This window comes from Tateyamaria pelophila, assembly GCF_019966495.1.
Taxonomy (GTDB): domain Bacteria; phylum Pseudomonadota; class Alphaproteobacteria; order Rhodobacterales; family Rhodobacteraceae; genus Tateyamaria; species Tateyamaria pelophila.
Genome location: NZ_JAIMIA010000012.1, coordinates 1 through 57,671 on the forward strand (window position 1 = coordinate 1; position 57,671 = coordinate 57,671).

The 57,671-nt window shown below is 58.0% G+C and carries 56 protein-coding genes, 1 tRNA gene and 1 other RNA gene (1 of these 58 running past the window's edge); 25 read left to right on the forward strand and 33 right to left on the reverse strand.

Annotated elements, in window-relative coordinates:
* The first annotated feature begins 658 nt into the window (after positions 1–658).
* The 3 genes from LC354_RS06025 (at position 659) to LC354_RS06035 (ending at position 2,864) form a co-directional block, all read left to right on the forward strand.
* The gene (locus LC354_RS06025) at positions 659–1,267 is read left to right on the forward strand and encodes an exopolysaccharide biosynthesis protein (RefSeq protein WP_223422024.1); all 609 of its coding nucleotides are present in this window, start codon (positions 659–661) and stop codon (positions 1,265–1,267) included.
* A gap of 285 nt (positions 1,268–1,552) precedes the next feature.
* Positions 1,553–2,044 carry a GFA family protein gene (locus tag LC354_RS06030; protein ID WP_223422152.1) on the forward strand — a complete coding sequence of 164 codons (492 nt, stop codon included), beginning with the start codon at positions 1,553–1,555 and terminating at the stop codon, positions 2,042–2,044.
* Positions 2,045–2,234: 190 nt separating this feature from the next.
* On the forward strand, positions 2,235–2,864 hold the full coding sequence (locus LC354_RS06035; RefSeq protein ID WP_223422026.1) for an MSMEG_1061 family FMN-dependent PPOX-type flavoprotein: 630 nt from the start codon (positions 2,235–2,237) through the stop codon (positions 2,862–2,864).
* A gap of 72 nt (positions 2,865–2,936) precedes the next feature.
* On the opposite strand, the gene LC354_RS06040 is transcribed toward LC354_RS06035, so the two are convergent.
* Complete coding sequence (locus tag LC354_RS06040) at positions 2,937–3,320, reverse strand: RidA family protein (RefSeq protein ID WP_223422028.1); 384 nt, start codon at positions 3,318–3,320, stop codon at positions 2,937–2,939.
* Between the two features lie 168 nt (positions 3,321–3,488).
* Here LC354_RS06040 and LC354_RS06045 point away from each other — a divergent pair, with 168 nt between their 5' ends.
* The gene (locus LC354_RS06045) at positions 3,489–3,938 is read left to right on the forward strand and encodes a MaoC family dehydratase (protein ID WP_223422029.1); all 450 of its coding nucleotides are present in this window, start codon (positions 3,489–3,491) and stop codon (positions 3,936–3,938) included.
* 263 nt (positions 3,939–4,201) lie between these two features.
* Here the strand turns inward: LC354_RS06045 and LC354_RS06050 are convergent, their stop codons facing one another.
* Complete coding sequence (locus LC354_RS06050; protein WP_223422031.1) at positions 4,202–5,794, reverse strand: GMC family oxidoreductase; 1,593 nt, start codon at positions 5,792–5,794, stop codon at positions 4,202–4,204.
* A gap of 248 nt (positions 5,795–6,042) precedes the next feature.
* Here LC354_RS06050 and LC354_RS06055 point away from each other — a divergent pair, with 248 nt between their 5' ends.
* On the forward strand, positions 6,043–6,912 hold the full coding sequence (locus tag LC354_RS06055) for an NAD(P)-dependent oxidoreductase (RefSeq protein WP_223422033.1): 870 nt from the start codon (positions 6,043–6,045) through the stop codon (positions 6,910–6,912).
* Between the two features lie 945 nt (positions 6,913–7,857).
* Here the strand turns inward: LC354_RS06055 and LC354_RS06060 are convergent.
* From LC354_RS06060 to LC354_RS06135, 16 genes are all read right to left on the reverse strand, one after another.
* Positions 7,858–7,947, reverse strand: a tRNA-Ser gene (locus tag LC354_RS06060).
* A 91-nt stretch (positions 7,948–8,038) separates the two neighbouring features.
* Positions 8,039–8,758, reverse strand: coding sequence for an alanyl-tRNA editing protein (locus LC354_RS06065; protein WP_223422034.1), 720 nt, complete (start codon positions 8,756–8,758; stop codon positions 8,039–8,041).
* The gene (locus tag LC354_RS06070; RefSeq protein ID WP_223422036.1) at positions 8,755–11,067 is read right to left on the reverse strand and encodes a DUF3772 domain-containing protein; all 2,313 of its coding nucleotides are present in this window, start codon (positions 11,065–11,067) and stop codon (positions 8,755–8,757) included. The genes LC354_RS06065 and LC354_RS06070 overlap by 4 nt, the downstream gene beginning before the upstream one ends.
* Positions 11,067–12,101, reverse strand: coding sequence for a cysteine synthase A (locus LC354_RS06075; RefSeq protein WP_223422038.1), 1,035 nt, complete (start codon positions 12,099–12,101; stop codon positions 11,067–11,069). The genes LC354_RS06070 and LC354_RS06075 overlap by 1 nt, the downstream gene beginning before the upstream one ends.
* A 69-nt stretch (positions 12,102–12,170) precedes the next feature.
* Positions 12,171–13,280 (reverse strand): NUDIX domain-containing protein, encoded by a 1,110-nt coding sequence (locus LC354_RS06080; protein WP_223422040.1) that lies wholly within the window; start codon positions 13,278–13,280, stop codon positions 12,171–12,173.
* A 4-nt stretch (positions 13,281–13,284) separates the two neighbouring features.
* Positions 13,285–13,725, reverse strand: a complete 441-nt coding sequence (locus tag LC354_RS06085; RefSeq protein ID WP_223422041.1) for a TrgA family protein — start codon at positions 13,723–13,725, stop codon at positions 13,285–13,287.
* 28 nt (positions 13,726–13,753) lie between these two features.
* A complete protein-coding gene (locus LC354_RS06090; RefSeq protein WP_223422043.1) occupies positions 13,754–14,962 on the reverse strand; it encodes an SAM-dependent methyltransferase in 1,209 nt (402 codons plus the stop codon).
* A 74-nt stretch (positions 14,963–15,036) separates the two neighbouring features.
* Positions 15,037–16,455, reverse strand: coding sequence for a cryptochrome/photolyase family protein (locus LC354_RS06095; protein WP_223422045.1), 1,419 nt, complete (start codon positions 16,453–16,455; stop codon positions 15,037–15,039).
* Between the two features lie 77 nt (positions 16,456–16,532).
* Entirely contained in the window at positions 16,533–17,756 is a 1,224-nt protein-coding gene (locus LC354_RS06100; RefSeq protein WP_223422047.1) for an aminotransferase class V-fold PLP-dependent enzyme, read from the reverse strand.
* Between the two features lie 90 nt (positions 17,757–17,846).
* A complete protein-coding gene (locus LC354_RS06105; protein WP_223422048.1) occupies positions 17,847–19,697 on the reverse strand; it encodes a BCCT family transporter in 1,851 nt (616 codons plus the stop codon).
* Between the two features lie 263 nt (positions 19,698–19,960).
* A complete protein-coding gene (locus LC354_RS06110) occupies positions 19,961–20,377 on the reverse strand; it encodes an HIT domain-containing protein (RefSeq protein WP_223422050.1) in 417 nt (138 codons plus the stop codon).
* Between the two features lie 39 nt (positions 20,378–20,416).
* A complete protein-coding gene (gene acuI / locus LC354_RS06115) occupies positions 20,417–21,403 on the reverse strand; it encodes an acryloyl-CoA reductase (RefSeq protein ID WP_223422051.1) in 987 nt (328 codons plus the stop codon).
* An 85-nt stretch (positions 21,404–21,488) separates the two neighbouring features.
* Positions 21,489–22,592, reverse strand: a complete 1,104-nt coding sequence (locus LC354_RS06120) for a dimethylsulfoniopropionate demethylase (RefSeq protein ID WP_223422053.1) — start codon at positions 22,590–22,592, stop codon at positions 21,489–21,491.
* Positions 22,592–23,098, reverse strand: coding sequence for a DinB family protein (locus tag LC354_RS06125; protein ID WP_223422054.1), 507 nt, complete (start codon positions 23,096–23,098; stop codon positions 22,592–22,594). The genes LC354_RS06120 and LC354_RS06125 overlap by 1 nt, the downstream gene beginning before the upstream one ends.
* Positions 23,099–23,126: 28 nt before the next feature.
* Positions 23,127–23,837, reverse strand: coding sequence for a DUF1326 domain-containing protein (locus tag LC354_RS06130; protein WP_223422056.1), 711 nt, complete (start codon positions 23,835–23,837; stop codon positions 23,127–23,129).
* Positions 23,838–23,839: 2 nt separating this feature from the next.
* On the reverse strand, positions 23,840–24,628 hold the full coding sequence (locus tag LC354_RS06135) for a DUF2182 domain-containing protein (RefSeq protein WP_223422058.1): 789 nt from the start codon (positions 24,626–24,628) through the stop codon (positions 23,840–23,842).
* Positions 24,629–24,698: 70 nt separating this feature from the next.
* Here LC354_RS06135 and LC354_RS06140 point away from each other — a divergent pair, with 70 nt between their 5' ends.
* The 4 genes from LC354_RS06140 to LC354_RS06155 all read left to right on the forward strand — a co-directional run bounded on the left by LC354_RS06140 (position 24,699) and on the right by LC354_RS06155 (position 28,499).
* Entirely contained in the window at positions 24,699–25,487 is a 789-nt protein-coding gene (locus LC354_RS06140) for a FadR/GntR family transcriptional regulator (RefSeq protein WP_223422060.1), read from the forward strand.
* A gap of 69 nt (positions 25,488–25,556) precedes the next feature.
* Positions 25,557–26,957 (forward strand): selenium-binding family protein, encoded by a 1,401-nt coding sequence (locus tag LC354_RS06145; protein ID WP_223422062.1) that lies wholly within the window; start codon positions 25,557–25,559, stop codon positions 26,955–26,957.
* Positions 26,958–26,960: 3 nt separating this feature from the next.
* Entirely contained in the window at positions 26,961–27,614 is a 654-nt protein-coding gene (locus LC354_RS06150; protein ID WP_223422064.1) for a hypothetical protein, read from the forward strand.
* A gap of 204 nt (positions 27,615–27,818) precedes the next feature.
* Positions 27,819–28,499 (forward strand): lipid-binding SYLF domain-containing protein, encoded by a 681-nt coding sequence (locus LC354_RS06155; RefSeq protein WP_223422066.1) that lies wholly within the window; start codon positions 27,819–27,821, stop codon positions 28,497–28,499.
* A gap of 118 nt (positions 28,500–28,617) precedes the next feature.
* Here the strand turns inward: LC354_RS06155 and yghX are convergent, their stop codons facing one another.
* The gene (gene yghX / locus LC354_RS06160) at positions 28,618–29,505 is read right to left on the reverse strand and encodes a YghX family hydrolase (RefSeq protein WP_223422068.1); all 888 of its coding nucleotides are present in this window, start codon (positions 29,503–29,505) and stop codon (positions 28,618–28,620) included.
* Between the two features lie 98 nt (positions 29,506–29,603).
* Between yghX and LC354_RS06165 the strand changes: the two genes are divergently transcribed.
* From LC354_RS06165 to LC354_RS06185, 5 genes are all read left to right on the forward strand, one after another.
* Positions 29,604–29,954: a DUF4345 family protein gene (locus LC354_RS06165; protein ID WP_223422070.1), complete on the forward strand. Its 351-nt coding sequence runs from the start codon at positions 29,604–29,606 to the stop codon at positions 29,952–29,954.
* A 129-nt stretch (positions 29,955–30,083) separates the two neighbouring features.
* Positions 30,084–30,435, forward strand: a transfer-messenger RNA (tmRNA) gene (gene ssrA / locus LC354_RS06170).
* Between the two features lie 267 nt (positions 30,436–30,702).
* Positions 30,703–30,900, forward strand: coding sequence for a hypothetical protein (locus LC354_RS06175; RefSeq protein ID WP_223422071.1), 198 nt, complete (start codon positions 30,703–30,705; stop codon positions 30,898–30,900).
* 271 nt (positions 30,901–31,171) lie between these two features.
* The gene (chrA, locus tag LC354_RS06180) at positions 31,172–32,419 is read left to right on the forward strand and encodes a chromate efflux transporter (protein ID WP_223422073.1); all 1,248 of its coding nucleotides are present in this window, start codon (positions 31,172–31,174) and stop codon (positions 32,417–32,419) included.
* Between the two features lie 76 nt (positions 32,420–32,495).
* Positions 32,496–33,005 (forward strand): SspB family protein, encoded by a 510-nt coding sequence (locus LC354_RS06185; protein ID WP_223422075.1) that lies wholly within the window; start codon positions 32,496–32,498, stop codon positions 33,003–33,005.
* A gap of 48 nt (positions 33,006–33,053) precedes the next feature.
* On the opposite strand, the gene LC354_RS06190 is transcribed toward LC354_RS06185, so the two are convergent.
* Positions 33,054–33,617 carry a hypothetical protein gene (locus LC354_RS06190; RefSeq protein ID WP_223422077.1) on the reverse strand — a complete coding sequence of 188 codons (564 nt, stop codon included), beginning with the start codon at positions 33,615–33,617 and terminating at the stop codon, positions 33,054–33,056.
* Positions 33,618–33,801: 184 nt separating this feature from the next.
* Between LC354_RS06190 and fumC the strand changes: the two genes are divergently transcribed.
* From fumC to LC354_RS06210, 4 genes are all read left to right on the forward strand, one after another.
* Positions 33,802–35,193 (forward strand): class II fumarate hydratase, encoded by a 1,392-nt coding sequence (fumC, locus tag LC354_RS06195; protein ID WP_223422078.1) that lies wholly within the window; start codon positions 33,802–33,804, stop codon positions 35,191–35,193.
* Positions 35,190–35,387, forward strand: coding sequence for a DUF4169 family protein (locus tag LC354_RS06200; protein ID WP_223422080.1), 198 nt, complete (start codon positions 35,190–35,192; stop codon positions 35,385–35,387). The genes fumC and LC354_RS06200 overlap by 4 nt, the downstream gene beginning before the upstream one ends.
* 199 nt (positions 35,388–35,586) lie before the next feature.
* Positions 35,587–35,817: a ribbon-helix-helix domain-containing protein gene (locus tag LC354_RS06205; protein WP_223422082.1), complete on the forward strand. Its 231-nt coding sequence runs from the start codon at positions 35,587–35,589 to the stop codon at positions 35,815–35,817.
* Between the two features lie 15 nt (positions 35,818–35,832).
* Complete coding sequence (locus tag LC354_RS06210; RefSeq protein WP_317849273.1) at positions 35,833–36,078, forward strand: N-(5'-phosphoribosyl)anthranilate isomerase; 246 nt, start codon at positions 35,833–35,835, stop codon at positions 36,076–36,078.
* 116 nt (positions 36,079–36,194) lie between these two features.
* Here LC354_RS06210 and LC354_RS06215 read toward each other — a convergent pair whose 3' ends face one another.
* From LC354_RS06215 to LC354_RS06230, 4 genes are all read right to left on the reverse strand, one after another.
* Positions 36,195–37,088, reverse strand: coding sequence for a fructose bisphosphate aldolase (locus tag LC354_RS06215; RefSeq protein WP_223422083.1), 894 nt, complete (start codon positions 37,086–37,088; stop codon positions 36,195–36,197).
* A gap of 88 nt (positions 37,089–37,176) precedes the next feature.
* Entirely contained in the window at positions 37,177–38,520 is a 1,344-nt protein-coding gene (locus LC354_RS06220) for a cytochrome P450 (protein ID WP_223422085.1), read from the reverse strand.
* Entirely contained in the window at positions 38,517–39,740 is a 1,224-nt protein-coding gene (locus LC354_RS06225; protein ID WP_223422087.1) for a hypothetical protein, read from the reverse strand. The genes LC354_RS06220 and LC354_RS06225 overlap by 4 nt, the downstream gene beginning before the upstream one ends.
* Before the next feature lie 175 nt (positions 39,741–39,915).
* Positions 39,916–40,668, reverse strand: coding sequence for a cytochrome c biogenesis CcdA family protein (locus LC354_RS06230; protein ID WP_223422089.1), 753 nt, complete (start codon positions 40,666–40,668; stop codon positions 39,916–39,918).
* 93 nt (positions 40,669–40,761) lie between these two features.
* Between LC354_RS06230 and LC354_RS06235 the strand changes: the two genes are divergently transcribed.
* On the forward strand, positions 40,762–40,989 hold the full coding sequence (locus tag LC354_RS06235; protein WP_223422091.1) for a sulfurtransferase TusA family protein: 228 nt from the start codon (positions 40,762–40,764) through the stop codon (positions 40,987–40,989).
* A gap of 30 nt (positions 40,990–41,019) precedes the next feature.
* Here LC354_RS06235 and LC354_RS06240 read toward each other — a convergent pair whose 3' ends face one another.
* The 7 genes from LC354_RS06240 to purC form a co-directional block, all read right to left on the reverse strand.
* Positions 41,020–43,875: a ribonuclease E/G gene (locus LC354_RS06240; RefSeq protein WP_223422093.1), complete on the reverse strand. Its 2,856-nt coding sequence runs from the start codon at positions 43,873–43,875 to the stop codon at positions 41,020–41,022.
* A 410-nt stretch (positions 43,876–44,285) separates the two neighbouring features.
* Positions 44,286–44,960, reverse strand: coding sequence for an HAD family hydrolase (locus LC354_RS06245; protein ID WP_223422095.1), 675 nt, complete (start codon positions 44,958–44,960; stop codon positions 44,286–44,288).
* A gap of 406 nt (positions 44,961–45,366) precedes the next feature.
* A complete protein-coding gene (locus LC354_RS06250; RefSeq protein ID WP_223422096.1) occupies positions 45,367–46,701 on the reverse strand; it encodes a sigma-54-dependent transcriptional regulator in 1,335 nt (444 codons plus the stop codon).
* A gap of 15 nt (positions 46,702–46,716) precedes the next feature.
* A complete protein-coding gene (locus LC354_RS06255; RefSeq protein WP_223422098.1) occupies positions 46,717–48,498 on the reverse strand; it encodes a sensor histidine kinase in 1,782 nt (593 codons plus the stop codon).
* A 37-nt stretch (positions 48,499–48,535) separates the two neighbouring features.
* Positions 48,536–49,204, reverse strand: a complete 669-nt coding sequence (purQ, locus tag LC354_RS06260; RefSeq protein ID WP_223422100.1) for a phosphoribosylformylglycinamidine synthase subunit PurQ — start codon at positions 49,202–49,204, stop codon at positions 48,536–48,538.
* Positions 49,204–49,434, reverse strand: a complete 231-nt coding sequence (gene purS, locus LC354_RS06265; RefSeq protein ID WP_223422101.1) for a phosphoribosylformylglycinamidine synthase subunit PurS — start codon at positions 49,432–49,434, stop codon at positions 49,204–49,206. Before purS ends, purQ begins: the two co-directional genes overlap by 1 nt.
* Positions 49,435–49,491: 57 nt before the next feature.
* Positions 49,492–50,253, reverse strand: coding sequence for a phosphoribosylaminoimidazolesuccinocarboxamide synthase (gene purC / locus LC354_RS06270; RefSeq protein WP_223422103.1), 762 nt, complete (start codon positions 50,251–50,253; stop codon positions 49,492–49,494).
* 149 nt (positions 50,254–50,402) lie between these two features.
* On the opposite strand from purC, the gene LC354_RS06275 reads away from it, so the two are divergent.
* The 3 genes from LC354_RS06275 to bmt all read left to right on the forward strand — a co-directional run bounded on the left by LC354_RS06275 (position 50,403) and on the right by bmt (position 53,829).
* A complete protein-coding gene (locus LC354_RS06275) occupies positions 50,403–50,720 on the forward strand; it encodes a DUF1476 domain-containing protein (RefSeq protein ID WP_223422105.1) in 318 nt (105 codons plus the stop codon).
* Positions 50,721–50,888: 168 nt separating this feature from the next.
* Positions 50,889–52,769, forward strand: coding sequence for a phosphatidylglycerol lysyltransferase domain-containing protein (locus LC354_RS06280; RefSeq protein WP_223422107.1), 1,881 nt, complete (start codon positions 50,889–50,891; stop codon positions 52,767–52,769).
* Between the two features lie 40 nt (positions 52,770–52,809).
* Positions 52,810–53,829, forward strand: coding sequence for a betaine--homocysteine S-methyltransferase (bmt, locus tag LC354_RS06285; protein WP_223422109.1), 1,020 nt, complete (start codon positions 52,810–52,812; stop codon positions 53,827–53,829).
* Here the strand turns inward: bmt and LC354_RS06290 are convergent.
* The gene (locus LC354_RS06290; protein WP_223422111.1) at positions 53,826–54,920 is read right to left on the reverse strand and encodes a PA0069 family radical SAM protein; all 1,095 of its coding nucleotides are present in this window, start codon (positions 54,918–54,920) and stop codon (positions 53,826–53,828) included. The genes bmt and LC354_RS06290 overlap by 4 nt on opposite strands.
* A gap of 185 nt (positions 54,921–55,105) precedes the next feature.
* On the opposite strand from LC354_RS06290, the gene LC354_RS06295 reads away from it, so the two are divergent.
* Both LC354_RS06295 and LC354_RS06300 read left to right on the forward strand, forming a co-directional pair.
* The gene (locus LC354_RS06295; RefSeq protein WP_223422113.1) at positions 55,106–55,804 is read left to right on the forward strand and encodes a corrinoid protein; all 699 of its coding nucleotides are present in this window, start codon (positions 55,106–55,108) and stop codon (positions 55,802–55,804) included.
* Between the two features lie 297 nt (positions 55,805–56,101).
* A complete protein-coding gene (locus LC354_RS06300; protein ID WP_223422115.1) occupies positions 56,102–56,737 on the forward strand; it encodes a DUF1638 domain-containing protein in 636 nt (211 codons plus the stop codon).
* Between the two features lie 95 nt (positions 56,738–56,832).
* Here the strand turns inward: LC354_RS06300 and LC354_RS06305 are convergent, their stop codons facing one another.
* Entirely contained in the window at positions 56,833–57,237 is a 405-nt protein-coding gene (locus LC354_RS06305; RefSeq protein WP_223422117.1) for a SufE family protein, read from the reverse strand.
* Positions 57,238–57,370: 133 nt separating this feature from the next.
* On the opposite strand from LC354_RS06305, the gene LC354_RS06310 reads away from it, so the two are divergent.
* Positions 57,371–57,671, forward strand: partial view of a hypothetical protein gene (locus LC354_RS06310; RefSeq protein WP_223422119.1) — the 5' portion only. The gene runs 221 nt beyond the window's last position; only the first 301 of its 522 coding nucleotides appear in the window; the start codon lies at positions 57,371–57,373; its stop codon lies beyond the right edge, outside the window.

Here is a 57,671-nt window from a genome sequence, read left to right on the forward strand (position 1 = left end):
GAGGCGGCTGGTCTATAAGCGGGAAGTCGCGGCCGTGACGGTCATGCAGCTTACCGAAAGTGCCGCATTGCCGTGGGTGGATCAGGCGGCGGTGGTCTTTGATGAGGCCGAACAAGGTGGTGTCTGAAGAACATTATCGGCCCATTGCCGACGTCCAACAGTGATCTTGAATGCTGCGGTGCGGCCCGTCATTCCTGCCGTTCGTGCACAGCGCAGCATTTCTTCGGCTGAAACGTCGGTCTGCAGACTTTTCCGCCATTTGCTGCACATGCATCATCTCAAGTTTATAGGTGTGGCATCGAGTGATGAAGGGCAGATTGCGGACTTTAGGCCAAGCCTAACCTGTTGGCTGAAGCAGCCGGTACATCCCATTACTAACTGGTACTTTACCTCCGAAGACGCCAGAATAAAGCTTGCTCAGCTTTGCCCGCAAATTGCCTGAATCAAGGGACTAGTGTCGCGCTTCGAGCTCCATGATTTTTCAGTCCAAAAATCCCGAAAAAACTGCCGCCGAGACCAAAAAACCGATCAGTTCACCGACAGACAATACAACAACCGCACGACCTGCACAGATGGCTTGATCGGAGCGCAATACAGCCGCAATATCCGGGAGAACGCATTCTACTTGGGGAATGTCGGGTAGAATGAGATCGCAGAATTGGAAACTGAACCGCCATTCGAGGTATGCAAAACGGGCTTCGTTGCGCTAATCCACCAGTTGGACAGGCAAAGCCGCTCGGGCGAGAATGTGACGCTGGGTGACGCAATCGAACAGGCGGGCGTGCGGGTGCACGGGGCAGCGATCTTGTTGATGGCGCTGCCTGAATCCCTCCCCCTGCCGATTCCCAGCATGGGGGCAATATTGGGCGTGCCTCTGATTGCTGTTTCAGCGCATTTAGCGCTATTCGGCGAACGAGGCAATCTGCCGACCAATGCTCGCGCTCTCGTACTACCGGAGCGGATGATCGAGATGATGTCCCGCTATATGGTCAAGCCGCTTCGCTATGCCGAACGTATTAGCCGACCCAGACTACCGAGACTGGCAAGTCATGAAAGGCTCATCGGTATCGTGTGCGTGCTGATGTCGTTGTTTCTGCTACTGCCCATCCCACTGATGAACGCTTTTCCCGCCATCGCGCTTGTGTGCCTGTCATGGGGGCTTGTGCAGGGCGACGGGCTACTAGTGGGTGTTGGGATCGTCATTTCAACAGCCGTCGTACTGAGTTTCTTGGCTATTGGTGACCGACTGGTATCGCTTGTAGGCTAGCTGAGAGGATGCGGGTGATGCTGCATTCGTAACCTACGACTGCTACGGGCTCGCAGCCGCCGACCAACGCACCAGCCAGCTGACAACTTATGCGTGTGCGCTTCTGCAACCTAAGTGTCAAAAACGGTCGTTTTCGCCGGTGTCACAAACATATGAGTTTTGTCATTGTATTCCGATTTCTCTCGCAAACCTTTCCGAAAGACCGTCTTTCAAGGGAGCCAAGATTTGGCCGAGTGCGGGAAACCTGCTATCTTCTTGCGAAATGCTTCAGAAAGGGATACGGATTTGTCATCTGGGCACACAGGCCGCTGTCTTTGCGGAAATGTTAGCTACGATACGGGCAAAGATCCCCTTTGGGTAACGGTCTGCTACTGCCGGTTTTGCCAGCGCGCCACGGGATCGGATCGAATGATCGAGCCGATTTTCGAACGGGACTCCTTTGCCTTCAAAGGCGGCTCTCCCACGGTTTACACCTTACCATCAGACGGGAGCGGCAAAGACATCAATGTCCATTTCTGCGAAAAATGCGGCACTAAGCTTGCATTGACCTTCGAGCGTTGGCCGAACCGAATTGGAATCTACGTGGGCACCCTGAACGATCCGGTGTCGATTGAACCAACCAAAGAAAACAGCAAACATATCTTCGCGTCAGAAGCGCGTCCCGGGACGATTTTGCCGCCGGGTTTCAAAATCTTTGACCGTCATGCCACCGAGAATGACGGTACGCCAATTGAGCCGACAGTCCACTCAACGCCTTACGTCGTTGAGAATTGGTGACATGCGTCATGTCGGATCGTATAGCGGCGTTGCGGCACATGGATGCCAATAAACCCAGAACAAACCTTCCCGGTCAAAAACTGTTGTTATGGCCGATGGCAGAAACGTATAAGTTTTGTCCAAATCAGCGCGCCGCGTGACAATTGCGCGGTAATTCAGCAAACTCGTCTTAAGATCGTAGGAGAGCTAGATGCCGCTTGAACTGTCCGATCCCGTAACGAGCCAGAAAAAGCTCCGAGAGATCGTCCCGGAGTGGAAGGGCAATGCAAGCAAGAAAGACCTCGACCGCGTCAACTACGTGGCGCGGGAGTTCATTGCTCGGTCGCCTTACGTGATCATTTCCTCTGCTGGTGTTGAAGACCGTCACGACGTCTCCCCGAAAGGTGACGCGCCAGGTTTTGTGCATGTGTACGATGACAAGACTCTCCTCGTGCCTGACCGGCTGGGAAATCATCGCGTCGATACCTTTGAAAACCTCTTGATTGATGACCGGGTTGGGGTGTTGTTCCTCGTTCCCGGCCACAAGGAAACGCTACGGATCGCCGGGCGCGGACGCATTGCCGCTGACGAAACACTGCGCGAACGCTTCGAAATCAACGGGCGGCTGCCTGACCTCGTTCTGGTGGTCGATGTGGAACAGGTCTTCATGCACTGCTCGAAGTCGTTGGTTCGCTCGAAGCTCTGGTCACCTGACACATGGGAACATGCACAGGACGCACCCAGCTTGGCTCAGTGGGTCAAATCAACCGTCGATACTGAAGAATCTCTCGAACAAGTGCAGGGCAACCATGATCGAGATCGGGAAACACGACTGTACTGATCTTGGTATCAAAGGTTTGCCAAAACCTGCGTGTCAAAAACAGTGAGTTTCGATCGCTAACAGTCTTTCAATCTAAGGGCGAGCGATTGCCGTTGCTTCGATGGAAAGAAGAAGCCCCATTGGCAAGTCGACGATTGGGGTCGACCGTGCGGGGGCATCTTTTGGGAAATACTCGGCGAACATGTCGTTTAGCGCTGCGCGCTCATTGGCATCGCCGAGCCAAGTGATCACTTTCACAACGTCGCCCATCGAAGTACCCGAGCATGCCAGACAGGTCTTGAGGTTCTCGAAAGCTTGCTTGGCCTGGCTTTCAAAATCTTCGCCAGCCTTTTGCCCCGTTTGAGGAACGATGCCCGCTTGACCGGAAACGAACAAAAAGTCGCCTGCCCTGACCACTGTTGAATAGGCACCGTAGGGTGCTGGCATATCTGGATGTTCAACGATGCTTTTTTCCAATGCAGGTTCCTCCACAAGGTAGATATACGATCAGCCTAGTGCCTGCACCTGTGACCGATCAACAAGAGGGTTCTTCCAAGGATGGCCCGAATGAGGGAATGTTGTAGGCAGACCTCTGCAAGGAGGCTTACTGACGAATAATCCACCGAATCCCAAAGGTCTTGGAATATGTACGGCAAATACTTCGACGACATGTCGGTCGGCGACACTTTCGAAACAGGCGGTATCACCCTTACCGAAAGCGCCATTGTAGACTTCGCGCTGACATACGACCCGCAGCCCTTCCATATTGACAAGATGGCCGCCACAGAGTCGATCTTTGGCGATCTCATCGCGAGCGGGTTCCAAACTCTGGCTTTCACCTTCCGTCTGTTTCGGGATACTGGCGTGCTCACCGGCACGAACCTGGGTGGACATGGCATGGACGAGTTGCGTTGGCTTGCGCCGGTCTACCCTGGCGACACGCTCCATGCACGGGTCACGGTCGAAAAGATGACCCCGTCACGATCGAAGCCCGATCGTGGAGTGATCCGGTTCCGCTACCTAACCTACAACCAGGACGATGTCGAAGTGCTCAGTGTAATCATGGACCATGTGGTGGCACGCAGGGCAGGCTAGCAGCGGGCGCCTTACAGAGCCACCATACGGCTTCTGCTTCGGGCTTGCTGCCGCCATACGGCACATCTGACGACAACCCGCTTTGGTTGCGTCAGTGCAAAACTCGTGTGTCACAAACGGTCGTATTTGGCCGAAATTCTGTTCACAACTAAGAGGCGAGCGACGGCCATGCACCTTGCTTGACGCTACCGACAGCGGACGAAACCGCCATTTGAACTCACATCAGAGACGACTGTTTCGGGAGTAAAACCAAATTCCGCGCCTCAGGCCCGCCGAGCAATCAAATCTGCAGCTTTCTCCGCAATCATGATGACAGGTGCGTTAGGGTGGCCCGTGTTCATTTGCGGCATCACAGATGCATCAGCAATGGACAGACCTTGAAGTCCGTGCACGCGCAGATCGGGTGCAACCACACAATCATCACCCTGACCCATCCTGCAAGTGCCAACCGGATGAAATGACGTAGACGAGATTTCGCGAATAGCATCTAAAATTTCAGCATCGCTTTGACAGTCGGGGCCAGGAGATATCTCCACCGGATTCAGTTTTGCGAAGGCGTCCTGCGACACGATCTTGCGCGCTTCGCGAATAATCGCACGCATCAGGTCAATATCTGCCGGATCGCTGAGATAGCCGGGATCAATGACAGGTCTATCCAGAGGGTCAGCTGAAGTAATTGTCACCCGCCCACGGCTCCATGGGCGGGTGGGAAAGCCTGATATCGTAAATCCGTGCCGGTCCGGTGGGCGATACTCTGGCGCACCCATGCTGATGAAGAATGGGATCATTAGCAATTCAATGTCGGGCACTTCGACATGAGGTCCTGATCTAAGAAAAGCACCGGATTCAAAGTGGTTAGTGGTCAAAGGTCCGCGGCGTTCTTCTATGTATTGGCGTTCAACTTCTGCTGTTTGCTCCGCAGTTCGGCCGTAGAAAGTTAGGGGTTGGTCGATCTCCCAGCGAGCTCGATAGTGAAAGTGGTCCTGCAAATTCTCACCCACGCCAGGCATGTCGTGTTTCACTAAAACGCCCACCTCATTTAACAGATTTGCCGGTCCAATTCCGGAAAGTTGCAGAATCTGCGGTGAGCCGATGGCTCCCGCACACAATACAGTTTCTTGCGCTGTGGCATGTTGCGTTTGCCCGCCAGCAAGATAGTTCACACCTTCCACTCGGGTGCCCTGCAATTGCAGCGACAAAACCGTTGCACCGGTCACGACAGTTAGGTTGGATCGCTCCATCGCCGCAGCAAGATATGTTTGGGCAGTGCTACCTCTTCGGCTGTCCTGCAACGTCGCGGGAAAGTAACCGCAGCCGTCTATGTCTGTGCCATTTAAATCAGGATTGAACGGCACCTCCGCCTGCTGGCAGGCTTCGATGAATACTTCTGTCAGGGGCGACCGCTCGCCGGGCTTAGTTACTGTCAGCGGTCCGCTATATCCGTGGATCGAAGACTCTCCTTCGACCTGCCAATTCTCCGCTTTTTTGAAGTAAGGCAAGACTTCTTCCCAACCCCAACCGCTCGCGCCCATTTGTTGCCACATGTTGTAATCTGTTGGGTGCCCTCGCAAGTAGATCATGTAATTGATCGAGCCTGTGCCACCAATGCAACGTCCGCGCGGGTAAGCCATCTGTCGCCCCGAGAGCGCACCTTGAGGGGCCGTGCGAAAAGCCCAGTCAAATCGTGTGTTGGTTAGTGCGCCAAATTTGGCCGGAGTGTTGATGCGCGGGTCTTCACTGGGGCCTCCTGCTTCTAGAAGTAAAACACGGCGGTTCTTGTCCTCAGTCAGACGCGAAGCGAGCACGCAGCCAGCACTTCCTGCGCCGACCACGATCACATCAAATATGTTGGACATGCCAAACCTCCTGAAGGTTTACAACTGGAGGGTAGCTGAAAGTCACTTTTCATTCAATCGACGAGCCTCTGGTTCTGGACGCAATGTCTGTTCTAAGCTCACTGCCGACCTTCGCTGCGGTTGCACACGAAATCAACGCCGAGCCGGAAGACGAACGGTCGTAGTGCGGACACAGCCGACCTTGGTCATCTTGCTGTTTGCGCATAGTGTCAGTGTATTCGTCTTGCATTTGCTATGGAGACTACGAAATGAGCGAAGTTACAATCTTTGGGCTTGGGTTGATGGGATTGGCGATTGCCAAAGCCTACCAAAAAGAAGGCATTCCTCTAACCGTTTGGAACCGCACAATCAAAAAAGCAGAGGCGTTGGCGGCCGAGAATGTCGCCGTCGCTCAATCGATTTCAGACGCGATCGTTGCAAGCCCGGTTTCAATCATCTGTGTAGACGACCCCAATTCGGTTCTTACCCTTTTTGGACAAAGTCAGGTTGAGCCGCTGCTCGATGGTCGGACAATTATTCAACTCAGCACATGCCTGCCAAAACAGGTAAGAGAAGACCTAAGCTGGCTGGTTGGAAGACACGCTGACTTTCTGTACGGAGCTATTCACTGTGGCCCTCAAGATTTGGGAACGAAAGACGGTAATATACTGATTTCCGGGCCTCCTTCTACCTACAAGCCGGTTGAAGGCCTCATTGGTCATCTGGGCGGGCAGATCAACTATCTCGGAGACGACATCGCCGCCGCGTCCACACTTGACCTGGCATGGTTGTCGACCCGTTTCGGTGAGTTCATGGGAATGCTGCACGCTTCAAACGTTTGCCGATCGGAGGGGATTGAGCTTCAAAAATTCATTGCGATGTTTCCTGATGATGCACGCATTCAGCATCATGTCGGAACGATACGAGATGGCACTTACGATCAAAGAACGGCCACGTTATCCGTTTGGCAGGCATCGCTCGAACTGTTGAAGCAGCAAGCTATTGACGCTGGCATAGATGCCGAGTTTCCAAACCACGTTGGAGGCCTTTTCGAGAAGGCAATCAAAGCAGGCTACGGCGAAGAACATGTTATGGCTTTGTTCAAAGTTCTGAAAGGCGATGAAGGAACTGTCGCTTGACAGTTTGGGCTCACTGCCGACCTTCGCTGCGCTTGCACACAAAATCAACGCCGAGTCAGGATACGAGCGGCAGCAGTGCGGACCGAGCTGCCGTTAGGAGCGACAAGGTGAATGGCAGCTATGTGAGTCCTACGCTATAGTTGGCCGACAAAGGATAGACGGTTGCTTCGATTTCTCCGAGGTCGTAAAGCGCAACATCAGCCGGACATCTGAAATAGAAAATGACAGGCACAAACATGAAAATGAAGCGGATCAAGATGTCCATCCTTTGGTACGTCCTTGCAGAGCTTTTTTTGGTGATGGCCTACACGTCAGACATTGTTGATCTTACGACGTTGATCATTCTTGCTTTGGTTTGCACGTTTAGTTGGCTTGCTCGGATCTTGAGTATCGTGTTCGGCGGTAACGTTAGCGGCGATAGTTGAACCCAAACAGTGCATGTGACGCGACCCGGTTGGCCCCGCGCTATCTTCAAAAGACCACAGCGATATTTTAAAGCCGCCTTTCGCTGCAAGTTATCAAACGGGTCACATTGGGCTCACTGCCGACCTTCGCTGCGTTTGCACGACAGAAAAAACTGGTCGATGCCCTGAGCGTCCGCTTTCTTCGAGCCGCCCTTTCGATTTCGCACTTGCAGCGAAAGTCCGCAATCCGCCCAAACCGACCGACGTAAGACCCGTCCCTTATATTCGCATCGGATTGTGCTGTCGGTTGCACTTTCGAAAAGGGCGCTCGACCGAGAACACCAACACACTGAAAATTCAATACTTTTTGAAAGCGCCCTTCTGAAGCACTAGGGCGCTCGGTTAGAGACAAATGGCGTTCAGAGACTGATTTTGGGCATTTCACCAGTCTCCGAAGGGCGGTCGCCGCCGCTAAACCCCTTTGAAACCAAAAGAAAAAAGGCCCCGTTGGGGGCCTCGTATTGGGTTCGCGAATGGTTTCTGGCGGAGCGGAAGGGATTCGAACCCTCGAGACGGTTCCCCGCCTACACACTTTCCAGGCGTGCGCCTTCGACCACTCGGCCACCGCTCCGCTGACGTCTCTATGAATCTCGCGAGCAAAAGGCAAGCAGGTAGATCAGAAACATTTGCTCAAAGCGGAAAACAATTCGTGGCGTAAGGGTTCAGATGTCGAAATGAAGGTATACGCGCCGGTTCTTCCGGCCTTTCTTTTCAATCTTTCCGAGTTTCAACGCGCCTATTTCACCGGTGCGCGCCACATGCGTGCCGCCGCAAGGTTGCAGGTCGATCGTTGCGTCTCCTTCACCGATGCGCACCAGGCGAATGCGGTCTTGTCCACGCGGTGGTTGAACGGACAGCGTCTTGACCAAGCTCGGTGTCGCGGCGAGTTCGGCGTCCGTAATCCAGCTCTCGCTGATGCGCATGTCGGCGGAAACGAGCGCATTCAAGGCTTCCTCGATCATGTCTCCCTCGGTCGGGGCGTCTTCCATGTCGAAATCAAGCCGTCCCCGCCCTGCCCCGATGGAGCCTCCCGTGACCCCATATGGCATCACCACCGACAAAAGGTGCAGCGCACTGTGCATCCGCATGTGGCCGAAGCGCCGATCCCAATCCAGCGACGTATCCACCGTCGTTCCGACAGGCGGCAGGTTGCTTGGTTCCGCGGGCACGAGAACGATCTGATCACCCTCGCCTTTCAACGTCGTGGCGATGGTCATTTCGCTGCCCGCCCAGGCAATCACGCCGCTGTCGCCGGGCTGGCCTCCGCCCGTTGGGTAAAAGATCGAACTGTCGAGAACGATGCCCCCCTCGGCGGTGTGTTCCACGACGTCCGCAATCGCGTCCCGCATATAGGCGTCTTCGCGAAACAGCATGTTGGTCATGCAGGATCTTCCCCCCGTAACGCTTCGGGATTACGGATCCAGAGATCCCGCTGGGCGAAGGGTATCTCGATGCCTTCTTCCAGAAATCGCGCGGCAATCTGGTGGTTCATATCATTCTTGACTCGCAGCATCCAATTGACGTCCCGCAAGATCACCCGGATCTCGAAATCGAGTGAATCCGCGCCAAATCCGGCAAAGTTGATAAACGGGGGGGGATTGGCCAGCGCCATGGGATGGGCGTCAGCGATCTCTTGCAGAATTTTTTCGACGCGGTGCGTATCGGTTCCGTAGGCGACGCCCACAGGCACAATCACGCGCCCAATCGTGTTGCCGCGCGTGTAGTTGGTGACCGTGCCGCTGATCAGGTCTGCGTTTGGAACGATGACATCGGTCCGGTCAAAGGTTTCGATCCGGGTGGACCGTACCGAGATGGATTTGACATAGCCCTGTTGACCGCCGACCTCGATCCAGTCGCCTTCGGCAATGGGGCGTTCAATCAACAGAATGATGCCGGACACGAAGTTCGACACGATGGTTTGCAGACCGAAACCGATCCCGACCGACAAGGCCCCCGCCACGATGGCAAGGTTGGATAGATCAATACCCGCTGCGGTGATGGATACGATCGCAGCCAAGAATATCCCGACATAGCCGAGCCCTGATACGATCGCGACCTGACCGCCCGGATCTATGCCGGTCTTGGGCAAAAGGCCGGTTTTCAGGGCGGCCTGAACAGCGCGTGTCAGCATATATCCGAAGACGAAAACGGCAATCAGGATCAGAAAACTGCTTAACGAGATGGTGACGCCACCGATGCTCAATCCCGTTCGCAGTTGCTCCCACGTTTCGGTCAGATCCGTCACGCGGGCACCCCAGACCAACGCCAGGATCGGCAAGGCGGTGAACGCCAGCGTAAATTTCAGCAATGTCGGGATCAGACTTTCAGAGGCCCCGTCCCCGGGCCTTATGATCGCATAGATTTCACCGATCAGATGTTGCAACAAGGTCAGCGTTCCGATCACACCCAAAGACAGGATTGTCGGATAGATCAGCCACCTGGACGCAGTGCCGTAGCCCAAGGCCGCCAAAAGAGGCCCCAGAAAGCCTACAACCATGACCAATCCGCTCAATACCTTGATCGCCCGATCGGCAAAGGCACCGTCGGTGGCATCATTGTCATCAGCTTTGTTTCTGCCACTCAGCAACCAGCCCAAAGACAATAGCAGACCACCCGCAATAACAACGAGCGGGAAATTAAGAACGGCATTTGTTTCCGGACCATAGCGCTCCGCGTCTGACAGGTTATTCAAGAGCACATGCAGAGCAAACACCAAACCGAGCGCAAGGCAGTAAATCCGGCCTTGCGCATGTCGTTCCGGGCCGATTTGAAGCGGCGTAAAGATGTTGCTGGATTTCGGGAAAATGCGACTTGCCAACCAGAGGGCGAAAAACATCACCAGACCCATGATTTCCAGGGTCTCGATGAGAACGGCCCCCCGTTCACCAAACAATCCGGTCGCTCCGATGGCGCGTAGCAAGGCAAGCAATCCAAGCATGGGCAAGATGATCTGGCCCAGTGACACGATGAACCCTGTCACGGATGTCCTTGCCAGTGACGTGCCGCTCTGAATGCGGACCACCAGTTTCTCGGACCATTTGCGCGAGCGTGTCAGCAAGGTCAGGCCAACCAGCAAAAGGACAAAGATCAAGGGTAGTTTGTCTTGGAGGGCCTCACGTGAGATTGGACTTTTGGCAGCCAGTACGGTTTCAGACCCTACAGTCAAAAGCGTGACTTGCAGCGCGCCAAGGGCGGGAAGCCAATAGGTCGGATTGACCGGCCATGGACCCATGTTAAGGAGTTGTTCAGCCTGTCTGAGACGCAGAATATCATCGATCTCGGAGATGATTCCGTTGGCTCTGCTGAACGCTTCTTCGGCGGTCCGACGCGGTGTTGTGAGCCGCTCCATCTGCGCATTCAGCTCGGCCCGCCTATCGGCAATCTCATCGGGCTCCACTTCCCCGTCTGCCGGCGGGTCGCCGAGAGCCTGGATTTGATCGCGCAACGTGTCCAGGCGACTGTCATTGCTGCTTTGTTGCTTTTGAAATTCCAAGCGCCACTCAGCGATATCCGCCCGCAGTGCCAACAGCGCCTGATCATCGGCCTCGCCGGCCTCGACAGCGCCTTCCGACAGCGTGGCGATGTTTTCCCATGCGGTGTAATCAGGAGTGTCAGATTGCGCAGACGCGCCTCCTCCCAAGGCGATGAGAGCAAGGATGACAAACGCGCGTTGGACCCAAACCTTCAGCATTACACGTCCTCAAAAACGCCAGGAATGCTGGACGGCCCCTTGGTCAACCAGGCAGGAACGGGCAATCCCTTTTCTTTCAGGAAATCTGGGTTGAACAGTTTTGACTGATAGCGCGTGCCGAAATCGCACAGGATTGTCACGATTGTATGGCCCGGCCCAAGCTCCTTTGCGAGACGGATGGCCCCGGCCACATTGACGCCGGAGGACGCGCCAAGACACAGTCCTTCGTGTTGCAGCAAGTCAAAGACAATCGGAAGCGCTTCGCTGTCGTGGATGTTGTAGCAAAAGTCCGGCTTGAACCCCTCAAGATTTGCAGTGATGCGCACCTGACCGATACCTTCCGCGATCGACCCGCCCTCCATCGCGATCTCACCTGTGGTGTAATAGCTGTAGAGACCCGCGCCATCGGGATCGGCCAGACCGATCTTGACCCCCTTGGGTTGCAGCACTTCGGCCACGCCTGCCAGTGTCCCGCCAGAGCCCACGGCACAGATAAAGCCATCGACCCTGCCATCGGTCTGGTCCCAGATCTCCGGACCGGTGGTTTCCACATGGGCCCGCCGGTTGGCGACATTGTCGAACTGGTTGGCCCAGATGGCCCCGTTTGCTTCCGTTTTATCAAGTTCAGCGGCCAAACGTCCGGAATACCGCACAAAATTATTTGGGTTGCGATAGGGTGCCGCCGGGACCTGGATCAGTTCCGCACCTGCAAGCCGCAACATGTCCTTCTTTTCCTGGGACTGGGTCTCGGGGATCACGATCACCGTTTTGAACCCCATGGAGGCGCCGACCAAGGCCAGACCAATGCCGGTATTGCCCGCCGTGCCCTCAACGATCGTCCCACCGGGCCGCAACGCGCCCGATGCCACCGCATCCTGAATGATCGAGAGCGCCGCACGGTCCTTGACCGACTGGCCCGGGTTCATGAATTCGGCCTTGCCCAGAATGGTGCATCCCGTCTCTTCGCTGGCCTGACGCAGCTTGATCAGGGGCGTGTTTCCAACGGCAGACGACAGGTCGGATGCGTAACGCATGAGGGCACTCCTTTTGCAAACGTACAGCCGATGTATCCGCCTGTCGCGCCGACCTCAAGCGAATGCTGCCTAGGTTGCAGAGCGCAAACGGGCTCGGTGATGTGCCAACCAATAGGTCAGCAAGGTCAAGGGCGCATTCCCGGTTTTTCGCGCTTCGGCCAGCGCCAGAAGGTCGGCGAAGGGCAGGATGTGCGACCGAATATTCTCTCCCTCGTCAGGGGCACCGCCGACGCCTGTGACGTCATCGGGCAAGTCGCAAAGACCCACGAAAAGATAGAAAAAGTCGGTGGATGCCCCGGGCGAGGCATAGCATTCGCCCGCCGCCTCCAATCGGTCGAAACGCAAACTTGCTTCTTCGTGCGCTTCGCGGTGCGCGGCTTCGGCCGGTGTCTCGCCGGGGTCGATCAGGCCCGCGACGGGCTCCATGTGCCACAAGGTGCGATCGTTGCGGGCGAGCGGACCCATCCTAATCTGTTCGACCAGCAGCACGCGGTCCCGCACGGGATCGTAAGGCAGCACAATCGCCGCGTCCGACGACACGAAGACCGCTCTTTGCAGGGGTTCCGTCATACCACCCGCAAAGGTTTCATGGCGGAGCAGAATGTCGTCGATTGCGAAAAACTTCGAATAGGGCCGTGCGCGTTCCAATATCTCGACCCGGCCATTGAGTGTACCCACCCCGTGCCTGCTGGATTGCGCGTTGATCGCCGAAAGCGCGCGGGCCCGGATCCGCTCAAACCACTGTGCCACCTGCGCGGGCGCAATCGTTCCAAAACCGTTCATGACCTCGGTCGCGGCCAGACAGGACATTTCCCCCCATTTCGCCACCCATGCCCGCAAATCCCATGGGCCATCAGGCGTCCAAGCGTCCGCGGAGGGAAAATATACCTCGGCGGTTTGACCATCTGCCAGCGTGACCGGCAATAGATCATAGTCAAACCCTGCCTCATAATAGGTCAATCGCGCTGTTTCGTCTTCTGACAGCCCGCGCACAATTATCCCATCCGCCTGTTGATCCTGCGCCGTCACGATCATTGGAAACGGCCCCTGAGCCACAGCCATCACGGCGTGACCGGGCAGCGAAACATCCGCGATATCCAGCGAGGAAGCCGGGCGCCCGAGAACGATCTCAAGCAAAGGCAGATGCCGCAGCGTGCCATAAAAGAACATATTTATCATAAGTTTACCGCCAAGTACGTGATGCGAATTCAGCGGCCATACCAGCCACGACTCCGCCCAAAAGCAGCGTCGCCCAGAGCGGAACATTCACCAGCATCAGAGCCCATTCCGAGCCAATTTCAAATATTGCAATCAAGGCCTCAAACGGACCGTCATATCGGTTCTTCATGGCCAACCGCACCATCTCGTTGCAGGACTGGACAAACAGACCCCAAAACACCAGAACGATGGGCGCCGTCAGACCGACATTGATCGCCGACACCATACCGCGCCCGGCGCGCGACCCAATCACCATCCAGCCCACCAAGACCCCAAGACCCACGTTCACCTGAGTGAACCAGCCAAAGTTCTTTTCTTCCTCGAAAAGGCCCATGACCATTTCGGACACGATGAATGCCAACACGGCCATCGCCACTGCCCCGACAAGTTTGGCGGCGTTGGGCATCGTCGTGGTCCTTTTGGTCAGTCCGGCGCTACCCGGGGCGTTTGATCGTGATCTGCGTTACGTCGCAGTTGGCACTTTCGAAGGTTGCCGCGCAAGAGGTCAGGTAAAAATTCCACATGCGTCGAAACCGGTCGTCAAAGCCCAACTCGGCGATCTGATCCCATTTTTCATTGAACGTTTCATGCCAGCGGCGCAGCGAAATATTATAACTTTGACCAAATTCGATGGATTTTTCCACGGCCAGACCGGCCTTGACAACTTGTGCACGCAAAACGGATGGGCACGGCAACATGCCACCGGGAAAGATGTATTTCTGAATAAAATCGACGCCGCGTTCATAAACCGACCAACGTCGGTCCGCGACCGTGATGATCTGGAGCGTCGCCGATTTGCCCGGCTTCAACCGTTCACGCACGGTTTCGAAGTAGACGGGCCAATATTTTTGGCCGACCGCCTCGAACATCTCGATGCTGGCGATGCCATCGTAAACGCCGCGCTCATCTCGGTAGTCTTGAAGCTTGAAGTCCACCATGTCGGAAAGTCCCGCATTTTCAATGCGGTCCCGGGCGTATTTAAACTGTTCTTCGCTGATGGTCAGCCCCGTCACTTTCAGCCCGCGTTCCTTGGCGGCATATTCGGCAAAGCCACCCCAGCCACAGCCGATCTCAAGGATATGATCGCCCGGCTGCGCGCCCATCTGGTCCACCATGCTGGCATATTTCGCAATCTGGGCCGCCTCGTGGCTTTCCTGCCCTGTTTCGAACAGGGCGCTGGAATAGGTCATCGTATCGTCCAGCCACAGGCCATAGAATTCGTTGCCCAGATCGTAATGGTAGCTGATGTTCTTGCGCGCCTGACCGCGGTGATTGCGCTGCAGCCAGAACCGGAATTTCTCGAACTCGCGCAGCAGGCCCATGCCCGGAAACCCGTCATAGAGGCTGTCATTGTCGGCGTGGGCCCAATCCATGAACGCTTGCAGATCGGGCGTGGTCCACCATTCATCAAGATAGGCGTCGCAGAAACCCAGATCGCCTTCGCGGATCAGACGGGCAAACAGATCGTCGTTGTGAATATGAACCTCGGCGACGACGCCTGGCTTCGGCCCTTCGGCGCGAAAATGGCGCCCATCCGGCAGGACAAAGTCCAACCGGCCGGTGTTCATGCGTTGCGCCATTTGAAAGACGCGCGCCATGTAGCGCGGCAGGTTTTTCTGGCCGTCAGTTGTCGTCAGGATCATATGTGTTCCCCGTTTCACACTTTATTACGCTAGCCTGACACATGCACGGGTGCAACGGGGCCAGCGTGTTGAATTCAAAACTCTCGGTTTTCATAGGCACTTAGCGCCCGTTTGCGACCTATGTCAGCGGCCACGACAGGGTCCGGGTACGGATCATCGGGCGACAGGGCCAAATGCCGGGGGATCGCGTCAAAGAACTTGAGCGCGTCTTGATGCTTGTTGCGTCGCCCTTCGGCGATCCAACGGCTGGCATAGTCGCGATTTTTATCGAATTTGTCCAGTTGGGTCACCGGGTTGAAGACCCGGAAATAGGGCGTCGCGTCCGGACCGGAACCCGCCGACCACTGCCAGCCCATGGCGTTGCTGGCCGGGTCCCAGTCGATCAGACACTCCTCGAACCATGCCTGCCCGATCTTCCAATGGCTCAGCAGATGTTTGGTCAGGTAACTGGCGACGATCATGCGCCCGCGGTTGTGCATGCGGCCAGTCACATACAACTCGCGCATGGCGGCATCGACAAACTGGATGCCGGTGCGCCCCATCTTCCACGCCCTCACTTCGGGCGTGGTGTCGTCCGTGTTCCAGGGAAACGCGTCCCAGTCCTCTTTCCAGTTCTGATCCAGAATGCGCGGCGTGTGGTGCATCAGGTGATAGGCAAATTCGCGCCAGACGAGCTCCTTGAGGAATGTTTCGGCCCCCGGTTTGCCTTCGGCGCGCGCGCGCATCCCCGCGTGCCAGCATTGATGCGGGCTGATTTCGCCCAAGGCGAGATTTTCTGACAAGTTCGACGTGCGATCCTGTGCAGGAATATCGCGCCCCTCGACATAAGATGCTACCTTGGTGTCGATGAAATCTGCCAGTCGTGACTGTGCCGCATCCTCGCCCAGCCGGACAAAGGGGCGCACGATCGCGGCACCCCGGTTCATCGCCGCGCCCAGACGCCAATCGGCAATATCCTCACTGTGCGGCCATGTCTCCGGCGCAGGCAAGGCTGCGGGTACGGGCAAGGGCGCGTCGACCTCCCTGCCCTTCACCATGTTCCAGAACGGGGTGTAAACTTTGTAATATCCGCCGGTCTTTGTTTCGACCGTCCAGGGCTCGAACATCAAGTGGCCGCCAAAGCTGCGCGCCTCGATGCCCGCAGCCTTGAGGGTGGCCTTCACATCCGTATCGCGTGACACGGCTTGCGGGTCATAGGCCCTTGACCAATAAACGGCACCTGCGCCAGTTTCGCTGATCAGGGCCTCAAGGACCTTCAGTGCGTCACCGGACCGAAACGTGAGGCGGCTGTCATGGCGTTCCAGGGTTTGCGCAAGATGTTCCGCCCCCAGTCCCCAGCGCCATTTCGGCGCTGCCCCGAGCGTCTCGACGCTGTCGTCGCGGATGACGACAGGAACAACGGGACGACCCGTCGCACAGGCCACGGTCAGAGCCGCATGGTCGCTCAGCCGGAAATCTCGGCGATACCATAGAATGATTGGAGTGCTGCTCACGTCCGGCCTTTTTATGTTTTGATAAGGTATACGGAAAACGGACCCATGCGGATCAAAGCAAACTGCCTGACCTTAGGTCACAGCACCGCATCGAGCGCATCGAGCAGCTGTGTGACATCGTCATCGCTGGTGTAATGGGTGAAACTAAGGCGCAAAACGCCGCGTTCCGGGTTAACGCCCATGCCCTGCAAGGCGCGCTGCGCATAGAAGTCCCCGCCCCCTGTCATGATCCCATGATCGGCCAGCGCCGCAGCCACCGGTAAAGGATCACGGCCCAGATCCAGAGCGAGTGTGGGCGCGCGCAAGGCCGCTTCCGTCGGGCCAAGAACACGCAGATCGTTGCGGTCTTTGACGGCTTCCAGCACACGGGTCAAGGCGACGGTCTCGCGGTTGCGCATCAGATCATGCACGGCCACACCGCGATTGATCGGGTCCGCGTCTCCTCCGATGTGATAGTCATAAAGCGCATCGACATAATCCGCCATTCCGGCACAAGCGGCGACTTGTGCGTGATCCGGCCCGGCCGGGGTAAAACGTTTATACAGGCTCTCGGCATTGAAAAAGTGCCCTTGATTGGGAAGCAATTCGGCCAGGGCACGCCGGACAATCATCAGCCCCTGATGCGGACCATAGGTCTTGTAGGCCGAGAACAGGTAGATGTCTGGGCCCAGCGTGCCCACATCCGGAAAGCCGTGCGGCGCATAGCTGACACCATCGACACACACAAATGCGCCCGCCGTATGGGCCAGCGCCGTGATCTCGGTCACCGGATTGATTTCGCCCACCACGTTCGAGCAGTGTGGAAAACAGACCAGACGTACGTTTTCGTCCAGCAGGTCTTCGAGTGCGGTGGGGTCCAGATGGCCTGTGCCCGGATCAACCATCCATTCGCGCACTTCGATGCCCCTGTCCGCCAACCGCCGCCAAGGGCCAGAATTTGCCTCGTGGTCCTGATTGGTGACGATGATGGCCTCGCCGGGCTGCATCATCTGCCCAAAGGCTTGCGCCAGAACGTAGGTGTTTTGCGTGGTCGACGGGCCAAAGCTGAGCTCGTCATTTTGCACACCCAGAATGGCGGCCATTCGGGTCCGCGCCTCGTCCATTTCCGCGCCGCCCAGACGACTGGCGGGGTAATCCGAATAAGGCTGTACCTTGCGTTGCGTATAAAACCGCATCAGCCTGTCGATGACGTGTTGGCAGGCATAGCTGCCACCGGCGTTCTCAAAGAACGCCTGGCCTTTCAGGGACGGCTCGGCAAAGGCGGGAAACTGTGCGCGCACGAATTCAAGGTCGAGTTTCATGGGGACGGGCCTTTCATCTTTGCGCTTAGGATACGAAAAAGGCCCCGGTGCACAAGCACCGGGGCCCGGAAGCCATTCAGATTGGCCTGCTTATTCGGCAGGTGCCTCCGCCATCTCGGCAGATGTTGCAGGCACGCCTTCCTTCTCACGCTTGCCGTCGCGCCAGATCGCCTTGAGCACCGAGACGCCCATCAGGGCCATCACAACACTGAACGGCAGCGCGCCGATCACCATGGCCGTCTGGATTGCGCCCAGACCGCCCGCGATGATCAAACCACCGACAACCAGCGCCAATGCCGCACCCCAGAACAGGATGTGGGGCCGCGCCTTTGGTCCTTCGTCGCCCGCCGCGTTGATCGTGTTGATGATCAATACCGCCGAATCCGCCGAAGTGACCAGGTAGGTCAGCAGCAGGATCACAACAATGATCGACATCAGCCACGCCAGCGTTGGTTGCAGGATCACTGCCAGCATTGCAAAGAGCTGGTCCGCCTGACCGGCACCGGTAATGGCGCCATCCGCGACCCCGTTCAGTTCCAGATCAATGGCGGTCCCGCCCACGATCGCAAACCAGACAAAGCACATGAACGCCGGGATCACGATCGCACCCAATACATACTCACGCACTGTGCGGCCCTTGGAAATCCGCGCCAGGAAAACGCCCACGAACGGCGCAAAAGCAATCCACCAGGCCCAGTAGAAGATCGTCCAGGCCCCCTGCCAACCCGACAGACGGCTGTCCATTGCGGCGGCATAGGTTGCAGCGATATCCTCTTGCGACAGCGCGGCTGCCGAAGCGGGCAGTCCTTCAGCAAAGGATTGCAGCGACCCCCAGGGGCTCGTGGCCGAACCGTAGATGCTCGACAGGTCCTCGGTGGGCAGCGCCTGCACGGCGGCTGGCACAGCGGCGTTGAACGTGTCCATCGGAGTTGACGTCCAGACCGTCAGGATGTTGCCGGGGATGGAGATCAGGTAGTCCCATATCCCCAGAAACAGCGCCTGCATCCCGAAGAAGGTGGAACCAAAGATCAGGAAGAACGCGAGGATGAAAAAGCTCAGCCCCATGTTGATGTTCGAGAGCCACTTGATGCCCTTGCCCACGCCTGACAAGGCCGAAAGCGTCGAGGCACCCATGATCACAACCAGCGCCACAACGATGGCGGCGACAGAAACCTTGCTGCCGCCGTCGGCAGTGGCAGTATAAAGCCAGTCACCGAAGCCGATCCGGCTGAGACCCGCGACGAATTGCTCAACGCCGAAACCCAGTGTCTGGCTAACACCCAGAACAGTGGCGACAACGGCCACCACGTCGACGGTATGCCCCAACGGCCCCGACAGTTTCGACCCGAAGATCGGCACCAGCGCCGACCGGATGGTCAATGGCAAGTCACGACGGTACGAGAAATAAGCAAGACTGAGCCCAACGATGGCATAGGCCGCCCATGCCGCAAGCCCCCAATGGGTAAAGGACCAGACATAGGCCTCGCGCACGTTGCCCGCAGAACTGCCCTCGGTCAGCCCCATGATGGTCGATGGGTTGGAACCGAAGTGATACATCGGCTCGGCGGTGGCGAAGGTCAGCATCCCGATGCCGATCCCGGCCCCGAACATCATCGAAAACCATGAGAAATTCGAAAATTCCGGTCGATCTTCGGGATGGCCGAGTCGCAAGCGGCCCGAAGCGGGCAGCACAGCAAGCAAGAGGCAAACGGCCACGAAAAAGGCCATCACATAGACATACCAGTAATTGAATGTGGCAAGGATAAAGGTGTTGATCCCACCAAGAATAGAAGCTGCGGACTCCGGAAAGGCGACAGCCCAGATAATCAACGCGCCTACCAGCAATTTGGCGGTCACGGTCACGTCTTTGGTGAAACCTTTGTAAAAACCACTCTTGGAGGTCTTGATGGGTAAATCCATCAATGGAGGTTCTATTGCCATGTTCTATTTGTCCCCTGTTTGCGCGGACTTCTAATTGGACCGCAAACGGAGCCTAACACGATTTTCGGCTTGGGGTGAACACTCGTTGCCAAACTGTCCAATTTTTATGCAAATGGAACGTGTCGCGCGGAGCCATGTGCACCCGACAATACGCGCCTCAAAACGGTCACGGGCCTGCGGCGCGCTTTAGACTCCACTTGCCGAAATTACCCAGCTGCGCATCAGATCAGACCGGATGCCGCATGACTTGCGCCATGCGGCATCTAGAGCGCTGCCGCGATGGCCGCCGCATGGCCCTTGATCGCATCCATATCCCCCATCTGACCGGCAGGCCGCATCGGCAGGCCCGCGTGGCGCGGATGAATATGGAAATGCAAGTGAAACACCTCTTGGCCCCCGGCCGTCTCGTTGAACTGCTGCAACGTGATACCGTCCGCCGCAAAGGCGACCTTCGCCGCATTCGCCACTTTCTTCACGGTCGCCATGACGGCCGCCAACTGCGCATCCGACGCATCCAGAACGTTCCGGCAGGGCATTTTGGGGATCACGAGGCAATGACCGTCCGTGCGCGGCATGATGTCCATGAAACACAAGGTCTCATCGTCCTCATAGACCTTGAAGGACGGAATTTCGTCCCGCAGGATCTTGGCAAAGATGTTCTGGTCGTCATAGGCAGTCATGGCAGTCTCCGAACCGGTTCGCGGTTTTGCATAGGCGGATCAGGCGTTCACGTCCACGACAACACGGCCCTTGACCTGACCTTTCAGGATATCCGCCCCCAATTGCGGCAGGTCCGAAAGGGTCGCGGGCTGTACCATCGCTTCCAGCTTGTCCATCGGCAGGTCCTTGGCGATCCGGTTCCAGGCACGGACACGGTTGTCATAGGGCTGCATCACACTGTCGATGCCCAAAAGGTTCACACCGCGCAGCAAAAAGGGAATGACCGTGGCAGACAGGCCCGCGCCCCCTGCAAGACCAACGGCGGCAATACTTGCGCCATATTCCATCTGGCCCAACACACGGGCCAGCATCGCACCGCCCACGGCGTCCACGCACCCCCCCCAGGTCTCGCCTTCCAGCGGGCGTTTGACGGTTTCATTGATCTCTTCGCGGGCGACAATCTGCGTCGCACCCAACGATGTCAGGTAATCCGCAGTTTCGGGACGGCCCGTCACGCCGGCCACCTTATGACCCAGATTGGCAAGAATGGCCGTCGCCACGGAACCCACACCGCCCGCAGCACCGGTGACCAGAACAGGGCCGGCCTTGAGACCGTGATCTTCCAGCGCCATGACCGCCAGCATCGCGGTAAAGCCGGCCGTGCCCACGGCCATCGCCTGCCGGGTGTCGAGGCCCTCAGGCAGCGGCACAAGCCAGTCGGCCTTAACCCGCGCCTTTTGGGAATAGCCACCCCAATGGGCCTCGCCGACACGCCAACCCGTCAACACGACCTTGTCCCCGGGGGCATAGCGATCATCATCGGAGGCCTCGACCGTGCCCGCGAAATCAATGCCCGGCACATGCGGATATTTGCGCACCAACCCGCCGCCCGGACCGATGCACAATCCGTCTTTGTAGTTCACAGTCGAATATTCAACCGCAACAGTCACCTCACCAGAGGGCAGATCGTCCAGTGACAACTGCTGCACCGCAGCCGATGTCTTGCCGCTCTCTTCGTCCTTGTTCACCACCAACGCATCAAACATCTCATTCTCCATTCCGGGGACAGATCCCCTGCTTCATCTTGCATATTAAACTCCGGGGTCCGGGGGCTGGCCCCCGGTCCGGACCTTACAACCAGAACGCCGCTTGCACAGTGGCGCCGCGCAAGCCGTCCCGGGTCTCAACTTCCAGACGCGTCCCTGGGTCCCAATGAGTCATCCGGACCATACCGATCGACACGTTTGTGGCAAAGTCCGGGGACCACGCCGCCGAGGTGACCTGCCCTACGCGCTTTCCGTCGGCGAAAACCGGCCAGGGCCTGTCGCAGCCCGACACAGGGTCCCCATCGATCGCGATCGGGCGGATCTGTTGCACGGGGCCTTCCTTCGACACCCGCAGCAATGCATCTCGCCCGATACAGCCGATCGCCGTTCGGGTATCGCAAAACCGGCCCAACCCGCATTCATGGGGCGTGTTGTCGTCCGTCATGTCATTGCCATAGGACAAAAGGCCGGCCTCGACCCGTTCAATCGCATTGGGGCATCCCGCCCGGACGTTCAGATCTTGGCCAGCCGCGAAAAGTGCGTTCCACAACGGCATCCCGATATCCGTTCCGTCCACGTAGATCTCAAAGCCGCCCTGCTTTGAATAGCCCGAGCGCGCAATCGCCAGATCACGACCTTCGAACTGAAACATGTCAAAGCGGAAGAACCGGATATCCCGGACGCGGTCTCCAAACACGCGGGCCATCAGATCATCCGATTTCGGGCCCTGAATGGCCAGCGGGCTGATATCGGGCTCGTCCACAAGCACATCCAGGCGGTAACCGTTGGCAATGCCCTTGACCCAGAGCAGCAAGTCGCTGTCGGCAATGGAAATCCACCACCGGTCCTCGGCCAGCTTGACCGCGACCGGATCGTTCAACATCCCGCCGGTTTCATCGACGATGGGCACGTAATAGCACTGCCCGGGCAGCATCCGGCGCAAGTCACGCGGCGTCAGCATCTGCATGAGGCGGCCCGCATCCGGGCCGCGCAGTTCCACCTGACGCTCGACAGCGACATCCCACACCTGCACGTGATCCTTGAGGTGGCGATAATCGGCCTCGACACTTTCGAACATCGTCGGCAACAGCATCCTGTTGTAGACGGTATAGGCTTTGACACCTGCCGCCTCGACCCCGTCAGAAAACGGGGTGCGCCGCAACCGGCGCGAAGGGGAAATCACGGCCATCATTCGTCCTCGGACATAAAGATCAGGTCACTGACCGGTGCGGTCAGTCCAGCGGCGGTCATCATGGCGTGCACCTGGCCGCGATGATGGGTCTGATGGTTGAACAACTGTGCCACACACAGGGCACGCGGCCGTTTAAGGTCCCGCTTCAATGTCCCGGAATACCACGTTAAATCCCCAGTCAGATCAAGAGTCCGAACAGTGTCAGCCCACATGCGGATCGCCCCGTCCAGACGAAATCTCTCCGCACTCCAAACCGCGTAAGTGGGGGTAAAATTCAAATGGTCCGATCCCGGTTCAGGTGCCGCGACGCGCGGCTCGAACCGGCTCATCCAAAGCGTGTCACCCCATAGCAGATGATTGAGCGTTTGCAGGATTGAGCCAAAGAAGGCGCCACGGTCTTCGCGCAGCACGTCTTCGGGCACCTCCTTGAGAACCGCCATCAACTGACGGTTCTGCCAGGCATTGTAGCGGGCCATGGTTTGCACATAACCCGCCTCTATCATGATCCGCACTCCGGTCCGGTTCGGAACATCACGGCTTGGGACCTTTCCAGTCGATCGCACAGATTTCAGCGGACTTGCCGCCAAAGTCCCAGATGCGGCCATAGTCGCGCACTTTGGATTTTACACCGCGCGCCGCGATGATGTCAGGCCCCATCCAGTATTTGGAGTTGGTCACCATCACAGGATGATCCGGGTTACCGCCGTCGATCATCTCGATCTCGCCCTGAATCTTGCGCCCGATGTAAAGCCCGCGTTTTTTGCCATCGCGAACGATATCCACTTTTTCGCGTTCGGCACCGACGATGTCGCTGACCAGCATGTTGAACAGGCCGGTGGTGCCCCCGGCCGATCCGGAGAAGATTTGCAGGATGCCGTTGTAAGCTTTGCCGCTGGCGCGTTCATCCACATAGGCGGCCACTTTCCAGCCGCCCTCGCCCATGCGGCCCGGGATTTCCACCATCAGACCGACGTTCAGGCCAGACAGGCTCTCGCCTTCGTAATGGCCATCGTCGATTGCGATCGCCATCCACGCATAACAGTGCCCTTCCGTCGGCGGATGTGCGCCAAGGCTGACCACACAGGGACAAAACACAGTGCATGAACAGTTCAAAAACAACTCGCCCTTGATCGCCCAGTCTGTCGGGTGCATCTGCCGGCGTCCCGAACTGCTGGGCATCCGGCTGTCGATCCGCTGACTGATTGGCAACTTATCCGCGTCTTTACGTTTCTGAACGGCCATCGTTACATTCCTCCGATAAAGGGCCAGACCAACATGGCGAGGCCGGAGATGATCAGGATCACCCCCATAGGTTTGGTTACAGCATGCCCGATCTGGGGCAGTTTTTCGAGCACCATGAACAGTGTCGCCAGCCCCATCCAGGCCAGGTTCATCACGCCGCCCACAAATCCCAGCGCCATGAAGCCCCAGCAACAGCCCACGCAAAATGCGCCAAGGCCCAGTCCCATACGCACCCCTCCGGCAAAGCCGGTGCGCCAGTGGCCCAGAAAATAGATCATCGGGCTATGGCAAACGCCGTGGCACATTTCCTTGGTGCGGCTGAACTGAAACCCACCAACCGCCAACAGCAAAAGACCTGCGAAGACATTGGACTTGGGAATGCCCAGCATGTCGATCACACCGCCATAAAGCAGCGCCAGTTGCGCGCCCGTGATCAGCGCCGCAAAGGCGACCCAGACGATCAGGTAGCCGGAGATGACGCCGAGCCACCCGGCGCGGGTGCCGTCCGCTGATATCATCAGGTCTTCGTAGCTGCGCAATGTCGGCACCAGTGTCGGCAGCATCATCGCCGCCATCATGATCGCCCACATCCAGAACAGCGGCCCGAAATTCGCCATCGGCATATACATTGGCATGCGCGGGTCCATGGCGGCCATAGCTGCGCCCATCTCTCCCGGACGGCCGAGCAGATCCACATCCATATCCATCGCCATGGAATACATCACCCACCACGCCACGAGGATCAGGCCGAAAAAGCCCAGCCAAAGTGTGCTGCGAACAAGATGCGGCATGTACCCTCCCTGGCGATGCGGCGACTCAATGCTTGCCAGATTAAATGTCAGACATTAATATGTAAGACAAATGAAAATTGATCCAGACAGCACCGCCGACTTCTCAGCCCAGATTGCGCAGGCCATCCGGGATGCCATTGTAAGTGGCGATCTGATCGTGGATCAACGCCTGCCCTCCGAGGCGGAATTGGCTGATCAGTTCGCGGTGTCCCGGCCCACGGTGCGCGAGGCCCTCAAGCGTCTGGCGGCGCAATCGCTGATCCGCACCCAGCGTGGTGCCACGGGCGGCGCCTTTGTAAACCGCCTCCGGTTCGAAGAGGCCTATGACCAACAAGTCACCACATCGACCCTGCTGCTGAGCATGAATTCCGTAAGCTTCGATGTCGCGTGCGAAGCGCGCTATGCGCTCGAACGCGCGTGTGGCCCCCTCGCCGCACAGCGGCGCACGCCGGATCAGCTGGCCACCATGCGCGCCGAAATTCACCGCCAGTCCCAACCGGGCCTCACCGACGAGGCATTCTGCGCTTCGGACGTCACATTGCACCGGGCGCTGGTCGACGGGGCCGGCAACAAGGTGCTAAGCTACCAACTGGCCGGAGCCGTTGAGGCGATGCACCCCTTGATGAACATGATCACCTTCACCGCCCGCTCACGCGAACGCATCGTGGCGCTGCACACCGCGCTTGCAGATGCCCTTGAGGCACAAGATGCAGCGACGGTCGATCAAACACTGGTCGAACTGGAATCGTATACGAGAGAATTGGCGCACAGTGTCGTGACTGCCCGCGCCCACCAAAAAACAAAAAACGACCCGAACCGCAGAAAACGGACGGAACCCAAGGAGAGCAGATCCGCCTGATCCCTCACTTTCAGACATATATTTCGAGGGGCATGGCACCACTATTCATCACACGTCAGGGAGGACGCTATGAATTTGAGACCAGATCCAACATTTCACGCCACACCAAAGCTGGCGATGGAAGCCCCGGTAGAAAAGCTGGCGTTTACGCTGATGCTCAGCCCCGATGGCACAAAACCCGACGGACTTGCCGTAGTCGACGTGGACCCCACCAGCAAGACGTACAGCCAGATCGTGCATTCGCTTTTCGTGCCGAATCTGGGCGACGAGTTTCACCATTTCGGCTGGAATGCCTGTTCCTCCGCCCTGTCCCCGCTGACGGGTCACGCCTTTCTGGAACGGCGCTATCTGATCATCCCCGGCATCCGGTCCTCGCGCATCTACATCATCGATGTCAAAGAACCGCTGAAGGCGAAAATCCACAAGATCATCGAACCCGAGGAACTGTTCGCCAAGACCGGCTATTCGCGCCCGCATACCATCCACTGCGGCCCCGAAGGCATCTATGTCTCGACGCTTGGCGGCGGCGGCGAGGACGGCACTGACGGACCTCCCGGTATCTTCATCATGGATTGCGAGACCTTCGACATCCTTGGTCGCTATGAAATGGATCGTGGCATTCAGGACAAACACTATGACTTCTGGTGGAACCTGCCCCGCGATTACATGGTCAGCAGCGAATGGGGCCTGCCGCCACAGTTTGAAAACGGTGTCGTTGCCGAAGACTTGCTGAGCAACAAATACGGCCACACCATCCACTTCTGGGACCTGCGCGCGCGCAAGGTGGTCAAGTCGCTGGACCTTGGCGAAAACCACCAGATGGCGCTGGAAATCCGGCCTGCACATGACCCGGTCAAGGAATACGGGTTCTGCGGCGTGGTGGTCGACACCACCAACCTGCAAGGCGCGATCTTCACCTGGTGGAAGGACGAAAATGGCGAGTGGCAGGCCAAAAAGACGATCACGATCGATCCCGTCCCAGCCGATGCCGACGACCTGCCCGACCTGCTGAAAGGGTTCGGCGCCGTGCCACCACTGGTGACGGATATCGACCTGAGCATGGACGACAAGTACCTCTATGTCGCGTGCTGGGGTCTGGGGGAGATGCATCAATATGATGTGTCCGACCCGATGAACCCGGTTCTGGCGGGCAAGGTCGAGATCGGCGGTATCGTCAACAAGACCAAGCACCCCAACGGCAAGGCGTTCGGCTATGGCCCGCAAATGGTCGAGATCAGCCGCGATGGCAAGCGGGTCTACTGGACCAACTCGCTCTATTCCACTTGGGATGACCAGTTCTATCCTGGCGAACGGGGGGCCGCGATGGTCATGGCCAATGTGGGCGAAAACGGCGGCATCACGCTGGACGAGAATTTCTGGACGGAATTCCCCGAAGGCTACCGAAGCCACCAGATCCGGCTTGAGGGCGGCGACTGTTCGACGGACAGTTTCTGCTATCCGTCGGTCTAAGGCGTGGACCTCACGACAGCGGCGGGCCTCTGGCTCGCCGTCATTGTGTCCGGGCTCTATCACGGGCTGAACCCCGGCATGGGCTGGCCGCTGGCTGTGTCGTCGGCGCTGTTCGAGCGACGACGCTCGGCCCTGTGGCCGGCACTTGGTGCTTTGTCCGTCGGCCATTTCGTGGCGATGCTGGGCATTCTGCTCCCATTTTCGATGATGACGCTGTTGATCGACAACCAACGCGAAATACGGATCGGTGCCGGCCTCGTTGTTATTGCCATGGGCTTGTATCTGGCCATCACGCGGCGCCACCCCCGCTTTCTGGCGCGCATTCCGCCACACAAGCTGGGACTGTGGTCTTTTCTTGTGGCCTTGGCGCATGGCGCGGCCCTGATGCTGGTCCCGATCTATCTGGGACTATGTGCACTCGAAGAGCTTGACACCGGCCACCGCGCCGCAAGCGCGCTGATGACGACCACAGCGCTGGCGCTGGCCGTCGCGATTCTGCATACCGTCGCCATGATGGGGTCAGGTGGCGCAATGGCCTATGCGGTTCACCGTTGGCTGGGTCTCCAGTTCCTGAGCAAAGGCTGGTTCGATCTGGAGTTGCTGTGGGCCGTCAGTTTGATTGCCGTCGGTGGCATTGGGCTCTGGACGGCGATTTGAAGACATGAAGGCAGTTCGGTGTTGGCCGCACGACAGTGCGGACCGGGGCGGATGCCAAGTCGAACCCTCGTGCGCCTGTTTCGGACGGAAACCGCCCACCCTTGCCCGCACGTGATCCGCAAAACAGTCTTTGCCCACGCATGGAAGAATATTGTAATCTCACTCATAGAGACAGCCATCATGGCGTCACAGAAAGGTCGGGACGTGACAGTTAAAATTATTCTCATCGCCGGATTGCTTGCAATCGCCCAGGGTGCCGCCGCAGAAAACCTGTTTGGCCGGATCAAAGAGGGTGCATCCGATCTCGCAACCGGGACAAGCAATGTGGTCAAGGGCGTCGCCAAAAGTGTCGACGAGTCGATCGATTCGACCGAGGAGCTTCTGTCAAATGAAGAGACCCCGGAACTGACCCGTCAACGCCTGGATGACCATACAGCCGAAACACTCGCGCGGTTGTTCGACGAAGAGCCCGACGCGTTTGGACTGTTCGAGCGCAGCGTCGGATATGCCGTGTTTGACACGCGGCGTCTCGGCGTGATCGGCATTACGGGAGGGTTCGGCCGCGGAGTGGCCGTCTCCAGAGAAACGGGCGAGCGGACGTACATGCAGATGGGAACCGGCGGCGTCAACCTGAGTTTCGGCATTGGCGGGTTTGACCGACAGATCGTCATCCTGTTCGAGGATCCGTATAAATTCCATATGTTCAGTACCGGCGGTTACGACGCAACAGCGGACGCCGGTGCCATGATGGGCGATGACAAAGTTGAAGAAACCGTGCGGTTTATTGACGGCAGATCGATTTTTGTTCTGACGAAAAAAGGCTGGAAGGTCAGCGCGACGGCGACGGGCACAAAATACTGGGTGGATGACAAGCTGAACTTCTGAGCTGTCGCGCGTTCCGCGACACTCCCTGCCCGTTTGGCCAATACAGCTTGATCACTCATTCCTGAGGAATAAAAGACACCGCACCCAATCGGAGCACGGTGTCTTTGCCTGCCAGCGATCAGCTCAGATGCGTCTCGAAATGCGCCAACGTCCGCTGCCACGCCAGTTCCGCAGCTTCCGGGTCATAACGCGGCGTCGTATCGTTGTGGAACCCGTGCGGCGCACCCGCATAGAAATGCGTTTCATAGGTTTTGTCGTTGGCCTTCAAAGCAGCCTCGTATGCTGGCCATCCCGCATTGATGCGCTCGTCCAACTCTCCGTAATGGATCAGCAAGGGCGCCTGAATGGACGGCACATCCTCTGCCGCAGCCTGGCGGCCATAAAACGGAACCGATGCGGCCATCTCGGGATACGCCACGGCCAACGCATTGCACACCCCGCCACCATAGCAGAATCCGACCGCACCGACCTTGCCGGTAGATCCGTCGTGACTCATAAGGTATTCAAAACCGGCAAAGAAATCCTGCATCAGCTTGGTACTGTCCAACTGCTTTTGCATGGTGCGCCCGTCATCATCATTCCCCGGATATCCGCCCAATGGGCTCAACCCATCCGGACCAAGCGCCAAATATCCTGCCTTGGCCGTCCGGCGCACCACATCTTCGATGTAGGGGTTCAACCCCCGGTTCTCATGTACCACAAGAACGGCAGGCAATTTGCTGGTTGCACCTGCCGGTTTGGCCATCAATCCGCTTATTTCTCCATGGCCGTCAGGGCTCTGATAAGTGACGCGCATCGTTTCAATCGACGGATCATCCGGCGCGACCTGCTCGGCCAGCGCATAGTTCGGTTGCAGGCTTTCAAGCACCGCTGTCGCCGTCACACCGGCAGCCACATATTTTGCAGCGCCACGCAAAAAATCACGTTTGCTCATTTCGCCATGCACATAGCCGTCATACAGGGCCAGAATATGGGGATCAAAATCCTTGGCGGTCTTCCGTTTCATTCTCACTCTCCTGATTTTCTATCGGTGAACCTAGCATCGCTGCAGATCAAAACCACCAGAACATTGGACAAGATGGCATTGCGTGCTACCTCGGCGGCATGGTTGATCTTCTGAATATTCTGGCTTCACTGTTGACGATCGCGTTTGGCTTGTTTGGCCTTGTCGCACCGCGATACACCGCAGCGACCCTTGATCTGGCGCCCACGACCAGCACGATGGGACTGAGCGAAATGCGGGCGTCCGTCGGCGGTTTGTTCGTGGTCACAGGCATCGCAGCCATATGGATCAATGCCCCTTTGGCCTATGCGATGATCGGCTTCGCCTTTTCCGGTGCGGCGCTTGGCAGGCTTCTCTCGCTCATCTTCGACAAACCGCCTCTGCGCAAGGTCCTCGTGTTTGGCGGGGTCGAGATCGCGTTGGCAGCCTGGTTTTTGGCGGCCAATCTTTGAACGGCGACGAATTATCGATGTCACAGGCTAGAAAACCACAAAGCTTATTTTTTACAACGCGTTACAGATTATAGCTAAGCGATTTTGCCGTCTTCTCTGTTCAAAATAAATCCCCGCCGGAGGCTCCCACAGATTGCATCGCGCGCAGCATTGGCCTATATATCACTTGTCCTTCGGGACTATGGACATAAACGCGCTCGTAATAAGCGGATCGGACCCGGGGGCGGTACCCGGCGACTCCACCAAACATCCTTCATTTGAGGATTATGGGGTCGAAACAGGATCGACGGACGTCTAAAGGGGTTTGCTTTGTCTCGGCTGTCTGCCACCGTTACCGGCGAAACTTGTACAATTGCAAATGACAATCGTGCTCCGGCAATGGCAGTTGCAGCGTAAGCTGTAAATGTCGCCGAAACTTAAGTCCTTGCGCCTAGCAGTGTAAGGCGGGGTTCGCAGGCACCTGGCAACAGAAGCCTGCACTTTACTCCCGCACGTAAATTTTTCTCAGAACAGGCTGGCTCGCTGTCGATGACTGCGGAAGTCCGGATCTATACCTTCTGCGCCCCACAACGTCGCAACGCTGCAAGGCTGCTATGACGAGCTTCGGACGAAGGGTGATTTGCGCGCCATTCCGAAGTTTCTGGCCCCGGACGTGCGTACGCGTGGCATCATTGGCGATATGCCTTTTGCCGCCGAGGATATGGCGGATCTGATGACTATTATCCGCTAAAAACTGGGGTCGATCACGGTGACCCTGCACATCACGCTGGAACAGGATGCATGGTTCTCCGCTCTGGTTGAGGTCGGAAGTCACGCCTTTGGAAGTGGTAATTCGGTTCAAGTTTTCCCGCAGGTCATCGCGCGCTTTGACGACGACAGGATGGTTGAAATCTATAGTGGTGGGGACTCCCTCATGTTATTCGAGCAACCGGGGACTTTTGCCTGAAAACGCGATGGCCTTCATGCTCAGCGGAACGCGCCTGCGCTATGCGCTTGACCTGGGTTGCGGGCATCGCTAGCCCTATCCGGGGCCGACGCGACTGCCCGGACAGGCTTTCGAAATGCAGGAATATGGACTGCTCTTTACCCAAGTTCGCACCCTTTCTCAGGACCGAAGGATGCTGAAATGATCTGGGATTTTCAATTTTGCCCAATGGCTTGCTGCCCTTGATTGACACCGCTCCAGCACCTCGGACTGCCAGCCGGAAGCAGGCCCTATGAGCCCTGGTTGGCGCGAAATGACGCGGGTCTTCGGACGGATTGGTATTTTGTCCTTTGGCGGGCCCGCCGCGCAGATCGCCTTGATGCATGACGCCCTGGTGTCTCGTCACAAATGGCTGAGCGAGCAGGAATATCTGCGCGCACTCTCGCTCTGCATGCTGTTGCCCGGACCTGAGGCGATGCAACTGGCCACCTATGCGGGCTGGCGTTTGCGCGGTGTGCCGGGCGGGCTGTTGGCGGGCTTGCTCTTTGTGGTGCCGGGCGCGCTGATCATTTTCGCACTGGCCTCGGGATATGTGCATTATGGGTCTCTGCCGCTGGTGCAGGCGGCCTTTCTGGGGATCAAGGTAACTGTCATCGTCATCGTCCTGCAAGCCCTGCTGCGTCTCGGACAAAGGGCCCTGACCGGGTATGCGGCATGGATACTGGCCGGTCTGGCCTTTGCGGGGCTGTTCGTCTTTGGCCTGCCCTTTCCGCTGATCGTGATTGCAGCGGGGCTGTTTGGCTATCTGACGGCCACAGGCGAAGGCGCCCCTGCTCCGCCACCGACCAAGGCCAACACGCCGCGTACCGTGGCACTCTGGTCTGTCTTGTGGGCAGCGCCCTTGGTTTTGCTGTGGATCATGGGGCAAGACTTCCTGCTGCAAATGGGCCTGTTCTTTTCCAAACTGGCGGTCGTGACCTTTGGCGGAGCTTACGCAGTGCTGGCCTACATGACGCAGGAGGTCGTTCAGAATTATGGCTGGATCACCACGGGCCAGATGATCGATGCACTCGGGCTGGCGGAAACAACGCCCGGCCCTTTGATTCTGGTGACGCAGTTCGTCGCCTTGCTGGCTGGCGCTGCGCATGGTGGGTTCGGCATGGCGCTCCAGGCAGGTTTGCTCGCATTATGGGTCACGTTCACGCCATGCTTTTTGTGGATCTTTACCGCCGGACCGTATCTTGATCACATCGCCGCGCGGCCGCGGCTGTCGGCTGCCTTGCGCGCGATCACATCCGCTGTGGTTGGCGTAATCCTCAATCTGTCGGTCTGGTTCGCGTTGCATGTGCTGTTTACAGAGGTCGGCCAGGTTGGCGCGCTGGCCCTGCCCCGACCGGATTTTGGCACACTTGATTCATGGGCGCTTGCGCTGACCGGACTGGCTTTGTTGCTTATGCTGTGGCTTCGGCTTCATTTGTTGCCAACGCTGGCAATCATGGCGGCAACGGGTTGCACTTTGGCCTTGCTTGGTTTCAGTTAGGCATACCGATTTGCGAACCCCTCTTTCCTTGGCTGCAAAATAGGATAATGTGGGTACAACTTCTGCGAGGGCTACGATGAGCCGGAACATTGATTACGGCAACCTGATGCATGAGGCCATGCGTGGCCTTATTCGGAAAGTTTTGACCGACGTGTCGGAGAACGGACTGCCCGGCGCACACCACTTTTTTATCACCTTCGACACCAGCCATCCTGATGCGGAACTGGCCGATTGGCTGTCAGACCGTTATCCCGGAGAGATGACAGTCGTGATGCAGCACTGGTATGACAAGCTGGAAGTGACCGAAGACGGGTTTTCGGTAACGCTGAACTTTGGTGACGCACCAGAGCCACTTTATGTGCCTTATGACGCCATCAAGACCTTCGTGGATCCATCCGTGGAATTCGGCCTCAGGTTTGAAACGCAGGAGGATCACAGCGAAGATGAAGCGGATGATACCGCGTCAAAACCGGAAATGCTGCCCGCTACAGCGGCATCAAAGCCGCCCAAAACCGACAAGAAACCGAAGCAGGACAAGGCCGCCAAGCCCGCGGATGTCGTTTCACTGGATAGTTTTCGCAAGTAGATTCGCCGGACAATTGGCCCCCTTGCGCTGCGTGTCGACGCTAAGACCTTACTGTCTGGTCAGGAACGTCTCGACCGCGCGCTGAATTTCACCGTCACTGATCGCCTGGAACCGCAATTGCAGCCCGCCCTCGACCACGGTCCTGTCATATTGTTGCAGGCTGTAGCCGCCGTCTTCGCCCACGAAAAGCGAGTAGACGGTCAATGTGTCGCCATCCACACGTGACCAGACATAGGGCTCACCCTTCATCGGATTCAATTGAACTTCGTGGCCGAACACATTCTTGCGCATGGCGGCCGCGAATACGGCTTCGCGATCACTCGGCACGAAATCAATCTCATATGATTTCTCCTTGCGGGACCCATCCGGGCGCAGACTGATCGACGTCCATTTTACGCGAAACCCCTCTTTGGTCTCGGATATCACAACGCTCATGTCGCGCGGGGTTTTCGTGCCGTCCAACGATGTCACTTCGGCAGAGCCTGTATACGTGCCCACAAACTTCGCAAAATCCGCGCGAACGCCAGTCGCAAAAGCCATCAGCAGCGCCACAAGGCCCAAAACTCCCACAATGCGCGATGCAACCGGGGTGAGCATTCGAAACGGTGTCATGTAAAAAGCTCCACTGCCTGGGCAAAATGCCATGGGAATAATATAGGGCGAAGCTGCGCCCGTTGCACCAATGGAATGCATTTATTGCTCGGCTTCAAGCGCATAGGGCGCGTCACCACGCTTGTCTGCGCTCCGTCCGCCCGGTAAACGCAAACCATACCGCATTGCAATCAGGAGCCGCCTCATGGCTGACACCCGCACAGAAACCGACAGTTTTGGTCCCCTTGAGGTCCCTTCAGGCAAATACTGGGGCGCGCAAACGCAGCGCTCCATCCTGAATTTCCCCATCGGCTGGGAGAAACAGCCCATTGCCATCGTCCGCGCGCTTGGCGTGATCAAGAAAGCCTGCGCCATGCAGAACAAGGCGCAAGGTGGCTTGGACCCGCGTTTGGCAGACGCCATCATCGAAGCAGCAGGTGAAGTGATCGACGGGAAATTCGACGACAATTTTCCTCTGGTCGTCTGGCAGACCGGATCCGGGACGCAGTCCAACATGAACGCCAACGAGGTGATTGCAAACCGGGCAATCGAACTGCTCGGCGGCGTGATCGGGTCCAAGGATCCCGTGCACCCCAACGATCACTGCAACATGGGCCAGTCGTCAAATGACACATTTCCGACCGCGATGCATATCTCCACGGCGATGATGGCGCGCGACGTGTTGTTGCCGGGCCTGGAAAAGCTGCACGCGGCCCTGCAGGCGAAGGTCGAGGCCTTTGACGGCATCATCAAGATCGGGCGCACACATACGCAGGACGCAACGCCCCTGACCCTCAGCCAGGAGTTTTCGGGCTACACCCATCAGGTCGCCATGGGCATTCAGCGTGTGAAAGATGCGCTGGGTCGGATATATGAGCTGGCGCAAGGTGGCACCGCCGTTGGCACGGGGTTGAACACCAAACAAGGCTGGGCCGAGGCCGTTGCCGCGCATATGGCCGATATCACCAACTTGCCCTTCGTGACCGCCCCCAACAAATTCGAAGCGCTGGCCGCACATGATGCGATGGTCGAAATGTCCGGTGCGTTGAAAACCGTGGCGGCATCGCTGTTCAAGATCGCGAATGATATTCGCCTGCTCGGCTCCGGCCCGCGCTGCGGTTTGGGCGAGTTGGTCCTGCCTGAAAACGAGCCTGGTTCGTCGATCATGCCCGGCAAGGTGAACCCGACGCAATGCGAGGCGCTGACGCAGGTGTGCATCCACGTTATGGGCAATGATGCCGCCGTGGGGTTTGCCGGCTCGCAAGGTCATTTTGAACTGAACGTCTACAAGCCCATGATGGCGTATAATGTGCTGCAGTCGATGCAATTGCTCGGGGATGCCTCCTCGGCCTTTACCGACAACCTGGTCGACGGGCTGCAAGCGGACGAGATACGAATCGAGAAACTGATGCGCGAGTCGCTGATGCTGGTGACCGCACTGGCCCCGGAGATCGGCTATGACAATGCGACCAAGGTCGCCAAAACCGCGCATAAAAACGGCACGACCCTTCTGGAAGAAGCCATTGCATTGGGATTTGTCGATGAAGAGACGTTCAATCGCGTGGTCCGGCCCGAAAACATGATCGGACCAAAATGAGCACCCCCATCAACCTGAACAAAGTGCGCAAAGCCCGCGCCCGTGCCGAGAAATCGGTGCGGGGCGATGCCAATGCACTGACCTTCGGGTTGACCAAGGCACAGCGCGAAACCGTGAAAAAGGAGAATTCACGGCTTGCGCGCCTTCTGGACGAAAAAGTCCTTGGAAAGGATGCCAATGGCAAAAAGCCATAAACTGTGACGCGGCTGTATTGAGGGAAAGCCAAGTTATGACCCGAACGCCGGACCGTAGCCTCAAAGAGCGCAACAACGGATGCGCATTGCACGCGTTTAAAACCTATTGTGGTATGAACGCGTGGTACTTGGCATGTCGAATATCTACAGCTGAAAAGGCCAGGTCCCTCGATCCGGTGCGCCATGTTTGGGCCAAGTCGTGAGCATAGGGCCGCAAAAACACTCTCTGACGCTCAAGGGGCACCGGACCAGCGTTACGCTGGAACCCGAATTCTGGAATGCCTTCCGGGAGATTGCGGCGCAAGATGGCAAACCAATCAATGCCTTGGCGAGCGAAATTGATGCTATGCGCGGCGCGGATGTCGGGTTGGCCTCCGCGATACGGGTTTTTGTCTTGGCGCGATTTCGTGACGGCTTTAGCGATCGTTAACCAAGTGCGGACATCATGCAAATCATGTCATTATCCACAAAACCTACCCCATTGAGTCCGCAAGGATACCTTCTGGATATCTTCAGCTCAAAAGCCGCGCGCGAGGGCGCCGTGATCCGGCGCAAATCGCGCGATATCGACCGCTATATTGGCCGAGATGTATTTGTATCAGAGTTGCACCGTCGAGGTTACCGCGCCGTCGAAAACGCTGGTCAGATCATTATTTTTTGCAATGCCGAGCCGGTGCGACCGTTGATATAACCGGAGACCGACACGGTCTCCGGCTGTTTTCCGACACGGAAAACGAAACGCTTCAAATGTTGCACGCCAAATGGAAACCGCGTCGGTTTCCAGCCGGTTTCTGTGTCAGAAACCGATCACGCCACGGAAGCGCGAAAAATCTTGTCTATGTTGCTCCCCAAGGCCGCATTGAAGCCTGCGTCGCTCATGTCCTTTTGCAAGCCCTCTGTCAGAGCTCGGCTGAAACTCGCGATCATTTTGTGGTTCTGCGCGAGCCGAGCACTGGCATCATCCGTTGAGTATCCGCCGGACAAGGCAACGACACGCAAGATACGAGGGTGGTCTGCCAACGCATCATAGAGACCTGGCTGATCCGGCAGTGTCAGCTTCAGCATCACCTCTTGTCCATCTTCCAGGCCTTCCGTGTGCCGCATCAGGGACTGTGCCAGCATCGCCTCAGCCTCCGCCTTGGTTTCAGAGTGGATATTCACCTCAGGTTCGATGATGGGCACCATGCCTGCGGCCAACACCTCGCGCGCCACGTCGAACTGGTTTGCGACAATCGCCTCGATCCCGTCTGCATTGGCGCCATGCACGACCGACCGTTCTTTTGTGCCGTAGACGCCCATTTCCTTGGCCGCTGCCAGCGTATCGGCCAAACCCGGAATCGGTTTGAGCAGTTGGACGTTGTTGGCCTCATCCTCCAACCCCTTGTCAATTTTCAGAAATGGTACGACCGACCGTACGTTCCACAGATAGGCAGGCACAGATTGCCCGTCGATCATTTCTTTGAGCGTCTTTTCAAACAGGATCGCCCCAATCACCTTGTCGCTTGTAAAATCAGGGCTCAGGATGATGCGCGCACGCATGCGCTGAATTTCGGCGAACATCTCTTCTTCGCTGTCGTACTCACCCGCGTCCACGCCATACAGTGCGAGGGCTTTCGGCGTCGACCCGCCCGACTGGTCCAATGCGGCAATAAAGCCTGCGCCTGCCTCCATCTGGGCACGCATTTTCGCAAAATCACTCATAGAAATTCCTCTGGGCACGTTGGTTGCATTGCGCCTAGACGTATCCCAATCTGCGTGTTCGTGTAATCCCGCGCATGTGTGGTTAGCGCTACCGTTTGCGCAATTTCAACCAGATGCCCTCTTTCGCACGTACAGTGAGGTGCGCAACGGGCACCGGATCACGCCCCGAGACAGGTTCGACCGCGACATCTCGCAACAATCGGGCAAGAATCAGCGGCCCTTCTACCATTGCAAAACCGGCCCCTGTGCAGACCCGAGCGCCTGCCGAAAACGGAATGAACGCATCGCGCTGGCAAGATTTGCCATTCTCAGTCTGCCACCGTCCCGGGTCAAAATCATCCGGCCGCTCCCACAGCCGTTCGTGGCGATGCAAGTGCCATGGGCTAATCACAATCTGGCTGCCCTTTGGAATCCAACGATCACGGAATTTCTCGGGGCATGACGTTTCACGCACCATCATTGGCACGGGCGGATACAGACGCAAAGTCTCGCGAAACACATCCCGGGTGATGGGCAATTTGGCCATGACAGAGAAATCACAAACCGTCAGCGCCTGAGCTTCAGCTGCCACCTTCCCCTGCCAGGCGGGATAAAGCGCCATCAAATACAGCGCCCAAGCCAGCGCAGAGGCGCTGGTTTCATGTCCGGCAAGAAAAAAGATCGCAACCTGATCCACCATTTCCTCTGGCGAAAAGGTCTGTCCTGTGTCCGGGTCAGGCGTAGTCATGATCTTGGTCGCCAAATCATTCGGCGCAATACCCGCCGCGATCTCGCCCGCGCGACGGTCCACGAGTTGCGCAATGAGGCTCCGGATCTTCGCCGCACTTGCCCTTGTATCGTTTCGAAACAAGCGGGGCATCCACAACGGCATCGGCAGGAAGGCCGCAAGGTTCAGGATCGGCTGGCTGCGTTGATAGGCGCGAAATTCATGGAACACTTGTCCGGCCAGCGCATCTTCGATCGGTATGGAAAAGAGCGTGCGAAAGATGACATCCGCTGCCGCATGGCTCGTCTGCGCCTCGATTTCCGTTATCCCTTCAGGCAAGCGGGCCGCCGCTGCCTCCGACGCGTCCCACATGGCAGGAAACGTCTCGCGCAGCCGTCCGCCTTCGAAAGCCGGATCAATGATCCGCCGCTGTCGCCGCCAGGTTTCCCCATTGGTCAGGAACACGGAGTTTCCCAGCAAGGGGCGCAGTCCCTCGCCAATGCGATCAGATTTGGGAAAATCCTCCGGCCGATCCTTCAGGACGATTTTGATCAGGTCGGGCTGATTGATGAGGTAACTGCGAAAGAACGGCGTGCGAAACTCTGCCATCCAGGCGCGGTACAGTCGCGCGGGTTGTGCCGACAAGATATCGCGCCGAAAGAGCTTCATGTACCGCCAGAGCGACACGTGATCCGGCCGGCTTGGCGGTTTGGGAGGCTTGATCATGCAGCGACAGACGTAAATTTCGACACGGTATGATCAATGCGCGATCTGGACGGGGGGCGATCTGCATAGCGTTCCGCCAGTGTCAGCGGACCGGATGTGATCTGAAAGTAATCGTAATCCTTGGGTCTGTCGAAAGCACAAAGATATTGAAAATGCAGGCGAAAAAACCGCCAGCGTAACGCAGCCCATCGTTCTGGGCTGAGCGATTGGGTAAAGGCCGCGGAAAAGACGAGCGGCCATTTCTTGTCCGCAGGGGCAACGCCCGAAACGGACACAGGATCACATAACGCAAAGGCGCATCCATCTCCGGGTGCGGTGACATCGACCCAGGTCAGTTCCGACCGCGCTGAAAGATATTGCAAATCAGCTCTCAGCCGATATGCGTGCGGCAGAAATGACACCATCGGAACCACCTGCCCCAAGGTTAGAAAGGCCAGCGCGGGACCATCTTTACGCACCCGGCCGGCGCGGATCAGGTCTGCAAGGATCGAGACGGCCAGATGGGCACCCGATGAATGCCCCACAACAAGCACTTCGTCCACATCCGAGGTCAAAGCCTCTGCAATGCTATCCTGAAATGTTTTCATGCGCGCCTCAAGCAGGGCCGGGTTGGCCCCTCGCGAGGCCGCAGAATAGGCGTAGTCGTGCATGAGGTAATAGGCAAAGACCTTTCCATCCTTGGCCTTGAACCAGCGCAGCAGAGCAACGAAAGCGCCAAAGCCGACAAGTACACCGACCCACGCGCCGACAGTGCCCATAACAGATGCACCCAAGCGCCACAGTACCGCCCAGACAGCCAGCGCGCATAACAGCTGCGCCAGCAACATGGCAACCGGATAGAGGGCGGCGATCACCGGTCCCTTCCGCAGCCGCATGAGCCGCCCGAGCGCACCGCAACTGATATAGATCCAAGCCGTGCGCACCAGTTGCAGGTACGTACCCGGAATAGAGGCCGCCATGCTGTCGCGCACAATGTCGGACCAGACCAGCACCTCGAAATCCGCATGAACTTTTGTGTCGTCGATCTCTGCCTCCACTTGCCAGCCGTAATGCGCTGACCTTTCCCCAGGGTTCAGGACAAGGTGGTAACCCGAAATCTCCGCTTGCGCCTTGCCTTCCTTTCGGTAAAGCTCGCGGTAGCGGCGTGGAGGAATGGGATCATATCCTGGGATGTAAAATACCCGGCGACGGGACACGGCGGTGGGATGCGGACGGCTCATGGATGCACCTCGTTTGATGCGACCCTAGCGCTTTTCTTTGACCAAAGTAAGGCCGAGACCGACACGGTCTCCGGCTGTTTTCCGAAGCGGAAAAAAACATCAGAGGGTCGATGTTGCAAGAAATTGGAAACCGTGTCGGTTTCCAGCCGGTCTCTGCGTCAGAGACCGTCCCGTCCTAACCCAAAGTCGCAAGAGCAGGAAAATTCTCGAGCAGCCAGAAGGAAAAACGTGTGAACAGCCCAAGCAGCATTGCGGCACCTACAAAAACCAGCAACGCCCCCATGACCTTTTCGATAGCGCCCATGTGCGGCTTTAGACGGTTCATGACGCCAATTGCCCGGCTCATGAACATCGCGGCCAGCAGGAACGGGATGCCTAGCCCCAATGCGTAGATCCCCAACAGGAATGTGCCGCGTGTAACCGACGCCTCGGAGGCGGCCAGGGTCAGGATCGCACCGAGCTGTGGACCAATACAAGGCGTCCAACCGAAGGCGAAGGCAAGACCCAGAACATAAGCTCCAAAGGATGATCCGCCCTGATCCCCTGCATCCATCCGCGCTTCGCGATCCAGAAAGCCGATGCGAAAAACGCCCAGAAAATGCAAGCCGAACACGATGATGACGGCGCCGGAAATCTGCGAAAAGAGCACCTGGTTTTGCAGGAAAAACGCACCGAAAGCCGACGCCGCAAAGCCAAGGAAAATGAATACTGTCGAAAGGCCCAACACGAAAAACAGTGCCGTGATCGTGGCCTTGTTGCGCCCTGATCGCCCAACGGACATCTCGCTTACGGTCATCCCCGACATATACGCCAGATAGGGCGGGACGATGGGCAAAACACAGGGGCTGAGAAAGCTGATGATCCCCGCAAACAAGGCGATGCTCATAGCCGGAATCAGGCTGGCGTCGATGATGTCAATTCCAAACATGATATCGGCCTATCGCATCATTGCTTGCCCGTCACCTCTGCTTCGGTCACATGTCTGTGGACAGATTGAAACATCACGCCTAACTGGTCAGACATGGATGATAGAAACACACTCGATGCCGTGGGCTTGCTGTGCCCCCTGCCCGTTCTCAAAGCACGCAAACGTCTGCAATCGCTCAAGACTGGCGAGGACCTGACCGTTCTGGCCGATGATCCCGCCGCAGTGATCGACGTGCCGCATTTTTGCGCGGAGGCCGGGCACGTTCTGGTGTCGACTGACCTCGACGGCCCTGTTCAGACATATGTGATCCGCAAAGGATAAAGGGCGCGCCCCTCGGCACGCCCTTTTGATCTATTTGCCCAGCGACCACCAGCCGCGCTTTTTGGGTTTGGCTGGTTCCTCAGGCGCATCTGAGACAGGCTCCGGTATCGGATCTGGCGCAACGCGCTCTGGAACCGCTTCCACTTCAGAAGGCGTTGCTTCTGCTGTCACTGGGTCCGACGCGTCTTCGGCAACGACAACCGGCTCGGACACAGGCGGTTCCGGCACGACAACAGGCTCCGGCGCAGTCGAGGAGACCTCTTGATCAGGCGCCTGATCTGCAACCTGTTCCGAAGTGATCGTTGCGCTGGCCTCTGCTTCGGCTGCCGCCGCTTTTGCCTTCGCACTCTTGCGCGTCCGCGAGGCCCGCGGTTTGGGCGTCGGCTTTTCGGAAACCTCGTCTGATTTGGCGTCGTCAGACACCGCCTCATCCTCGGTCGGCGCCTCGGCTTTGTCGGCCTTCGCCGCACGCGCCTTTGACGGGGACTTGCTCGAACCGCGGCTGGAACTGCGAGTCCGCGTTGGCGTCTTCTTGGCCGGCGTCGCATCCGCTGATACCTCGTCCGATGCAGTCGCACCGTCCGCTTCAGTCGCAGGTTCCGACGCGGCCTCTTTCACCGGAGCGTCACCTTGCGCTGCTGCTTCGCCATCGGCTGCATCGGCATCAGAGCCTTCCGTTGCTTCCGTCTCATCATTCTCGGCAGAGGATGATTTGCCACGGCTCCGCCGACGCCGACGCCGTCTGCGCTTGGGCTTGGCTTCGCCATCCTCTGGCGTGGTTGTTTCGGCTTCGGCCTCGACGATGGGTGCCTCTTCGACCTCGGCCTCCCCTTCATCAATCTCATCCATGATCGAGGTATCAACAGACACTACCGTCGCGGATGCGACCGGAACCACGCGGGTCGCCGTTTTGAATTTCTCAAGCGAAAAGTCGGGGCTCACCAGATGCGGCTCCCCTTCGATCCGGACCGACAGGCCATAGCGGGCTTCAATATGGGCGATGTGCTCGCGCTTTTGGTTCATCAGGAAGTTGGCAATGCCAACCGGAGCCTTGATCAACACCTCGCGCGACCGGCGACGGGTGCCTTCTTCTTCGATCTGGCGCAAAATCGACAGGGCGAGATTGTCGTCCGAGCGGATCAGACCGGTACCGTGACACGCCTGACAGGGCTGCGTCGTGGCCTCAATCATACCGGGGCGCAGACGCTGGCGGCTCATCTCCATCAGGCCAAAGCCCGAAATCCGGCCGACCTGAATGCGCGCACGGTCGGTCTTGAGCTTATCCTTCATCCGCTTTTCGACGGCGGCGTTGTTGCGACGTTCGTCCATGTCGATGAAGTCGATCACGATCAGGCCGGCAAGATCCCGCAGACGCAATTGGCGCGCCACTTCGTCGGCGGCCTCCAGATTGGTCTTGGTCGCGGTTTCCTCGATCGAGCCTTCCTTGGTCGACCGACCCGAGTTCACGTCGATGGCTACAAGCGCCTCGGTGATGCCGATCACGATATAGCCACCGGATTTCAGCTGAACCGTCGGGTTGAACATGCCCCCCAGATAGGTTTCAACCTGATAGCGGGCAAAAAGCGGCAGGCTTTCCGTATAAAGTTTCACGTTCTTGGCGTGGGACGGCATGATCATTTTCATGAAGTCCTTGGCAATGCGGTAGCCGCGCTCGCCTTCAACGAACACTTCGTCGATATCGCGGTTATAGAGATCGCGGATCGAACGTTTGATCAGGTCGCCTTCTTCATAGATTTTCGCGGGCGCAATGGATTCCAGTGTCAGCTTGCGGATCTGTTCCCAAAGACGGAAGAGATATTCATAGTCGCGCTTAATCTCGGCCTTGGTGCGTTGGGCACCGGCCGTGCGCACGATCAGGCCCGCCCCGAGTGGCACGTCGATTTCGTTTGCGATTTCCTTGAGTTTCTTGCGGTCCGCGGCGTTGGTGATCTTGCGGCTGATACCGCCGCCACGGGCCGTGTTGGGCATCAAAACGCAGTAGCGACCCGCCAGCGAGAGATATGTGGTCAGGGCCGCACCCTTGTTGCCGCGCTCTTCCTTGACGACCTGCACCAACAGGATCTGACGGACCTTGATGACTTCCTGGATCTTGTAGCGACGCGGGCGCGGCTTGCGCACGGGACGAATGTCTTCGCTATCATCTTCGTCCGCGACAGATTCGATCGTCTCGTCCTTGGCAGATGCATCCGCTTTTTTGGCGACGTCGTCGTCCTCATCCGAAGGATCGGTGTCGTCCTCGACGCTTTCTTCGCTCGTGTTGGACGTGGCGGAATCCGTGCCCTCAGCTTCAGGCGTTTCGGTCTCGTCGCTATCGCTATCGGATACGTCTTCTTCCCCAGCCGCCGGCGTTTCGACGGGCGTTTCCTTAACGGTCTCCATAGGAGACGTGCCCTCGGTGTCGTCAAACGCATCCGCGGCGTCGAGGTCTATTGTCTCCATCCCGTCAATCTCAGTGGATGTCGTGGCATCATCGGATTTTATCGCGGCCGCCTTCGACTTCGATTTCGAGGAAGAGCGGCGGCGTGACGAAGGTTTGGCTTTTTCTTCGTCCTCATCGCGCGATTTCTGCGCCTCGGCATAGGCCCGTTCTTCGGCCATCAGCGCTTCGCGGTCCGCGACTGGAATCTGGTAATAATCCGGATGAATTTCCGAGAACGCAAGGAAACCATGGCGGTTTCCACCATAGTCCACAAAGGCCGCCTGAAGCGACGGCTCGACCCGTGTTATTTTTGCGAGATAGATGTTGCCAGCAAGCTGGCGTCTGTTTTCAGACTCAAAGTCGAACTCCTCAACCTTGTTTCCGTCCACCACCACGACGCGGGTTTCTTCCGCGTGGGTGGCATCGATAAGCATTTTCTTAGCCATAGTCTTTCACTGCACGACGGCGCCTCTGCCCCACCCGGGGGCGCGGCAGATTTGGGATCGTGTCTATTTCGGGCGATGTGGGACGCGCGGCAGTGTGGGCCGGTTTCGGCCCCTGCGGGATGGTTTAGTGCATCGACGCGCGTCATCGCGGTTCTTCTCCGACACGTACGCCTCGTATGGGGCGTCGTATCCGTTCATAAGCTGCACCAGACCTCGGCCTGCGTCAGCATCTCTCGGCCGTTTCCGGCCCAATCGGTCTGTGAGAGGACTTGCGGGCAGTGCCCAGCAGTTTCCGCTCGACAGCGAATCTCGTTATGCGGGAAACGTTCATCACGTTTTGGCCCGTCGGTTTAGATAAAGCCAATGTTGGTCCAATGACAATGGGCAATTACACATCAGCTCTTTTGCAGTCATTTTTGACTTGCCCCAAAGCCGCCAAGATAGGCAACGGCCTGCCATAAATCGGATGCGATGTATTGCCCCAGGTCCGGCAAGGCGACGTGCGGTGATCGGATATCAGGAATCTGGGCGGCCCGACACCCGGCTTTCACGGCTGCGGTGATGCCGGGATCGCTGTCCTCAAACGCTGCGCAACGGGTCGGATCGACGCCCAGGGCTGCCGCCATTTCCAGATAGGGCGCCGGGTCAGGCTTGACCGCCGACACTTCGTCGCCGCCCCTGATCTGCTCAAAAAAATGCAGTAACCCTGCCACCTCAAGGTGTTCTCGCGCGCGATGCCCGTGCGTCGAGGTCACGACACCCATGCGGTGCCCTGCCTGCGCCAGTTTCTCCAGCGTGTCGCGCACGGTTGGTTTGGGCTTCACATTCACGGCCAGATCCGCCCGGACTGCGGCGTGCCAGTCTTCGTTAAACGATACGGCATGGTCATGCGAGCCGAGGTATGCGGTCAGCTTGTGCAAGGCCTTGGCCCCGCTGGTGCCGGACATTGTCATGAAAAACGCAGAGATGTCGCTCGGGTCCCGCCCCGTGGGTGCCAGCAAGTCAATCGCTTGCTGCAAATAGACCCGCTCGCTGTCCAGCAGCAGGCCGTCCATATCAAACAGAAAGGCGTCAGGGATATTCATCGTCAAGCTCCAGCCCGGTCCGGGTCGGAGCACTTCTGGCACGAATGACGCCCGGCTGAAACCATGTATCGCACCCTGACCGCTTTATGAGAGACCGACGCGCCGACGCGGCGAAACAGTGTCGATGATGATGGGTCATGTCAGTAAATTATTCATTGTTATCAAACCGCAGGGCGCTGTCGTTCAACCAAGATCCACGGCACGACGTTTTGAAGCTGCCAACAGCTCAGGCACCTCACATCGAGCATCAGGCGGTTACGCCAAGCGCGTCACGTTCTTCGCAAACGGTCGGAGGGGGGCAGTCCCGCCTATGTCGATAGAATGCGCGTACCTGCCCAATATCAAGTCGGCTTGAGCGGCGCGGGCTGACCTGTCGCCCTTCCCCGCCGATCGCGCCGCGTTGGTCTCAGAGGTAATCGGACCTTTGCAGGCTGTATTTGGCCATCTTCTCGTTCAACGTCCGGCGTGGCAGGCAAAGCTCCTCCATCACGCTCGAGATTGAGCCTTTGTGACGCCGCATCGTGTTGTCGATCAGCATCCGCTCGAACGCTTCGACATATTCTTTCAGCGGCTTGCCTTCGGTCGTCATCACCGGCTGCATTTCTTCGTGATCGTTCATCAGGAGCGACGCGATCGAACCCGTGCCGCGGCGGGCCTGCAACACGGCGCGTTCCGCAATATTGATCAACTGGCGCACGTTCCCTGGCCATGGGGCCTGCAACAGTTGGGCCGCCTCCTGTGCGGAGACTTTGGGCGCATCGCAGCCGTATTCTTCGGCGAACTGATCGCTGAGGCGGGTAAACAGGGTCAGGATGTCCTCGCCCCGCTGGCGCAAGGGGGGAACAGTGATTTTCAGCGCGGCCAGTCGATAAAACAGGTCCGGGCGCAGCGCGTCCTCGGAGGTCCGTCCGGCTTCCTGCATATTGCAGATCCCGACGATGCGGGTCTCGGCCGGGGTCCCCTGCTCGTTGATGACGGAGAGCAGGCGCGCCTGAAGTCCTTCGCTGAGCGCCTCGATATCCTCGAGCACAAGCGTGCCGCCGCGCGCCTCTTCGACGGCTGGCAATTGCGCGTCTTCGGGCAGCATCGGGCCGAAGAGACGCTTTCCAAGCGCGGTCTCTTCCCAGGCAGAACAGCTGACCAACACGAATTTCTTGCCCGCCCGGCTGCCAACGGCGTGCAGCGCATGCGCCACCAAGGTCTTGCCTGTGCCGGTCTCCCCTTCGATCAGCACATGGCCATCGGCCTGCCCCAGATCCAGGATATCTTCGCGCAGCCGGTCCATGACGGGCGAATTGCCGATCAGCTTTTTCATCAACTGACCGCCATCACTCAACTCGCGCCGAAGGGCGCGGTTGTCCATCGTCAGACGCCGTGCGCCAGTCGCCTTTTTGGCCAGTTCCGACATGCGATCCGGGTTGAAGGGCTTTTCAAGGAAATCGAAGGCGCCGACCCGCATCGCCTCAACGGCCATGGGCACATCACCGTGGCCCGTGATCATGATCACGGGAAGCGCGCTGTCGTTCCCCATCAGCTTCTTGAGGAACTGCATGCCGTCCATGCCGGGCATCTTGATGTCGGAAATGACGATGCCGGGGTAGTCCGGACCCAACGCCTTGAGCGCGTCTTCGGCGCTGGCAAAGGTTTCGGTGTCGTACCCCGACAGGGCCAACCACTGACTGATGGATTGGCGCATGTCCTGTTCGTCATCGACGATCGCAATCTTCATGGCTTGGGTCATTGATGTTCTCCCGGCTTATTCCGCCGCTTCAATTTTGCTGTAGGTGTCCGCATCCCCGGTCAGGATGGGGAGCTGCATTTCAAATACGGCCCCGCCTGCCTGTCCGTTTCGCGCGGTGAGCCGTCCGCCCAAATCGTTGACAATGCCGGAGGAGATGGCAAGCCCCAGACCAACGCCGTCACCCGGCTGCTTGGTGGTGTAGAACGGCTCAAAAAGCTCATCCAGATCGGCAATCCCGGGTCCGTTGTCACGCACCGTCAGCGTCACCGTCTCCCCAACGGAAAGGATGATATCGACCTGCGGCTCTCGTTCAGATTTGGTGGCGTCGATGGCATTGCGCAAGAGGTTCACCATCACTTGTTCAATTCTGAGCCGGTCGCCCATGACCATGGCCGGGTCCGGGGGCAGCACGCGGTTGATCAGAACCCGCCGCTGGCGCAGCTGCGGCTCCATCATCGACAAGCTCGATGCCAGCGCGTCGCCCATGTTTACAGGGCTCAACGCGTCCTGACCCTTGCGGGCGTAGGACTTCAGCTGGCGGGTGATCGCCCCCATCCGTTCGATCAGATCATCGATCCGGCCAAAGCTCACGATCGCCTCTTCGGGTCGGTTGCGACGCAGCAGGAGCCGTGCCCCCGCCAGATAGGTTTTCATCGCGGCCAGCGGCTGGTTCAGCTCGTGACTGACAGCTGCGGACATCTCTCCCAGAGCGGCCAATTTCGACGACTGTTCAAGGGTTTGCTCTGCGACGGCGAGGTCTTCCTGCACCCGTTTGCGTTCGGCGATTTCTCGCTGCAACTGGGCATTCAGATGGCGAAGCTCTGCCGACTCGCGCGCAAAGAGCGCCAGCCGCAACGCCGAACGACGGCTGAGCGCATAGAACGCCAGCGCAAGCAGGAGCGCGAATCCCATGATCTCAAGCGCCAGAACGCCGTTCACCTTCTCGCGCACCGACGCGTAGGTGGTAAAGGACGCCATCCGCCATCCGCGAAACGGGATCCGGGTTTCAAGGCGCATCACGCCTTCGCCTTGCAGATAGGCGTCGGGCGGCAAGGCGGTCCAGTCCGCGGTGGCACGAATGGCCCGTTCAATGGCGCTTTGCGGGGTTTGACGCATGAGAGCCGCTTCTTCGGTCAACCCGCGCCAGCGTGGCTCGGTCGCCAGAACAATCTGACCGGAACTGTCCGTCACGAGCACAGCCGCGGAAATACCCGCCCAGGCCCGTTCAAACTTTTGCAGATCAACCTCGACGACAATCACGCCTAACGTGTCGCTCCCCGACGTCACCCGGCGCGAATAGGTGAACGTGAAGCCCCCTGCCTCGCGCGGCGCGACAGTAAAGAGCGTGTCCAACGCGCGCAGCGCATCGATGAAATAAGGCTCCGAGCGATGGGTGGATCCCAGCACATTCCGGTCGGTCGCGGCCACTGCCCGCCCGTCCCGGTCGAGCAGCATCAGGTTTGCAGCACCAATCTCTTCGACGAAGGAAATCAGCCGCTGCGAGGATAGCTGGTAATCTGCGGAATTCAGCGCGCCGATCAGCGACGGATCACGCGCCAGCAGTTGCGGCACGATCGCACTGCGGCGCAATTCACTCAACAGGTTGCCCGAATAAAGCGCCAGACGCAGTTCAGCCCGGTTGCGCGTTGTTTCGGTAAAGCGATCAGTCAGCAGCCGGTTGGTCATCACCACCGTCACCACGGCAACAATGGTCAAGATCCCCAACGCGAGACGCACGCGCCACCCGATGGTTCGGGTCGTTTCCGAAGCGCGTCGTTGTGCCGGTTTCACTGCCATGCGCGCAAGCATAGGGCGCAGGCGCGCACCGCTCAAGTCATACCGTTGTCAACTGGCCCGCAATTGCGCGAAAGAGCGCCTGCCCGTCCGTGCCGCCGTGGCCAGTATCCGCCGCCCGTTCCGGATGCGGCATCATCCCAAGGACGCGGCGGTTGGAGGACAGGATCCCCGCGATATCGCGCAGTGACCCGTTCGGATTGTCCGTGTAGGAAAACGCAACCCGGTCCTCACCGATCAAAGTCTCCAGCGTGGTCTGATCGGCAAAGTAATTGCCATCATGATGCGCAATCGGAATGTCGATCACGTCGCCTGCGGTGTACCCTTCGGTATAGATCGACTGCGCGGTTTCAACCTTAAGGCCAATCGTCTTGCAGATGTATTTCAGGCCTGCGTTGCGCAACAGCGCACCCGGCAGGATGCCCGTTTCGGTCAACACCTGAAACCCGTTGCAAATGCCCAGAACGTAACCGCCCCGGTCCGCATGCGCCTTGACGGACTGACAGATCGGTGAATTGGCCGCGATTGCGCCGCAGCGCAGGTAATCGCCAAAGGAGAACCCGCCCGGTACACCCACGATGTCGACACCGTCCGGCAGGCTGGTGTCCTTGTGCCAGACCATGGTGACATCCGCACCCGCCGCCCGGAAGGCGACGGCCAGATCCCGGTCACAGTTCGAGCCGGGAAAAACGACGACAGCCGCGCGCATCAGGCCATCTCCACCCGGTAGGATTCAATCACCGTGTTGGCCAACAGCTTTTCGCACATGGCTGTCACATCGGCTTCGCTTGTGCCCTCGGCCAGATCAAGTTCGATCACCTTGCCCTGACGCACGCCGTTGACGCCATCAAAGCCCAAAGCCCCCAGAGCATGGCGCACCGCTTCACCTTGCGGATCCAGCACACCAGTCTTCAGCATCACATGTACGGTCGCCTTCATGTCTTGCCCTTCGTTTTTCCAAAAATAGTCGATTTGCCCGCGCAGAGACGCCAAGCCTCAGTTGATGAGCGTCGGTTTCGTCACGGGAGGCGTGTTCTTGGGCAACACGCCCAAACGGCGCGCCACTTCCGTGTAGGCATCCGTCAGGCTGCCCAGATCACGGCGGAACACGTCCTTGTCGAGTTTTTGACCGGTTTCGATATCCCACAAACGGCAACTGTCCGGGCTGATTTCGTCCGCGATGATCAGGCGCATGAAATCGCCGTCATAAACGCGGCCAATCTCGATCTTGAAGTCCACCAGACGAATTCCAACCGCCAGCATCACGCCGGACAGGAAGTCGTTTACGCGCAGTGCGAGGCTCAGGATATCGTCCATGTCCTGCTGGCTGGCCCAGCCAAAGGCTGCGATATGTTCCTCAGTGACCAGCGGATCGCCCAGCTTGTCATCCTTGTAACAGTATTCGACGATGGGGCGCGGCAACTGTGTACCTTCCTCGATCCCGAGGCGCGTGCTCATCGTGCCCGCCGCATAGTTGCGCACGATCACTTCCAGCGGAATGATCTCGCAGGAGCGCACCAGTTGCTCGCGCATGTTGAGGCTTTTGATGAAATGTGTCGGCACGCCGATCTGGCCGAGACCGGTCATGAAAAACTCGCTCAGGCGGTTGTTGAGAACACCCTTGCCTTCGATCACGTCTTTCTTCTGCGCGTTGAAGGCGGTGGCGTCATCTTTGAAATACTGGACGATGGTGCCCGGCTCGGGTCCTTCATAGAGGATCTTGGCCTTACCTTCATAAATCTTTTTGCGTCGCGCCATGGGCGTCCTTTCGCTGCTGGCGGGCTGCGAGTCTGCCCGACCTGTGGCCCTCTTAAGCAATCAGAGGATATGCCGCAAGCAAAGGGGTTGTACACAAGCGGCTCCCCCCGCATATCTTACACGAAAGACACCTGCAGGAGATTTTGCCGATGAGCACCTTTGACGACCGTGAAAACGCTTTTGAGAACAAGTTCGCACATGATGCGGAAATGCAGTTCAAGGCGGATGCCCGCCGCAACAAACTGCTCGGTCTCTGGGCCGCAGAGCTTATGGGCAAATCTGCCGAAGACGCTGCAGACTACGCCAAGGAAGTCGTGAAATCCGATTTCGAAGAAGCGGGGCACGAAGATGTCTATCGCAAAGTGTCGGGCGATCTCGGTGATCTGGCTTCCGAGGCCACCATTCGCGCGAAAATGGCTGAATTGATGGCCCAGGCGAAGGCTCAACTGATGTCAGAACTTAAATAAAACAAAGCGTTACCACCTTCTCATAATGTGATTCCGGCGCGTGAAACCACTTTTGGTTTTGCGCGCTTTTTATGTTTATCTCCTGCATTTCAGCGATCTGATTAAGCTTTGGATCATCCGGTGCCGCTATGTTCCAAATCGAAATACAAGGTATCGGGGCGGGTGATCATGGGCCAGGTGGCAGCATCGACGGTCATGCAATATGTTATTCGTTTTGGCGTGCCACTGCTCATTCTGGCAGTTTGCCTGGGGCTTTTGTCGCAAGAGTTTTCGACCGCTGAACTTGCCAATCTGCCCGGTCATTTGCGCGACATTACCGCGCTGCAATGGGCAATGGCGGGTGGTCTGACACTGGCGAGTTTTTGGGCTGTCGGCCAATACGATGCGCTGGCACACCGGGCGCTGGGCACAGGAATCAGTGCGCGACACGCGCGCCTGACGGGCACCATCGGGATCGCGTTGGGTCAAACACTGGGTTTCGGGCTGTTGACCGGGGCGCTGGCGCGCTGGCGCATGTTGCCCGGTCTGAGCGCTGCGTGCGCTTTGCGCCTGTCGACGTATGTGTCCCTCAGTTTCATCATGGCTTGGGTCGTTGTGACGTCTTTGGTCTGCATCGTCCTGCCCGCTCCCAACTGGACGATGTGGCCCGCCTTGTCGGGCGTGATCGTCGCAGCGCTTTCGCTCTGGTTTCTGTTTCGCAGGCCCGTCCTGCACTGGCGTGGTCACACCTTGCCGATGCCAAGCCTGACCCTGACGGCAGCGTTTGTCTTTTGGGCCGCGTTGGATACCACCTTCGCGTCTGCGGCATTCTTTGTTTTCGTGCCCGATCCCGACCTGCAATTTGCGACATTCCTGCCGCTGTTCCTGGTTGCTTTGGGGGCAGCACTTGTGTCGAACACGCCAGGCGGCATCGGCCCCTTCGAACTGATATTGCTCACGGCGTTGCCGCAGGCCGCGCCGGAGGCCGTGATGACGTCCATCATCGCATACCGGCTAGTTTATTATGCGCTGCCAGCCGGGATCGCGATGCTGGCGCTGTTGCGCCCCTTTGCCTTGCCACGTGTGCGCCTGTCATTTGCAACCGGGGATCACCGGATCGGCCCGCGCAGCGAAGTCGGCGCAGTCCTGCAAAACGGCGGCTTCGTTCATCGCGATCAGGGCAGCAGTCTGGCCCTCTGGCCGACGGGACAAACCGTGACGCTGTTTGCGGACCCCGTGCAGGGGACGACAGACATGGCACTGGCCCAACTGACGACCTGCGCGCGGGCGGCTGTCAAATTCTCCTTTATCTACAAATGCGGCGGCCCGATGGCCGCAACGGCGCGCAAGGCCGGTTGGTCCGTGATCCACATGGCTGACGACGCCATCATTGATCTCGCGACCTATGATCATGCGCTCCCGTCCAGACGCACATTGAGGCGAAAACTGCGCGCCAGAGAAAAGGCAGGGGTCCGGATCGTCTGTGACACAACAAGGTTTTACGCCGAGATGGCAGATGTAGACGCTGCGTGGCAAGAGATGCATGGCACAGCACGGGGCGGCAGCATGGGGCGACTGTCTGCGCCGTATATCCAAGATCAGTGGGTCGCCTGCGCCTATCACGACAACGCTCTGGTCGCGTTCATCACCGTGCATGTGGGCCATGATGACTGGTGTCTCGACATTATGCGGCACGTAAAAGATGTTCCCGAAGGTACGATGCACGGCCTCGTCGACGCCGCCATATTGGCTGCCCGAGACGCGGGCATAGATCAGTTTTGTCTCGCGGCGACACCTGCCTGTCCGAACCCTAAAAGCGCGCTCTGGCGCTGGGTCGCGCGTCAAGCGGTGGCGCGCAGCGGTGGTCCGGGATTGCGTCAATTCAAATCCGCTTTTGCGCCACGGTGGTCTGCACGTTACGCCGCCGCTCCGAACCATATTCAGTTGGCCCTCGGCCTTGCTGACCTCACTCAGGAAATCCTTGATCCAATCCCTTTGACGCAGCATGAATCAAACCAACCTCATTATGTTGATGAAGATTATGAAGTGGATTCACAGCGCTGCGCATGACAGTGCAACCCAACCGGTTTTCATCAAAGGTGACATCTCAATGCCCGATCTTTTGACCCTTATGCTTGCGCAAAAGGGAACTTTGCTGGCGGACGGTGCCACGGGGACGAACCTGTTCAACATGGGCCTCATGTCCGGCGATGCACCCGAGATGTGGAACGAGGAACACCCCGAGAAGATTGCCGCCCTGTACAAGGGTGCCGTGGACGCGGGCAGCGATATCTTTCTGACAAATTCATTCGGTGCAAATGCCTCGCGGCTCAAATTGCACGATGCAGGCCACCGCGCCTTTGAGCTCAGCAAGATTGCCGCGGAGATTGGTCGCGAGGTTGCGGACGCCGCGGGCAGCACCGTCATCGTCGCAGGCTCGGTCGGACCCACCGGTGAAATCATGGAACCCGTCGGCACGCTGAAGCATGCGGATGCTGTCGAGATGTTTCACGAAACGGCCGCAGGTCTCAAAGCCGGAGGAGCCGATATCGCCTGGCTCGAGACAATATCGGCCGCCGAAGAATTCCGCGCCGCGGCCGAAGGCTTTGCTCTGGCCGACATGGCTTGGGTCGGCACCATGAGTTTTGACACCGCCGGGCGCACCATGATGGGCGTCACCAGCAAAGACATGGCAGCCCTCGTGGCCAGCCTGCCGAACCCGCCAGTCGCTTTCGGCGCCAATTGCGGCACCGGTGCATCGGACCTGCTGCGCACAGTGCAGGGATTCGTCGCCACCGGCACCGAGATCCCGATTGTTGCCAAGGGCAACGCTGGAATCCCGAAATACCATGACGGGCACATTCATTACGACGGCACGCCGGAACTGATGGCTGACTACGCCGCTTTGGCCCGTGACAGCGGCGCGACCATCATCGGCGGATGCTGCGGCACGATGCCTGATCACCTGCGCCTGATGCGCGAAGCATTGGATACGCGTCCCAGGCAATCCGCCCCGACGCTGGATGCAATCGTATCTGCCCTGGGGCCGTTTTCATCGGACAGCGATGGCACGGATGGCGGCGGTCCACCCGCACGGCGCAAACGCGGTGGTCGATCGCGCGCCGCCTAGAACAAGTCCAGTTGCGCCGAGGGCTTGCGCGGGGGCACAAACAGGTCGCACCTCATCGACGGTGCCTTTTCCTTCAATCTCAATCGCTTTGTCGCGACTTCAAAACGTCGCTGAATGATCTCGGCATAGGGCCCCTCCCCGCGCATGCGCCGCCCCCAGCGCGAATCGTAGTCTTGTCCGCCATGCATTTCGCGCAGCCGCGCCATAATGCGGCCCGCGCGGTCCGGGTAATTGACGTGCAACCACTCCTGCACCAGCGGTGACACTTCGCGCGGCAAGCGCAACATGATCCAACTGGCGCTGCAGGCGCCAGCCTCCTTGCCCGCCGCCAAAATCGATTCGAGTTCCGGGTCAGTCAGCGCCGGTATCATGGGCGACGCCATGACGCGCACCGGCACGCGTGCCTGCGTCAACCTTTGGACCATCTGCAACCGGCGTGCCGGGGCTGGCGCGCGCGGCTCCATCAGCCGCAACAGCTTTGGATCAAGGGTCGTGATGGAGATGCCCACGCGCACCAGATCACGCTGCGCCATACGGCTCAGAATGTCCAAATCCCGCTCGATCAAAGTCCCCTTCGTCACGATGGCAATCGGGTGGCCACACGCTTCGAGCACTTCAAGGCAGCGGCGCATGATCTGATGCGCGCGCTCGATCGGCTGATACGGGTCGGTGTTGGTGCCAATCGCGATGGGCGCGACGCGATAGGATCCGCGCGCCAACTCTGCGCGCAACACCTCCGGCGCATCCGGACGCGCAATCAAACGCGTCTCGAAATCCAATCCCGGCGAAAGACCAAGATAAGCGTGGCTGGGTCGGGCAAAACAATAGACGCAGCCATGTTCGCACCCACGATAGGGATTGATGGACCGGTCAAATGGCAAATCCGGCGACCGGTTGTAAGAAATCAAACTGCGCGGCCGTTCCAGCGCCACTTCAGTGCGCAAAACCGGTAGATCATCTTCCTCCTCCCAGCCATCCGCTTCGGCATGGCGTGTCACGGGCTCAAAGCGGTTCACGCTGTTTGAGAGCGCGCCGCGCCCTTTGGGCACTGTTGTTTGCAAATCATGGCTCATGTGAAATTTATAGAACATAACAAGAACTTTAGCCAGAAAAGAGTTGTAAATCAGACCCACCATCCGGCACAAGTGAGACGAAAGGCGCACGCAGGTCGCGCACAGTGCGGACGATGTCGTAATTTGGAAAGTGCACCTGCGACATTCCGGACGATAAGCAGATCACAGGCCAGGTCCGCGCACCTGCACTCAGAGGTAAGCCCATGTCAGAAGAAGACGATATCATCCTCTCCGAGCTCGACGATGAAGAGCTCGTGCAGCAGATGTTTGATGACCTTTACGACGGTCTCAAGGAAGAGATCGAAGAAGGGGTCAACATCCTGCTGGAACGTGGATGGGCCCCCTATGATATTCTGACCAAGGCCCTTGTGGGCGGCATGACGATCGTGGGGGCTGATTTTCGCGACGGGATCCTGTTCGTCCCCGAAGTCCTGCTCGCAGCCAATGCGATGAAGGGCGGCATGTTCATCCTCAAGCCGCTTCTGGCCGAAACCGGCGCGCCACGGGTCGGCAAGATGGTGATCGGCACCGTCAAAGGCGACATCCACGATATCGGCAAGAACCTTGTGGCGATGATGATGGAAGGGGCCGGTTTCGAGGTTGTTGATCTGGGCATCAACAATCCGGTTGAAAACTACCTGGAAGCAATGGAAGCAGAAGGGCCGGACATCGTTGGCATGTCCGCTTTGCTGACCACAACGATGCCTTACATGAAGGTTGTGATCGATACGATGGTCGAGAAGGGCATTCGAGACGATTATATCGTTCTGGTCGGCGGCGCCCCCTTGAACGAAGAGTTCGGCAAAGCCATCGGTGCAGATGCCTATTGCCGGGATGCGGCAGTCGCAGTCGAAACGGCAAAGGAATTTGTTGCACGCAAACATAACCAGATGAGCGCCTGATCGAATTGCCGGGCGCATCCAATGCATTGGCTTGCTTCTGACGCCAGAGGCTGGAGCATTACCTCGCAGCCAATTGCGCTTGTTTCAAGATGAGTACCCGTGTTCAGGCACGCTTGCCTCTTTATACTGTGCCTGAATAGACGGCAAAGCGTGGCGGATGATCCTATTCTCGAGTATGATGGGTCGGGGATCGCCTGCGGCACAGGGAAGCAAGCGCAAGACGCCCGGGTTCAGAAGAGGATTGATAGATGCTGAGCGCAGGGCAGACCATGCCGACGTCGAAACCATTGGTTCCCCATGTCAATTCCAGATGATCATACCCTGACCGAGACAGGCGTAACCGCGTCCGGCCGTGGACGCATCCTCTTGATTGCCTGTGGTGCACTTGCCCGCGAAATTCTCGACCTCAAAGCAGCGAACGGATGGCAGCATATGGACCTGACTTGCCTGCCGGCCCAATTGCACCTCTACCCTGACAAGATAACACAAGCGGTGCGCAATTCAGTCGCCAAACACCGTACGGCTTATGAAAGCATCTTCGTGGTCTATGCGGATTGCGGCACGGGAGGGCACTTGCAAGCCGCATGCAAAGACATGGGAGTGGAGATGGTTTCAGGACCGCACTGCTACAGCTTTTTCGAGGGAAATGAAAAGTTTGCGAAGCAAAGCGAAAGTGAAATAACAACATTTTATCTGACGGATTTCCTCGTGCGCCAGTTCGATGCCTTCATTGTCAAACCCATGGGGCTGGATCGGCACCCGGAATTGCGGGATATGTATTTTGGAAATTACGAAAAACTGGTGTACCAAGCTCAAACGGAAGATCCGAGCCTGACAAAAAAAGCGCAGGCCGCGGCACAGAGACTGGGACTGAAATTTGAACGGCGCTTTACAGGTTACGGCGATCTCCAAACGGCACTTGATACTCTATAGTCCCGCAGGTCCCCTTCTCTGTTCCCAAAAATCCCGGGGGAGTCGCGCCAGCGACGGGGGCCGGCCCCCAGCCCAGAAAATTCGTACGAATTTTCTTATCCCGCTGCGACCAGGCGAATCCGTTCGATCATTGCGCGCAGACCATTGGACCTCTGGGCGGACAAATGATCGTTGAGACCTAACCGCGCCATCTCCGCACGCGCATCCACTCGCAGAACCTCCTCGGTGGACAGACCATTATAGAGTTGTCGCAACAGCGCAATCAGCCCTTTCACGATCATGGCATCGCTGTCACCTTCAAAATGAAACCGGTCATTCTCGATGACCGGATGCAGCCAGACTTGACTGGCGCAGCCATCGACCTTGGTGGCAGGTACTTTCAGAGCATCCGGCAGAGGCTCCATCGACTTGCCTTGCTCGATGACGTACCGATAGCGATCTTCCCAATCCTCCAGGAATTCAAAATCCTCGACGATCTCTTCGAATGCTGCGCTTGCCATGGGTGCCTCGCTTTGAACCGTATGATGTTGACCTAGGCGGGCAAGGGCCAAAGGTCCAGTCATAGAATGGGCGCTTTTCAACCTCCCTACGATCCGCTACCACATACGTCAAAGCAGACGAAGCAGGCGAACCATGCGCATTCTGACCACATCCCTTCTTGTTGCGACCCTCGGACTGACGGCGTGCAACAGCCGGATCAATCCGGTAAACTGGGGCAGTGGCAACCAGGCTGTTTCAACGTCGCAAACTGCACCTGAAGAGATCAACCCACTCATCCCGGAGAACCCTAGACGTAACATCCTGAGCAGTCTGACAAATCCGGACGTCGAGTATTTGGGAACACCGATCGAACAAGTCACGGAAGTGGTTGTCGAATCCGTACCAGGTGGTGCGATCCTCGTCGCCACAGGTGTCTCCAGCATACAAGGCATCT

Bases quoted from the DNA above. Each gene is read 5' to 3' on its own strand.
- LC354_RS06255 (WP_223422098.1), bottom strand. From the start codon at position 48,498: ATGGCAGTGAAACCGGCACAACGACGCGCTTCGGAAACGACCCGAACC.
- LC354_RS06100 (WP_223422047.1), bottom strand. From the start codon at position 17,756: ATGAAACTCGACCTTGAATTCGTGCGCGCACAGTTTCCCGCCTTTGCC.
- purS (WP_223422101.1), bottom strand. From the start codon at position 49,434: ATGAAGGCGACCGTACATGTGATGCTGAAGACTGGTGTGCTGGATCCG.
- LC354_RS06210 (WP_317849273.1), top strand. From the start codon at position 35,833: ATGCAAATCATGTCATTATCCACAAAACCTACCCCATTGAGTCCGCAA.
- LC354_RS06190 (WP_223422077.1), bottom strand. From the start codon at position 33,617: ATGACACCGTTTCGAATGCTCACCCCGGTTGCATCGCGCATTGTGGGA.
- LC354_RS06110 (WP_223422050.1), bottom strand. From the start codon at position 20,377: ATGACTGCCTATGACGACCAGAACATCTTTGCCAAGATCCTGCGGGAC.
- fumC (WP_223422078.1), top strand. From the start codon at position 33,802: ATGGCTGACACCCGCACAGAAACCGACAGTTTTGGTCCCCTTGAGGTC.
- LC354_RS06125 (WP_223422054.1), bottom strand. From the start codon at position 23,098: ATGATAGAGGCGGGTTATGTGCAAACCATGGCCCGCTACAATGCCTGG.
- bmt (WP_223422109.1), top strand. From the start codon at position 52,810: ATGCCCGATCTTTTGACCCTTATGCTTGCGCAAAAGGGAACTTTGCTG.
- LC354_RS06075 (WP_223422038.1), bottom strand. From the start codon at position 12,101: ATGCGTTACGCATCCGACCTGTCGTCTGCCGTTGGAAACACGCCCCTG.
- chrA (WP_223422073.1), top strand. From the start codon at position 31,172: ATGAGCCCTGGTTGGCGCGAAATGACGCGGGTCTTCGGACGGATTGGT.
- LC354_RS06045 (WP_223422029.1), top strand. From the start codon at position 3,489: ATGTACGGCAAATACTTCGACGACATGTCGGTCGGCGACACTTTCGAA.
- yghX (WP_223422068.1), bottom strand. From the start codon at position 29,505: ATGAAACGGAAGACCGCCAAGGATTTTGATCCCCATATTCTGGCCCTG.
- LC354_RS06275 (WP_223422105.1), top strand. From the start codon at position 50,403: ATGAGCACCTTTGACGACCGTGAAAACGCTTTTGAGAACAAGTTCGCA.
- LC354_RS06065 (WP_223422034.1), bottom strand. From the start codon at position 8,758: ATGACCAACATGCTGTTTCGCGAAGACGCCTATATGCGGGACGCGATT.
- LC354_RS06220 (WP_223422085.1), bottom strand. From the start codon at position 38,520: ATGATCAAGCCTCCCAAACCGCCAAGCCGGCCGGATCACGTGTCGCTC.
- LC354_RS06225 (WP_223422087.1), bottom strand. From the start codon at position 39,740: ATGAGCCGTCCGCATCCCACCGCCGTGTCCCGTCGCCGGGTATTTTAC.
- LC354_RS06050 (WP_223422031.1), bottom strand. From the start codon at position 5,794: ATGTCCAACATATTTGATGTGATCGTGGTCGGCGCAGGAAGTGCTGGC.
- LC354_RS06085 (WP_223422041.1), bottom strand. From the start codon at position 13,725: ATGCCCAACGCCGCCAAACTTGTCGGGGCAGTGGCGATGGCCGTGTTG.
- LC354_RS06120 (WP_223422053.1), bottom strand. From the start codon at position 22,592: ATGGCCGTGATTTCCCCTTCGCGCCGGTTGCGGCGCACCCCGTTTTCT.
- LC354_RS06250 (WP_223422096.1), bottom strand. From the start codon at position 46,701: ATGACCCAAGCCATGAAGATTGCGATCGTCGATGACGAACAGGACATG.
- LC354_RS06035 (WP_223422026.1), top strand. From the start codon at position 2,235: ATGCCGCTTGAACTGTCCGATCCCGTAACGAGCCAGAAAAAGCTCCGA.
- LC354_RS06165 (WP_223422070.1), top strand. From the start codon at position 29,604: ATGGTTGATCTTCTGAATATTCTGGCTTCACTGTTGACGATCGCGTTT.
- LC354_RS06290 (WP_223422111.1), bottom strand. From the start codon at position 54,920: ATGTTCTATAAATTTCACATGAGCCATGATTTGCAAACAACAGTGCCC.
- LC354_RS06235 (WP_223422091.1), top strand. From the start codon at position 40,762: ATGGATGATAGAAACACACTCGATGCCGTGGGCTTGCTGTGCCCCCTG.
- LC354_RS06140 (WP_223422060.1), top strand. From the start codon at position 24,699: ATGAAAATTGATCCAGACAGCACCGCCGACTTCTCAGCCCAGATTGCG.
- LC354_RS06090 (WP_223422043.1), bottom strand. From the start codon at position 14,962: ATGATCCTGACGACAACTGACGGCCAGAAAAACCTGCCGCGCTACATG.
- LC354_RS06200 (WP_223422080.1), top strand. From the start codon at position 35,190: ATGAGCACCCCCATCAACCTGAACAAAGTGCGCAAAGCCCGCGCCCGT.
- LC354_RS06280 (WP_223422107.1), top strand. From the start codon at position 50,889: ATGGGCCAGGTGGCAGCATCGACGGTCATGCAATATGTTATTCGTTTT.
- LC354_RS06230 (WP_223422089.1), bottom strand. From the start codon at position 40,668: ATGTTTGGAATTGACATCATCGACGCCAGCCTGATTCCGGCTATGAGC.
- LC354_RS06080 (WP_223422040.1), bottom strand. From the start codon at position 13,280: ATGATAAATATGTTCTTTTATGGCACGCTGCGGCATCTGCCTTTGCTT.
- purQ (WP_223422100.1), bottom strand. From the start codon at position 49,204: ATGCGCGCGGCTGTCGTCGTTTTTCCCGGCTCGAACTGTGACCGGGAT.
- LC354_RS06300 (WP_223422115.1), top strand. From the start codon at position 56,102: ATGTCAATTCCAGATGATCATACCCTGACCGAGACAGGCGTAACCGCG.
- LC354_RS06245 (WP_223422095.1), bottom strand. From the start codon at position 44,960: ATGAATATCCCTGACGCCTTTCTGTTTGATATGGACGGCCTGCTGCTG.
- LC354_RS06130 (WP_223422056.1), bottom strand. From the start codon at position 23,837: ATGGCCGTTCAGAAACGTAAAGACGCGGATAAGTTGCCAATCAGTCAG.
- LC354_RS06055 (WP_223422033.1), top strand. From the start codon at position 6,043: ATGAGCGAAGTTACAATCTTTGGGCTTGGGTTGATGGGATTGGCGATT.
- LC354_RS06295 (WP_223422113.1), top strand. From the start codon at position 55,106: ATGTCAGAAGAAGACGATATCATCCTCTCCGAGCTCGACGATGAAGAG.
- LC354_RS06145 (WP_223422062.1), top strand. From the start codon at position 25,557: ATGAATTTGAGACCAGATCCAACATTTCACGCCACACCAAAGCTGGCG.
- LC354_RS06070 (WP_223422036.1), bottom strand. From the start codon at position 11,067: ATGCTGAAGGTTTGGGTCCAACGCGCGTTTGTCATCCTTGCTCTCATC.
- purC (WP_223422103.1), bottom strand. From the start codon at position 50,253: ATGGCGCGACGCAAAAAGATTTATGAAGGTAAGGCCAAGATCCTCTAT.
- LC354_RS06240 (WP_223422093.1), bottom strand. From the start codon at position 43,875: ATGGCTAAGAAAATGCTTATCGATGCCACCCACGCGGAAGAAACCCGC.
- acuI (WP_223422051.1), bottom strand. From the start codon at position 21,403: ATGTTTGATGCGTTGGTGGTGAACAAGGACGAAGAGAGCGGCAAGACA.
- LC354_RS06105 (WP_223422048.1), bottom strand. From the start codon at position 19,697: ATGGCAATAGAACCTCCATTGATGGATTTACCCATCAAGACCTCCAAG.
- LC354_RS06215 (WP_223422083.1), bottom strand. From the start codon at position 37,088: ATGAGTGATTTTGCGAAAATGCGTGCCCAGATGGAGGCAGGCGCAGGC.
- LC354_RS06305 (WP_223422117.1), bottom strand. From the start codon at position 57,237: ATGGCAAGCGCAGCATTCGAAGAGATCGTCGAGGATTTTGAATTCCTG.
- LC354_RS06135 (WP_223422058.1), bottom strand. From the start codon at position 24,628: ATGCCGCATCTTGTTCGCAGCACACTTTGGCTGGGCTTTTTCGGCCTG.
- LC354_RS06185 (WP_223422075.1), top strand. From the start codon at position 32,496: ATGAGCCGGAACATTGATTACGGCAACCTGATGCATGAGGCCATGCGT.